This is a genomic window from Micromonospora sp. NPDC005237, from assembly GCF_040607775.1.
Lineage (GTDB): Bacteria > Actinomycetota > Actinomycetes > Mycobacteriales > Micromonosporaceae > Micromonospora.
In genome coordinates, this window is sequence record NZ_JBEXHJ010000002.1 from 425,897 (window position 1) to 481,392 (window position 55,496).

The window sequence follows — 55,496 nt, forward strand, 5'->3', positions numbered from 1 at the left end:
GAGATCTTCCCGGGCACCGGGCTCGCGGCCCAGACCAACCGGCACTTCCTGCGCCGAGCCGTCCGGTACGCCGTCGGGCAGGGCGTCCACCAGTTCCTGGACATCGGGGCGGGGTTGCCCACCCAGGGGACCGTGCACGAGGTGGTACGAGCCGTGGCGCCGGACGCCCGGGTGGTCTACGTCGACTACGACGAGGTGGCCGTCGCGTACGCCCGACGGTTGTTGACGGACGTGCCCGGCGCGGCCGTCGTGCAGGGCGACCTGCGGCGGCCGGACGACCTGCTGGCCCACCCGGAGGTGCGGGCCACGCTCGACCTGGACCGCCCGGTGGCCGTGCTGCTGCTCGCGGTGCTGCACTTCGTGCCGGACGACGACGACCCGTGGGCTGCCGTCGCCCGGCTGCGCGACGCCACCGTGCCCGGCAGCCACCTGGTGCTGTCGCACCTGACGCTGGACGGCGTCCCGCCGGAGGTGGCCGAGCGCGGGCAGGCCGTGTACCGCACCAGCAGCGCCCCGCTGGTGCCCCGCACCCACGCCGAGACGCTGCGCTTCTTCGACGGGTACGAGCTGGTGGAGCCCGGCCTGGTCGAGACCACCCGGTGGCGGCCGGACGGCGAGCCAGAGGCCGGGGACTCACACGGCTACGCCGGGGTGGGCGTCCGCCGCTGACGCGTTTTCGCCTCCGGTGCCGGGCCTCGGGTGGTACGACGGAAACAGCGCCTGCCACCGGGAGGAGCGCCGATGGCGAGCAGGCCCGAGCGGCTGTTGCGGAGAAGCGACGCGCCGCTGAGCGCCTCGTTCCTGGAGCTCTTCTTCGACCTGGCGTTCGTGCTCGCCCTCAGCCAGTCGGCCGCGCACCTGCTGCACGACCTCACGCTGGCCGGCGCGCTGCACACCGCTCTGCTGCTGGCCGGCGTCTGGTGGATCTGGGTGACCACCACCTGGAGCGCCGACTGGTACGACCCGGAGTCCCCGGCCATCCGCGTGGTGCTGGTCGCCGCCACGCTGGGCAGCCTGCTGGCCGGGGTGGCGATCCCGCAGGCGCTCGAGGAGCGGGGGGTGCTCTTCGCCGGCGCGTACGTCGCGGTCCATCTCGTCCGGGGCGTGGTCACCGCCTCGATGCTGCGCGGTCATCCACGGCAGCGCCGGGCGCTGCGGATCCTCTGCTGGTACACGGTCACCGCCGTGCCGTGGCTGGCGGGCGCGTTCCTGCCGCAATGGCGGGTGCCGCTCTGGGTGCTCGCCCTCGCGATCGACGTGACGGGCCCACGGCTCGGCTGGCCCACGCCGAGGCTGGGTCGTGCCCGTCAGCAGGAGTTGCGCCTCGCTGGCGCGCACTTCGCCGAGCGCTACCAGCAAATCATGATCATCGCGCTCGGCGAACTCGTCCTGGCCGCCGGGCTCTCGTACGCCGGCACCCGCCTCGACCTCGCCGAGACCGCCGCCTTCCTGCTGGTCTTCGCCACGGCTGTGCTGATCGGTCTGCTCTACGTGACCCCCGCCGGCCGGCAGCTGGGCTCGGCCATCGAGCGCGCCGACCCGTCCCGGCTCGGTGTCGTCACCGGATACCTGCACCTCGTGATGATCGCCGGCATAGTGGTCACGGCCGTCGGGGCCGAGCTGAGCATCGCTCATCCCTCCGAGGTCGGCGACATGAGGGCTGTCGCGGTCATCCTGGGCGGACCCACGCTGTTCCTCGTCGGCCGGATCCTGTTCTCGCTGGCCATCCACCGGCGGTTGTCCTGGCCTCGGGTTGGCGCGCTGCTCGTGCTGGCCGGCGCGGCGGCCGCCCTGCGGCTGCCGCTGCTGGCGATCAGTGCGGTCGCCACCGGCGTGGTGCTCGTGGTGGCGGTCCTGGACCACGCCGCCCCCTTCACCTATCGCCGGCGCAGATCTGCTGACTAAAGTCAGGCAGATGGACTCCGCGCTCATCGCCGCAGTGCGGCGGTTCAACCGGACTGTCACCCAGCGGGTGGGTGCGCTCGACGACGAGTACATGGCGCAGGGCCGACCCCTCGGGCAGGCTCGCCTGCTCTGGGAGATCGGCCCCGCCGGCGCCGAGGTCGCGGCGTTACGCGCACGGCTCGGCCTGGACTCCGGATACCTCAGCCGACTCCTGCGCACCCTGGAGAACGACGGGCTGGTCACCGTGGGCCCGGCCGGCCAGGCCGGCGGCGACGGCCGGGTACGCGTCGCCCAGCTCACCGACGCCGGCCGTACGGAATGGGCCGAACTCGACGAGCGGTCCGACGAACTCGCCGCCTCGATCCTCCAACCGCTCACCGAGCGACGCCGCGAACGACTCGTCGCCGCCATGGCCGAGGTCGAACGCCTGCTCATCGGGTCGATGGTGGTCATCGCACCGTGCCCACCGAGCGATCCGCGGGCCCGGGCGTGCCTGCGGGCCTACGCCCGGGACATCGGGCGGCGGTTCGACGACGGGTTCGACCCGGCACTGAGCAAGCCGATCCACGACGAGGAGATCGCCCCGCCCGCCGGCGTGCTCCTGCTCGCCACCCTCAACACCGAGCCCGTCGGCTGCGGCGCCGTCAAACTCCACCGCGACGCACCCGCCGAGATCAAGCGTGTCTGGGTGGCGGACAGCGTCCGCGGGCTGGGCATCGGGCGACGGCTGCTGAGCGAGCTGGAACGGTACGCCGCCGACCGAGGCGTGAGCACGGTCCGGCTGGACACCAACCGCAACCTCACCGAGGCGATCGCCATGTACCACGCGGCCGGTTACCGGGAGATCGAGCCGTACAACACCGAGCGCTACGCCCACCACTGGTTCGAGAAGCAGCTCGGGCAGTAAGTAGTGGCTACAGCCGTTCGAAGCTCTCCATCCCGGCGAGCTCCAGCACCTCGGTCCGGATCGCCGGGCATTCCTGACGGGTCTGGTCGTCGATCTGACGGCCGTTCGGCACGGGGCCCTGTTTCTCGTACCAGGAATAGAGGTTCACGGTCAGGTTGGCCATCGCGCCCGTCTCGGACCCGATCCCCTTCAGCGTCGGCAACTGGCCGTCCAGGTAGGCACACACCTCCTTCGCCGACACCGGATTCGAGCCGTGGGCCGGAGCGGATCCGGCCGCGCTGGGCGCGGCATCGGGTGCTGCCGGGGTGCCCGGCGCTGCGGGCGTGGAGGGCTCGGGCGCGTCGGCGTCGGTGCATGCCGTCAGGGCGAACACAAGACAGAGGGCTGGCGCGATCAAGCGATTGCTTCTCATCATCAATTCTCGTCCTGACCTGGTTGTTGGTGGTCAGCCCCGGTGGTCGCGGTGACGAGCCAGAGGCCGGTGGGCAGTCGATAGCCGACGCCGGGCTCGCGAAACCGGCCGAGCAGCCGGGCAGCTCCTGCTCGGGCCGGAGCCTGCCCAGCCAGCGGGGCAGCCCGGTACGCGGCACCGGCGGGGCCGACCTCGATGAGCCATTCGGCAACCGCGTCGGCGTCGTCCGGGGCGTCCAGTTCGACGTCGTACGGCGTGATCGTGACGGCGGTCCAGCCGGCCCTGGTGAGGACTCGGACGAGCCTCGCCGGGTCGGCGAAGGAGAACGGACCGGGCTCGTCACCTACCGGTAGCGGTGGTAGCGGCCCGAGGTGCGGTGCTGCGCCGAGCATCGCGGCGGACAGCCACGGGTTGACGCCGCCGTCGCGGAAGACGGTCGCGGCGAGGCGTCCGCCCGGGCGCAGGGATCGTCGGATCGTGGCGCAGCCGGCGACCGGATCCGCCAGCAACATCAGGGTCATGCGCGAGAACGCCGCGTCGAACGGCGCCCCCGGCACGACATCGAGAGTCTCGATGTCGGCCACGTGGAACCGAATGTCCGGGAACCGCTGGCGGGCTGCGGTCACCATCGCCTCGGCGATGTCGACGCCGACCGCCGCGCCGGTCTCGCCGACCGCCCTGGCGAGCTCGGCCGTGGTGCCGCCGCAGCCGCAGCCCACGTCAAGAATCCGTTCGGCGGGCCGTGCGGCCAGTCGATCCATTGCCGCCGCGCCCAGCGGTCGGCCGGTCTCGTCCTGCCGCTCGGCGTGGCGGATCCAGCCGGCCGCCGCTCCCGCCCAGAAGGCGGCATTGCGGGAGCGTAGGGCGGCGGTGTCGGCCATCAGAACGGCATCTCGGCGCCGTCGACGCTCACCGACCGGAAGTTGGCTGCCTTCGTCGGGTCGAAGCCGTCCTCCTGCGCCGCCAAGCCCGCGGCGCGGACCAGTCGCTCCGACTGGAACTGGCGGAACGCCGCTTCGTCCTGCCAGATGTTGATGATCCGCCAGCCGTCCTCGGTCGGTCCGGAGACATGGGCGAGGAGCCCTGGTGGCCGGTCCGGCCCGAGGTGCCGCTCCACCTGCCGGTATTCCGCCTCACTGACGCCGGGCATCTCCTGCAACACACCGAACGGCATCGGCCGCCGCCTCTCGATAGAGTGAGCCTCTATCCAATAGAGCACTACACTCGACCGGTGGTTGTCAAGCGAATCTACGACTCTTCCCGCCGACAGGAGCAGGCCCGACAGACCCGGCGAGCAATCCTCGAAGCGGCCGGCCGCCTGTTCGTCGACCCCGGGTATGCGGCCACCCCGCTGACCGCGGTCGCCGCGGAAGCCGGCGTCGCGGTCCAGACCCTGTACGCGGTGTTCGGCAGCAAGCGGCACCTGCTCTCCCAGTTGGTCGACGTCACCCTGGCCGGCGACGACGAACCGGTGGCCCTGCCGGACCGGCCCTTCGTGGCCGAGATCCGCGCGCTCGCCGACCCTCGCGCCAAACTCGTCCGCTATGCCCGCCATCTGGCCGAGGTCAACGCCCGACAGGTCCAGGTGATGCTCGCGCTGGCCGGAGCAGCCACGGCCGATCCGGACGCCGCCGAGATCTGGCGCAAGAACATCGACGAGCGCCGCCGGGGCATGGCCATGTTCGCCGCCGAACTCGTCGGCACGGGGGGCCTCCGCCCCGACCTGGACGTCGATCAGGTGGCCGACATCCTCTGGCTGGCTCAGGACGTCCGTAACTTCGACTGGCTCGTCCGGCAACGCGGATGGTCGCTGGAGCGGTACCAGAGGTGGTACGTGGACACCGTCAGTGGCGCCACCATCGCCGGCGCCGAATAGCGGTCACATCCGTTCCGGCGTCCGGATTCTGCGCGACAGCGTGGTGCTACCGACCGCTCTCCAGACCCCACCCGGCCAGCCGGGCGGTACGGGCACCGTGGACTTCCTGCTCGCCTACACCTGATGCACGTCCGCGCTCGCGACTCGACGTACCCGGTCAGCCCTTCACCGCGCCGGCGGTGAGCCCTTCGGTGAGGAAGCGCTGCCCGAGGGCGTACATGATCACCACGGGGATGCTGACGAGCAGCGACGCCGCGGCGAGTTGTCCCTGCGGTACGACGTCTCCTGCGATCATCGACTGCATCCCCACCGGCAGCGTCTTGTACTCGTCCTTCGTGATGAACACGAAGGCGAAGAGGAACTCGTTCCAGGCGTTGGTCAGGGTGAAGAGCGCGACCGCCAGCAGCCCCGGCTTGGCCAGGGGCAGCACCACCCGGCCGAACGCCTGGACGCGGCTGCAACCGTCGACCAGCGCGGCCTCCTCCAGCTCGACGGGGATCGACGAGAAGTAGCCCACCAGCAGCCAGGTGGCGAACGGCAGCGTGAAGGTCGGGTACGTCACCACCAGCGACCACAACGAGTCGGTGAGCCGCGCGCCGATGAGCATCTGGTACAGGGGGATGAACAGCAGCGCGCCCGGCATCACGTAGGTGAGCAGGACCGTGACGGTGAAGCCCTGCGCCCCGCGGAACCGCAGCCGGGCCAGCGCGTAGCCCGCCAGGGCGGCGCAGACCAGCGCCACCGCCGTGGACGCCGCGGACACCAGCAGGGTGTTGAGGTACCAGCGACCGAAGGGCTGGTTGGCGAAGAGTCCGCTGAACTGCTCGGTGGTCCACGGCGTCGGCCACAGGTCGTCCGTCCGCATCACGACCTGGCCCTCGGACTTGAAGGCCGTGACGGCGATCCAGTAGAGCGGGCCCAGCACGAAGAAGAGCAGCCCGGCCAGCGCGACACCGGATCCCAGGCCCGACACCACAGACGACGCCCGGCGACCGCCGCGCGACTGGAGGGTCGAAACCACCCGGCCGACCCCTGCGGCGATCAGCAGGATCACCCCGAGGACCACCGCCGCCTTCCAGAAGATCTGTGGCGATGCCCAGGCCAGCAGACCGGTGACCACCGCCGCGACGACCCACGGCAGGGCCTTGCGCGACGTCGCGGTCCACCGCGTACCGACCCACCGCGCTGCGCGGCGCGGTCGGGGCAGTTTCGCCCCGGAATCCTGGCGCAACAGCCGGACCAGGACGAACACCAGCCCGCCGATGACCGGCAACATGACGAGCGTGACCGCCGCGCCCGCGCCGTACTGCAACTGCAAGATCGCCTTCGAGTACGCGACGAGCACGTACGGCGCGGTCACGTCACCCGGGCCACCCTGGGTCAGCAACCAGACGAGGTCGAAGTTGTTGAACGTCCAGATCGACGACAGGGTCACCGTCACGGTGATCACGTGACGGAGTCCGGGCAGCGTCACGTTGACGAACCGCTGCAACGACGAGGCCCCGTCGATGGTCGCCGCCTCGTAGAGGTCCGCCGGGATGGCCTTCAACCCGGCCAGGAAACACACGGTGAAGAACGGCACCCCCTTCCAGACGTTGACGAGGATCACCGACGGCATGGCCAGCGACGGGTCGGACAGCCAGCCCGCCGGCCAGCTGTCCACCAGGTGCGCGCTGGCCAGCAGCGGCCCGATCCCGGTGGCGGTGAGCAGCGTGTTGACGCTGCCGAAGATGGGGTCGAGCAGCGCGCGCCAACTGAACGCCGTCACCACCGTCGGCACCACCCACGGCACCAGCAGCAACCCCGCCAGCACCGCTCGCCCGCGGCGTCGGTGGTGCAGCAGCAGGGCCGCGGCCAGCCCGAGCACCACCTTGAAGATCTCGGCGTACGCGGTGAAGACGAACGAGTTCACCACGCCCGTGTGGAACTGGTCGTCGCCGACGAGGTGGAGGTAGTTGTCCAGGCCGACGAACACGGTGTCCTGCCCGTGCCGTTCCGTGGTGCTGGTGACGATCGACCTGGCGATCGGCACGAGGACGAGCCCGCCGACCAGTACGGCCATGGGCGCGAGGAACAGTGCGGCCAGTCGCCAGTCACGACCCAGCCGCCGCTGGACCGCCGTGAGGGAGCCGGGTCCCGGCGGCGGGGACCTCCTCGCCGCCGGGACCCGCGCGGGACGGACCGACCTCACTGTGGCAGCCCCTGCTGGTTGAAGATCTGCACCATCTTCGCGTGGGCGGCCGTCACGGCCTGCGCCGGCGCCGTGCCCTGGACGACCTGCTGCATCATGTCGGTGAGGACGTAGGCCGCGCCGACGGCCTGCTGGCCGGCGCTGGCCTTCTGCGGGAAGGCCAGGCCGTTCTTCGTGTTCAGCGGCAGCTTCAGTTCGGTGATCTTGCGCAGCATGGGGAACGCCGGGTCGCCGCTGGTGAAGAACGGGTCGGCGTCCCAGACCTTCTCCCAGGCGGGCATCACCAGGCCGGGCGCTTCCTTCGCCACCCCGAGCAGCGCGGGCGCGCTGACCAGGTACTGCGCCAGGAGCTTGGCGAGCCCGGGGTTCTTGGCGCCCTTGAAGACGACGAAGCCCTGCGACTGGCCGAGCAGCAGGGGATTGTTGGTCGCCGGCCCGATGCAGTCGGAGAACACGTGGGTGTTCGCGTACACCGGGTTCTTCTTGGTCCGGGAGTCCGCGTACACGCTGAACTGGTTGCGGGTGTAGCCGAGGATCCCCGCGAGCCAGTTCTCGTTGTTGCTGGTGTCGGTCCAGCTCGCGACCCCCGGCGGCAGCATCGGCTTGTACTTGGGATTGGTGTAGATGTCGCCCAGGAAGGTCACCGCCTGCACCGTCTCGGGGGAGTCGAACGTGACCTTCCGGCCGTCGTTGGAGGCGATCGACCCGCCGTACGCGTTGATCAGCGCCTCGATCATGCCGTTGCCGTCACCGGACCGGTTCACCGTCATGCCCCAGCCGAACCGGCGCTTGCCCGGATCGGAGATCTCCAGGCAGAGGTCCCGCAGCTCCTCCCAGCTGTAGATGTCCTTGGGCGTGATGCCCTTGTCCTGCATCCAGTCCTTGCGCAGGAACGATCCGATCCCGATGAAGTGGTACGGGATCGCGAACCACCTGCCGTCGAAGACGCAGAAGTTCTTGGCCTCGGCGCACGGTTCGCCGTACGTGGCGGTCAGCGCTGTGACGACGTCCGTCACGTCCTCCAGGTCGCCCAGCGCCTGGAACTGCGCGACGAACCGCGAGTCGGTCATGAACGCCAGGTCGCGCGCCACCCCGCCCTTGACCTCGGCATCGATCTTGGCCACCACGTCACCGGCGTCGGCCTGGACCAGACTGTTCTCGATCTTCGTTCCGGTGGTGTCGGCGAACTTCTTGACCGAGCTGTCGAGAGCCTCGTTCGCCGCCGTCGAGTACAGCTTCTGCGACAGTATCCCCATCGAGGAGCCCTTCATCGACGACGCGGCGTCGATCAGCTCCGGTGGAACGTCCGGCTGCACCTTGCTGGGCGATTCGGAGCTGCCCCCGCACGCGGCCAGGCCGGTCGCGCCGAGCACGCCCACCCCCACCCCCAGAAAGCCGCGCCGAGACCACGCCGGCTTTTCTTCCATGGACATTCGCCTCCTTCATTTCCCCGCGTACGGCTGCACGCCGAAGGCTCACCTGGCGGACACCGCGATGGTTGGGTTCCAGTTGGGTTTCTGTGGCGGCGACCACGGACGGTCGCCCGTCGAGATCAGGTCGTTCGTGGGTCGCCACGGTGGCGAGCGGGCCCGCCCACCACCGGGGGACGTCCGCTCACGCACGCTTCGCCCGGGCCACTCGCGACATTTCGGGTGCCGCACGTCGGGCAGCGCGACGAGGTTGAGGCGATCGGCGACCGGGCCGAGATGGTGGCGCTGACGTTCCAGTTCGGTCGGGTCACGGGACCACCGCCGTTCGAGATTTCGAACTAGGTTCGATATACCGGATCGAGTGGTCGCGACGCTAGAGCAGCGCACTGAGTCATGTCAATGTTTCGATGTTGTTTCGACCCGAAAGCGGGAGGTCGGCTATCGAGACTGGGCCCGGTAGCCCATCCGAGCCGACAGCGCGGCCGCGCCCTCCCGAACCAGCCCGGTCCACTCCACCTGCACCTCAGGCGTCCAGCGGATGATCGGCGCGGACAGGCTCATCGCGGCGATGACGGCACCGGAATGGTCCCGGATCGCCGCCGCGACGCAGCGCATCGCGCTGTCCGACTCGCCGACGTCGACCGCGACACCCTCCGCCCGGACACCTTCGAGATGCTCACGGAGAAGGTCCGGGTCGGTGATGCTGTCCGGCGTCATCCCCGGCAGCGGATCCTTCGACAGGACGGCGTCCAGGTCCGCCTGATCGAGGGCCGACAGCAGTACCTTGCCGACCGCCGTGCAGTGGGCCGGCAGCCGCAGCCCCACACCGGAAACCATCCGCACGGGGTGCGTGCTGTCGAACTTGACGAGGTAGATGACATCGGCGCCGTCGAGCACCGCCACATGAACCGCCTCGTCACACCTGGCGGCCACGTCCCGCGCGACGCCCTGCGCCTCGCGTACCAGATCAAGCCGGCCCGCGAACGCCGCGCCCAGCTGGAACAGCGGCATGCCGAGCCGGTACTGCACCGGCTGGCCCGGTACGGAGATCAGGTACGAGCGAGCCTCAAGCGTGACGAGCAGCTCGTGGACTGTGGTGCGGGGCAGGTCGAGACGCTCCATCACCTGGCGGGCCGACAGTTGCGGGCAGTCCAGGAACAGTTCGAGGACGTCGAGTGCGCGGATAACTGCCGGTACCACACGGGGCATGTCGAAGGTCCCTTCGCAGTGCCGGACTCGTGCCAACGATCTCCACACGGACCAGCACCCGAAGAGGATAACTACGTCAACTCCGAGCGCGCCATGAATGCGGCCGGCCGGTAAGGGGGGCGGGCGGCGCTCACATGCGTTCGGGGGTCCGGATGCCGAGCAGGTGCAGGCCCTGCCGGAGCACCCGGGCGGTCAGGTCACAGAGCACCAGCCGGCTGTCCCGGACGGGCCCCTCGGCCCGCAGCACCGGACACCGTTCGTAGAACGCGCTGAACGCCGCGGCCAGCCGGTACAGGTAGCCGGCGAGGTGATGGAACTCCAGGTCCTCCGCCACCTCGCCGACCACCCGGCCGAAGCCGACCAGTTCGAAGGCCAGCGCCCGCTCCGCCGGCTCGGCCAGCGTGACGGTCGCGTTCGGCCGGGCCGCCACCGCGGCCCGCCGAAAGATCGACCGGATCCGGGAGTACGCGTACTGGAGGTAGGGCGCGGTGTTGCCGTCCAGGGACAGCATCCGCTCCCAGTCGAGCACGTAATCCCGGTGCCGGTCGTTGGACAGGTCGGCATACTTGATCGCGCCGATGCCGACCGCCCGGCCCACCTCGGCCGCCTCCGCCTCGCCCAGTTCCGGGTTCCGGTCCCGGGTCAGCGCGGTGGCCCTCGCGATCGCCTCCTCCAGCAGCCCGACCAGCTTCACCGACCCGCCGGCCCGGCTGCGCAGCATCCGCCCGTCCGACCCGAGGATCGAGCCGAACCCGACATGCTCGGCCCGGGCCGGTGGCGCCAGCCAACCGGCCTGCGCGGCGACGGCGTACACCATCTCGAAGTGCCGCCGTTGCGGCAGCCCGACCACGTAGAGCAGTCGGGTCGCGCCCAGCGCGTCGGTCCGCTGCCGGATCGCCGCCAGGTCGGTCGCCGCGTACCCGTACCCGCCGTCGGACTTGCGGACGATCAGCGGCAGCGGCTCGCCGTCCCGGCCCACCGAGCCGGGCGGGAACACGCAGGCCGCCCCGTCGCTCTCGCGCAGCAGGCCGAGCCGACCCAGGTCCTCGACCACCGGGGCGAGCAGGTCGTTGTAGCTGCTCTCGCCGTGGAAGTCCCGCTCGGTGAGGGTCACGTCGAGCCTGCCGTACACGGTCAGGAAGTACTGCTCGGACTGCTCCACCAGCAGCCGCCACAGCCGCAGCGTCACCGGATCGCCGCCCTGCAGGGCCACCACCCGCCGCCGGGACCGCTCGGCGAACGCCTCGTCGGCGTCGAACTTCGCCCGAGCCGCCTTGTAGAACGAGTCCAGGTCCCCCATGGACAGCTCGTGTGCGGCCTCGGCCTCGCCCAGATCGGCCAGATGCTCGATCAGCATGCCGAAGGGCGTGCCCCAGTCGCCCAGGTGATTGGCCCGCAGCACCCGGTGCCCCAGCCATTCCAGCAGCCGGGCCGCCGCGTCGCCGATCACCGTCGAGCGCAGGTGCCCGACGTGCATCTCCTTCGCCACGTTCGGCGCCGAGTAGTCGATGACCACCGTCTCCGGCTCGGCGGCCACCGGCACACCCAGCCGCGGGTCGGTGGCGAGCGCGGACACCAGCCCGGCCAGGACCGCGTCGGCGACGGTCAGGTTGAGAAAGCCCGGCCCGGACACCTCGGCGACACTGCACACGTCGGCCAGGTCGGCGTACTCCAGCACCTCGGCGGCGACGTCGCGCGGCGGCCGGCCGAGCCGCCGGGCCAACGCCAGCGCCGCGTCGGACTGGAAGTCCGCGCGCGGAGACCGCCGCACGACCGGGTCGACCGGTACGCCGGCCACCGTCGCGAACGCCGGCGCCAGCCGGTCGGTCAGCAGCTTTTCCAGATCCATGGGTACGCCGATCTCGCTCGGATCCGCCGCTCGCGGATCACCGAATGGGGATGCGGGCGGACCGAGGACGATCGGTGACGACCGGCGGCTCGATCCGCCGGTCGCAGGTGAGGGATGCTCAGCGCGGGCGGTCGCAGGACCGCCGACGTCGCAGCGCGCCGAACAGGACGTCGGGGGACGCCGTCGGGAACGCGTACGAGCTGGACATGGCGTCAACCTAACCAGCCGACCCGGGGGCCGTGCAACGCCATTGACGTCCGACCGGGCCGTCGGTGACGGCGGTCACACCGATGCGGGACCCGATCACGAGGGGGTCGTCGTCTTACCTGATGTGAGACGAAGTCTGGACGCGGCCGACGAGCAGGAACTCGTACGTCGCGTGGCCCACGGTGACCGGCGGGCCTTCGACGAGCTCTACCGGCGCACCGCACCCTGGCTGGAGGTGCGGCTGCGGCGTCGGTGCGCCGACCCCGATGTGGTCGCCGACGTCCTCCAGGAGACCTACCTGACCCTCTGGCGGGCGGCCGGCAGCTTCGCCGGCGACCAGGTCAGCGGCAGCGCCGTCGGCTGGTTGTGGACCATCGCCGCGCACCGCCTGGTCGACGCGTTCCGGCGTCGCTCCCGGCAGGCCCGGACGCCGCAGGTACACCCGGTCGAGACGGTCGTGCCCGCCGCCGAGGACGAGGTGCTGGCCGGCCGCGTCGGGCAGGAACTCGAACAGGCCCTCGCCCTGCTGCCGCCCGAGGTCCGCGCGGTGCTGCGCGCCACCGTCCTCGACGGCTTCACCGTCCGCGAGACGTCCGTGCTGCTGGGCGTACCCGAGAACACCGTCAAGTCCCGGATCCGCCGCGCCCGGATCGTCCTGCGGGAGGCCCTGTCATGACCACGCATCCCACCCTGAACGACATCGACCGCTACGCCGACTTCGATCCCGGCCTCGACGAGGCGACCGTCTGGTCGATCGAGGTGCACCTGGAGGACTGCGCCGACTGCCGCGCCCGCCTGGCCGGCAGCACCACCGCCGAGTCGCGCGCCCTGGTCGCCGAGGTCGCGGCAGCCGTCGACCGTGGGATCGCCGCCGGCCCCGCCCCACGGTCCAGGGCCTTCTTCCGTACGCCGGTACGGCAGCGCTGGTTCGTGGCGGCGCTGCTGCCGTGGGTCGCCATGACCGCCGGCGTGCTCGGCACCGCGGCCCTGCTCACGTACTTCCTGTCCGAGTTGCCGTCGATCGTGTTGCTGCTCGCGCCCCTGGCACCGCTGCCCGGGGTCGCGGCTGCCTGGAGCAGACGCGCCGACCCGGCCTGGGAGCTGATCGTCGGCACCCCGTCGGCCGGTCTGACGATGCTGTTGCGCCGTACCGCAGTGGTGCTCGTCCTCGTCATCCCGGTGCTCGCCGCGTTCGCCGCCCTCGGCGCCAGCCGGGCGAACCCCGCGCTGATGCTCCTGCCGTGCCTGGCCTTCACCGCCGCCACGCTGCTGCTCGGCTCCCTCGTCGGCGTTCACCGCGCCGCGATCGGCCTGATGGTGGCCTGGGCCGCCGCCGTGGTCGCGCCCAGCCTCGCCACCGCCGAACTGCCGGTGCTCCTGGAACCGGCGGCCACCGGCGGGTGGGCGGTCGTCACTGTCGTGCTGGCCGCCCTGACCCTCCTGCGCGCCAACAGCTTCCGGCGCCTCACCTCGTTCTGAAGGGAACCACCATGCGAGCGGTGAGTACGGCCGAAACGGCCACCACCATCCACCCCTGGGCCATTCACGCCGAGGCGCTGAAGGTGCGGGCCGGCCGCCACCTGGCCGTCGACGGGCTCGACCTGAGCCTGGGCACCGGCGTGCACGGCCTGCTGGGGCGCAACGGCGCGGGCAAGACGACGTTGATGCGTGCCCTCGCCACGGTGCTCAAGCCGGCCGGAGGTCGGCTCACCCTGCTGGGCAGCTCGGTCGACGGCCGCGCCGACCTGCGCCAGGCCCGGCGCGCGCTGGGCTACCTACCGCAGCACTTCGGCTACTACCCGCGGTTCACGGTGCGCGAGTTCGTGTCGTACCTGGCCTGGTTGAAGGAGATGCCGAAGTCCGACATCCCGGCGGCCACGCAGCGCGCGATCGACCGCGTGGGACTCAGCGCCAAGGCCGACGCCCGCCTCCGGACACTCTCCGGCGGGATGCTGCGCCGGGCCGGCGTCGCCCAGGCCATCGTCAACGACCCGCAGGTGCTTCTGCTGGACGAGCCGACCGTCGGCCTCGACCCCGAACAGCGCCTCGACCTGCGCGAGCTGCTGCGCGACCTGGGCACGGACGCCTGCGTACTGGTCTCCACCCACCTCGTCGAGGACGTGGTCGCCGCCTGCACCGAGGTCGTGCTGATCAACGAGGGTCGGCTGGTCTGGCAGGGCACGCCCGCCGCCCTGGCCACCCAGGGCGACGAACACCACCCGGGCGACAGCCCCGCCGAACGCGGCTACTCGGCCCTGCTCCGCCGCCACCACGCGGAGGCCGCCCGATGAGTGTCCTGAGGATCGAACTGCGGCGCTCCGCCGCGGCCGGCGCTGCCCTGCTCGCGTTGGCGGTCGGCGTCGCCGCCCTCTACATCGCCCCGGGGCGCTGGTCGGAGGGCTGGATGTCCCTCACGCTGACCGTGAAGGAGTACATGATCCTGCTGTGGCCGATCGCCCTGGCCGCCGGAGCGTGGCAGGGCCGCCGCGAGCACCGGGCCAAGGTCGGCGAACTGTTCGCCACCACACCCCGGTCCCGCATCCGTCGGATGCTGCCGGTCCTCGTCGCGATGGGATCCTCGGTCGGGCTCGCCTTCCTGCTCGTGGTCGCCGCGGGCGGCATGCGGATCGCGTCGACCGCCGCCTACTTCCCGCCGGACGTCGTCGCCATCACGCTGGTCGGCGCGCTCTGCCTCGTCGCGGCGGCCTGGCTCGGCCTGGGTATCGGGCGGCTGCTGCCCACTCTGGTGACCGCTCCCGTGCTCGCCGTGGCAGGTGTGCTGCTGGTCTTCTTCACCGTGATCATGCGGCCCGACTGGATGGGCGCGATCCTGTCGCCCGCCTACGGCAGCACCCCGTTCTACCCGTTCCAGACCATCGACCCGCGGGTCACCGCCGTGCTCGCCCTCTTCATGGGCGGGCTCGCGCTGACCGGCGTACTCCTGCTGGTCGCCGGGGGCCGACGGGCCTCGGTGGCCGCCGTGCTGCCGGTGCTGCTCGGCTTCGGCGCCGCGGCGGCGATCGTCCCCCGCGACGAGGCAGCCCTCGTCGCACCTGTCGACCCCGTCGCCCGCGAACTCGTCTGCACCGACGACGCGCCGAAGGTCTGCGTCACCCGCGTCCACGCGAACGTGCTGGACGCGCTGACCCCACTCGCCCGCCAGGGCTTGTCCGTCCTCGCGAAAATGCCGAACGGCCCCACGCAGGCGCACGAGGACAGGCGGGCCCTATTCCTCGAGGACGCGCCCGCCCGCGACGCCGACATCGTCACGATCGTCGTCCGGATCGACGACCACGGCGGCCTGGCCCACCCCGACGCCGTGGTCCCCGAGATGGTCTTCGGCCTGGGCACCGGGTACGGCAACCCGGAATGCGAGCGCAACGCCGCGGTCGAACGGGCAGCCGCCTACCACCTGCTCGGCCGCGAGCCGGTCTCCGACGTCGGCGTGATCCCCGAGATGATCGAGGAGGACCCGCAGCTCAACGCCGAGGCGGCCACCCTGTGGCAGGGCCTGCAGAAGCTACCGGCACCGGAGGCGATCGCCCGCGTGACGGCGGTACGCGACGCGATCCTGGCCTGCCGGGACACCACCGGACTGCTGTCGCGGTGACCCTCCACCTGCGCGCACGACGCGTACCCCTGGCACTGGCCGCGTCCGTCGGCGCCGCAGCGCTGATCTGGGCGCTGTGGCTGACCCTCTCGAAGGAGCGCGACGCCATCCTCCTGCTCGTCGTGCTGACGGTCATGCTGATGGTGGCGGTCCTGTCGACCACGCTGGCAGCACCGGACGAAGACCTGGAACGCACTGCCGCACTGCACTGGCCGTGGCGCCGAGCCGTGCACCTGCTGGCCGCTCTGGCGCTCGTACTCGTCGTGCTGCTCGCCACCCAACTAACCGGCGCCCGTTTCGGCCCCGCCGCGCTGGTGGTTCGCGACTCCGCCGGCCTGCTCGGCCTGACCGCCCTCTGCGCGGCGGTCGTAGGCGCGGCCCGCGCCTGGTTCCTCCCCATGGGCTGGGCTGTCGTCGCCGCGATGTTCCCTCAGCCGAGCACGTGGGGTGCCCTTGCCACCTGGCCGGGCCAGCCCCACACCAGCCGGCCGGCGGCCGTGGTCGCGGCCGTCCTGGCGGTCACGGGCCTTGTGACGTACGCCTTCCGCGGAGCTGCCCGACGCGAGTGACGGTGGGGCTCAGGATCCGGTCGACTGGTATCTCTGCAGCGCAGCCTCGGCGACCTGGGTGAGCAGCTCGTCGTTGCCGGGTTTGTTGCTTTCCTCCTGAATCGCCACCAGAGTGGTTCCGATCCGGACGAGCAGGACGTCGCACTTCAGCGCGTCAGCGCCCGACGTCGCGGTGCAGCTGACGTGGACACTCTCATCGCCCAACTGAGATCCTGGCGCCGATGCGTAGCGGTAGCTACCGCCGCCGACCTGGGCGGACGGCGAAGCGGTGGGACAACGGTCGATGAAGGCTCGCAGGTCGGCCATCGCTCGTCGGGCACCGTCATCGGCGTAGGTCCTGAGGACTTCGGTGCCCACCCACAAGTCATCGGGACCCACGTCATAGCTGAGGGTGGCTGCGGCGATCGCTGACGGAGTGCCGGTCAGCCGTCGGGCCGACAGCAGCGGGATCATCTCGTCCGTACAGGATGAGTCGCCGCCGGAATGGTTGTCCCCAGCATCCCTCGCCATGACAGTCGCGATGTCCACAGTGAACCCGGGCGGCAGCGACTCCGTCGCCACCAAGCGTGCGGACAGCGCCGCGGAGTACCCGGATCCGCCCGTCGCCGGAACTGCTGGGGGCGGTGGCTTCGTAGCCGAGCCCGTCGTCGGCTTCGTCTCGCTCGCTGGTCGGTCTGCCGTTGAAGAAGTGCACGCCGCCACCATGGCGACGGCCACCACCGCGACCAACGTACGCAGCACCATCCTGAGCACGGACAGACTCCACTTCTCGCAGGACGCGTCAAGCTACCAGCGCGCGACTTCAGCCGTCGTACCCTCCTGGTCGACCTCGACCTGCCCGCCGCACCTGGCCAAGATTGCTGAAATGACCGAAGCGCCCGGAGGATCCCGGGCGCTTCGTCCGAGTCTGCTGCCTCCCGGGCCGAGGGTTCAGATGGCCGGGACGAACCAGAGGCTGTCGCTCAGGCCGTTGGAGTTCGGCACGACTATGTCGTCCCGCCCGTCCCCGGTGAAGTCATCCACCACGGGCGCGCCGGGAATACCGGGCGTTGCCAAGGTCGCCGGGGTCTGGAAGGTGCCATCCCCGTTGCCGAGCATCACCAGCACGCCGTAGTAGCCGCCGCCGAACGCGAGATCCGCGCTGCCGTCGCCATCGAAGTCGCCGCTGGCGGCGGTCCGCTCACCTTGCCCGAAACTGAGCGTGCGCTCGTTGGTGAAGGTACCGTCGCCGTTGCCCGCGAGGTAAAGGGCGTCGCCCCACTCGGATCCCGGTACGAGCGCGTCGACCCGACCGTCGGTGTTGAAGTCGGCGAGCACGGCCGGGCTGCGGGGATTCGGTAGTTCGTGCCACACCCCGGGTGCGAAGGTGCCGTCGCCCGCGTTCAACCAGGTCACCAACCGGCCGTAGCCTTGGCCGGTCGCCACCAGGTCGGTGTGGCCGTCCCCGTTGAGGTCCGCCCCGGCCAGCCCGTTGTTGGCAGTCGGCTCGGCCGCGAGAGTCGCCCCCGGTGTGAACCGGCCCCGTCCGTCATTGCGCAGCACCTGGACCTGTTCTCGCCCGGCGAGGGTCAGCGCCAGGTCGATGTCCCGGTCGCCGTCGAGGTCAGCCGGGACCAGGTTTCGGGGGACGCTGTTCGGGGCCAGGTCGATCACCCGGGGCGCCCGGAACCGGCCGTTGCCTCGACCGAGGGCGACCACCACCTGATCGAGCCCGATGTCGACGATCGTGGCGACCAGGTCCTGCCGGCCGTCACCGTCAACGTCGGCGAGCGCGACCGAGCGGGGCGCGCCTCCAAGGGCCACCACGGTCCCAGTCCGGAAGCCGGTCGCCCCCCGGCTGAGCAGGATCGAGACCCGGTCCGCGTCCGTGTGCGCGACCGCCAGGTCGGGCCGCGCGTCGCCGTCGAGGTCGCCGGTGGCCATGGCGCCCGGGACGGCGCCCGTCGCCACGTCGACCAGCGGGCCGAAGTTGACGGTCCCGGCGGTGGCGGCGGTCGGGGTGACGGCCGTCAGCAGGGCGACGACCAGAGCGGGCACCCCGAGGGTACGAATTCGCATACGTGATCCTCCCGTGTAGACCGGGCCGGTCCGTCCCCGACCTGGGCAGGGGCCAGCCTCGCGCACGGTGGGATAAGGCCGGGTTAAGCCTGTGCTAACGCCCACAACGAGCGCCCGGCTCGGACGGAGTCCCGCCCATGGCCTCTCGTGTGGAGCGGCTGACGGGGAACCGAACCCGCACTGTCAGCTTGAGAAGCGTGGCGGCGCTCGCCCTCGGCCGAGTCCACGCCGGCAAAACCGTCACCATCCACGTCACCGACAGCGAACTGGCCATCGCCTGCGACGACGGCACCCGCATCGTCCGACGCACCACCGACCAGCCCGTCCGCAACCTCAAAGCCAGCCGACCCCGCAAGACGCATACAGAACCCAAGGAAGGCACGATGCTCCGATGAGAAGCCCCTACGACAGCGGCCGGCACGCCGAGACCAGTGACCTCGACCAGGTCGCCTCCCTCGCGGACGTCGCACGCATCGTCGACGAGATGCTCGCCGACCTCGAAGCGCACCCGGGCGAGTGGGAGAACACGACACTGGAGAGCTTCCTCGAAGCTCTCTCAAGATCCCTCAACGCTACCGCAACTTCGGTGAGACCTTCCCCGACCCACCCAGCTGGAAGCTCTTCGCCGAAGCCCTCGTCATGGCCACCGTCTACGAGTAGCCGCCAACACACATCAAGCACTCGTTTCCTAGACCAAACGTCAAGCATCAACGGGGACGGATCCGTCAAGCATGTGGTGGGACTAGACACGCCGGCAGCCGGTTGTCGTACTCCGGTTGACCCGGGACAGTCCGGCTTCACATGATGGGCTACATGATCAGTTGGCGTCGACGCATGCCCGGCCTCGGTGTCTCAGCCGCACAACGCGATACGTGTCGACGCTTCGCGGTCGAGCCAGTGCCGTCCCGACAGCGAACGATGGTCGGAATCGCAGTTTCGCGCCCACGCCACCTACAACCGCTTAACGCCCTGCGGCACCCGATCGTCGGTAGCAGCAACGGCTGGTTCGTGTGGCGGGGTCCCGCGATCCCTCAGGAAAACGACAATTTCTTCGCACCCTTGCATGTTGAGCACCTGGACGAATACGCCCCAGAGCTTGGGCCGTATCTCGCCCTCCCACCAGGTTGGGGCGTAGTACTGGCACCCGGCTACGAGGACGTCTGGCATGACGAGACTCTCCTCGACACCTGACCTCGCCGACGGCACCAGCCGGGCAGCCCGCGATCCAAGATCATCCTTGAGTTGTGCCCTGGCTGTGCCCGATGATCTTCGGTCGGAGTTGTCGCAGCTCAGAGGCGCTGAATGGTGGGCCGCCAGGGACTCGAACCCTGAACCTATGGATTGCCGGCGAGCCGGCCGGATCGGGTGCCGTGCGAGGTCACCCGGGCTGCTGGCGCGCTTCTCGATCTGGTTCGGCTGGCACCGCTGCTGTACTTCGCTGCTGTACTGCTGGCGTCAAGCGAGGCGCTGGATGCGGACCTTCGGGCGCTCGTTCTTGAGGTGGCCGTGCTTGTGCTGGCGGACCTGCTCGTCCCAGACCTCTTGTTCGTAGTCCGGGTTCGGCGGGATCCACTTGTGGGAGCCGTCGCTGTAGTGGAACTTCTCGTCGCCGGGTCGCAGGATGCTCATCGGGTCCAGCCGAGGAAGCGGTGGTGTAGGTGGCCGGCGGGGATTTGGGACAGGTCCTGGGCGGCGTCTACGAGTTGGGCGGCCAGGTAGAGGGCGAGTGACACGGGGGCGCGGTCGTACTCCGCTCGCAGCTCTCGCCGGCGGGTGTGACAGGGCCAGTCGGCACCGCAGCCGCCGCAGGTCCAGGACGGCGTGATCGGGAGGTGGGTCGTCATTGCGGGCCATCCTGACTTGGCCAGTGACCACGGTTGATTGGGATGCGGTGGCGGCTCCGGCATGGCAGGTCGGCTCCGCAGCGGCAGACGCGTCGCCAGTGCCGCCAGGACCAGATCGGTCGGTGGCGGCGAGCCAGGGTGAGCGCCACTGCGAAGACGTACTCGTCGTAGGACACACGCCGCCGAATGCTCTCCGGCCCCGGCTGCCAAGGGTTGGCATCTCCGGCAGCACGACCGGCACCTGCGGTTGAGGCAGGTGCATCGTTCGGTCTGGTCACGACGCCTCCCGCCGACGCTTGGGGTTCCGTGGGCACCCGGTCAGCCGTGTCCGGAGACAGGGCACCCACGGCAGGACGACCCGGCCGCCAAGCTGGATAGCCCCACAAGCAACTTAGGACGCAATGTGCGCAGGGTCAACAGCTGCGACACATAGCGTTGTAAGTCGAGCCTGGGGTGTGGTCTGCTTGCACCAGCCGCCAAGCTGGGAGCACCACCTATGTCTGAAGCTGCGTACCTACAGGTCGCCCGGGATATCCGCGAGCAGATCAGCTCCGGCCAGTTGAAGCCGGGCGACAAGCTGCCGTCCTTCGCCGCCCTGTGCGAGCACTACGACGTCAGCAACACGGTGATCCGCGCCTCCATGCTCCTGCTCAAAGCCGAAGGCTTGATCGACGGCCGGCAGGGCAAGGGCGTCTACGTCGCCAACCCGCTTTCCCGATAGGCCCCGGCATGCGCTGACTCAGGAGGCCTCGCTTACAAGCTCTGTGCGGGTCGTCCGGCGTCGTCTGTCCGCGTTCGACGACCTCGGACGACTGCCCGCACGCTTCCGTTGTCAGGCGTCCTCGGTCGGGCCGGTTGCTATCGTCGCTGCTGTCGACTGCATCCCCTCAGAGCGCCACCTGCAGGCAAAAAGGACCTGGCCGGCCTGGCTATCAGGCGGACCACGCACTTTTCCCTGGGCAGTCGTCGCCACCAGTGGTCGTCGTTGGTCGCTCACGATCGGCTTCCGAGCGCCTGGCGACGGCCTGGGCCATGGTCCTCGTCGGCCCGCCCAGAGCCGGCATGCCCCGCGCTCCGATCAAGTTTCAGGAGCCTCGGGGACAGCGCGACAATCAAGGATGTGGGAGCCTGTCGCGGTGTCCCGTGCGCGCGTGCTGAGGGTCGTCGGGGTCCTCCTGATGTTGGCCTCGTGTCTGCTTCCCTGCCTTACGCTTTGGAACGGAATGACCCTGCCTGATCAGGACCCGACGCCTGAGGCCATCCAGCAGCAGGACGCGGAATCCCTCGCGTTCGAGCAGAGGTTTCAGACCTCAGCATGGATTGCCGGCGCTCTGGCAATCCTTGGCCTGGCTGCATTCATAATCGAGCGAAAGAACCACGGGACGGCAAAACGCGTTCAGGAGAAGAAGTGACGCCGAAAAATGTTTCCACGGTTTCAGGGACCAGTTTGTCGGCGGCGGTCCACCGGCGTACTGCTGGCAGCACCTGACTCCTTCGTCCCGAAGGAACCACTAGCCGTCGATGAGCTGGGCGAGTAGCCATGGGGAGCTGCCGGAACAGTCCACCGTCGTCCGTGGCTGTTCGGCATCAGCCGCCTCGGTCGTCACTCAGTTGGTCACTCAGAAGAACGCCGGATCTTGCGCATAAGCATGGCCCAGACCCCGTAACCAGAGCCGATGTTCCCCGTAATCGCGCCAGCGGCAGAGCCCATGAAGAGGGCGTTGGCGCAGTCAGGGCAGACCTCTCGGCCGGTTATTGTCTCCTGAAACGGCTCTTTCACCCGTCGTCCGCAGTCTGGACACACACGGCTTGATAGGCCCATTGGTCTCCCCGATCGGTTGTCGAGCAGGGTATACGGCTGTCGCCAAAGAGTCTGTCGTCAAGAGGGCCTTGACGTGCGCAGGCTGCGGAGGCTGCGCGACGAGGCCGGGGTGGGGATGCGGCGCGAGCATCACGGGCAGGCCCCCGCCTGCCGGCAACGCCGGCCCGAGGGGTCGCAGAGGCTCCGGGGTCAAGGGCGGCCCGTAGGGCCGTCGCGCAGCGACGCGAAGCGCCCTTGAGGTCGGAGGGGCGGCCCCGCATCCTCCGCGCCGCATCCCCACCCCGGCCGGCGGTGACTCGCCCTACGGCGCGGCGGTACGACGGCCGCCGCGCTTCGGCCGGCTGCCGGCCAGACCTCAACCACTATCGACACAACCGTCTGCGGCGGCCCCCGGGCTTCCCGCCCTCAGCGCCAGCCGACGGGCGTCCTGCGTGGCCGGCGTGGAGCGACAGCGGAGCGACGGACGCGCGCCCAGGCGGCGGCGCGTGCGGCCCATTCAGGGCCGCCTTGATAGACGTACAGAAAGTCCTCCCACACCGGCCGGTAGCCGGCTTTCGTACTCCGCTTGATCTGTTCAAGGTGGCTTCAGGTGATGCGTGACGCTCCGCCAAGCGATGGTTCGGCCCGCGAGTCCGAGCCTGCGCGAGCTACGCGACGATGACCCGGTGGACGAACAGCCCGTCTTTGCCGACCCGTGGTGGGACCTACGCCGAGGTGGCCCAACCGAACACCAACAACGTGAAGCATTGCACGCCCAACTTCTGACCGAGGTGGCCGCTGGGCACCCCCTGTACAACCAACCCGTCGAGGTCATCGGCAGGTCCGGGGCCTCAGACGACATTGTTGTGAGACTGGCCTCTGGGGGCTGGGCCCTCGTCCACCTCACCTGGAAACGCGCGGCCGAGAGACCACCTTGGCCCTACACCACCTTCTACAGCACGATCAAGGCCCTCGAAGAGGACATCCACGAGCCGGACTGGTAAGACCACGATGATCATCTAGACGGACGCATTACGGATCATCCGACGCGGATCCGTAACGGATCAACTGGAACCCTGCACGGCCGGCAGTCGGCCGTCCCACCCCGGCCCGGAGGGATCACGACGGGTTGACGTGTCGGTACCCGCTGCTACGCTGGCGGTCGTCGAGCACGTCAGCGCGGCCTTCCTGCCGAATCGCTGGACTCGACGTTGAAGACGCTGAGCGGCCTTCCTGCCGCTGATGCGGGTCACGTCCCGCCAGCTGTCGATCGCACCGGCCATCGTGCCGGTCTCCCGAATCCGCTGAGCGGCCCAGCACGGCCTTCCCTGCCGTCCACGATGGCCCGGATTCGCACACCTCCACGGGTGGAGGCAGCCTGCGGCAACCCGCCGAATGCCGATATCCAGGCTTCCCACTCGTGCCGGCCCCGATCACCGAGTCCATGAGCGCGAAAGGACATGACCCATCGGCGGTACGTGGCATCACCACGAACCCGCCCTCCGGCGTCAGCCGCCCTTCCGGCGGTGCCAGGAGACACGACGAACACCACCAGCGGACCAACGTCCACGGCTGGTGGTGCTTCGTCTCCCGTCCCTGCCACCCCCAGAGGAGAAACCGTGTCCAGCCCGCACACCCTGTACCGTCCCGGCGTCGCCAGCGGCCGTGACGCCCAAGCCCTGCATCGCGCCGCCACGCCAGAGTTCTCCGGTTGGCTGGAGCACACCGCTTCCGCCGGCGGTTGCTCCCGCCCGATCCGCCTCTCCGGCACTATCGCCGCCGTGGAGCGAGACACCGGCCGCGTTCTGGTGGACCAGCACACCGACGAGCTGCCCGACCGGGCGCTGTACAAGGCGTGCGGGAACCGCCGCGAATCGCAATGCCGAGACTGCGCCTGGGTCTACCAGGGTGACGCCTACCAGGTCGTCCGCTGCGGCCTGACCGGCGGCAAGGGCGTACCCGACTCGGTAGGTCGGCACCCGGTTGTCTTCGCCACCTTCACCGCCCCGTCCTTCGGCCCGGTCCACCACCGGCACGTTCCCCGCCACACCTGTGCTACCCGGCGGCGCTGCGACTGCCGGCCCGCTCCCTGCCGCGCCCGGAGCGCCGCCGGCACCTGCCAGCACGGCGAGCCCGCGGCCTGCTTCGCCCGTCACGACGCTGACGATCCGCGGCTCGGGCGGCCGTTGTGTCTGGACTGCTACGACCACGCCCACCAGGCCGTCTGGAACTACTTCTCTGGCGAGCTGTGGCGACGCACCAAGCAGGCCATGGAACGCCAACTCGCCGCGCTGTGCCGACGTCGCGGCATCCCGCACGTCCAGGTCGTCACCGACTCCGGCAAGGTGCGCCGGGTGCCGCCCGTGCGGGTGTCGCACGGCAAGGTCGCCGAGATGCAAAGGAGGGCAGCCGTGCACTTCCACGTCCTGCTGCGCCTTGACGGCGTCGACCCCGACGACCTGGACGCTCTCGTGCCACCACCGGCCGGAATCACCGTCGATGACCTGGAGGTAGCCGTCCGCGTCGCCGCCTCCCGGATCACCGTCACCACACCCGCACACCCCGACCGGCCGCACGGCTGGCAGGTGGTCTGGGGCGAGCAGGTCGACGTCCGACGGATCAACAGCCCTGGTGGTGAGCTGACCGACGGCAAGGTGGCCGCCTACCTGGCCAAGTACGCCACGAAGGCCACCGAGGCCACCGGCCACATCTCCACTCGGCTTACCCCGGCGACCATCGACGACTACGCCGACCCAGAAGGCGACCACCTCGCCCGCCTCATCGACGCCTGCTGGCACCTCGGACGACTCATGGGCACCGACACCGCCAGCGGCGCCACAACGGCCGACGACCGTCAAGACGGCCTTGACACCAAACCGAACGCCTACGCCGGCCTGCGACGCTGGGCGCACATGCTCGGCTTCGGCGGCCACTTCCTCACCAAAGCCCGCCGCTACTCCGTCACCTTCGGCCTGCTCCGCGACACCCGCGCCAGCTACCGCCGCACCGAAGACGACGACACCACCGACGCCATCACCGTCGGCACCCTCACCTACATCGGGTCCGGCTGGCTCAGCGACGGTGACGCCCTGCTTGCCAACACCGCCGCCAGTCAGCGACGAGAGAGCCGACGTGTCGGCTGGGAAGAACTCGCCCACGCTGCCTGGCTCATCGGGGCCGCCGCATGAGCCGAGACCTCACCCCGCGCTGGTACTCGCCCGCCGAGGTCGCCGTCCTGCTCGGCTTCGGCATCTCCAAGGTCAAGATGAAGATCGCCACCGGCGAGCTGCGCTCCATCAAGGACGGCAAGTACCGCCGCATCCTCCCCGAATGGGTGGACGACTACATCCGCGACCAGGTCGAGCGGCAGGAGGCGGCCTGATGCCCGGACGTGCACGCGCCAACGGCGAAGGCTCGATCTTCCCGTACCGCAACGGCTTCGCCGCGTACGTCTGGGTCGAGAAGCCGGACGGCAAGCGGGGCCGGAAGTGGGTCTACGGCAAGACCCGCGAGGAGGTCCACGACAAGTGGATCAAGCTGCACGGGCAGGCGAAGGCCGGCCCGGTGGCGACCCGCTCCCCGACGGTAGGGGAGTACGCCGGCTACTGGCTGCGCGAGATCGTCAAGCCGAACCTCGCCCCCGGCAGCTACGTCACCTACGAGGTGGTCGTCCGGCTCTACCTTGTGCCGGGGCTCGGTCGGAAGCGCCTCGACAAGCTCCGGGTCAGCGATGTGCAGACCTGGATCAACGAGGTGGGCCGGACCTGCCAGTGCTGCGCCCAGGGCAAGGACGAGCGGCGCAAGCCCGCCCAGCGTCGCTGCTGTGCCCTCGGCCGCTGCTGCCGGGATCTGCCCTCGGCAACCAGCGTCACCCACCTGCGGACCGTGCTCCGGACGCTGCTCTCCCAAGCCATCACCGAAGGGCTGATCAGCCGCAACGTCGCGTCCCTGGTGAAGCTGCCGCCGGTACGGAAGCGCAAGCGGAAGGCGTGGACGAGCGACGAGGCGCGGCGCTTCCTGGAGTCGGCCCGCGCCGACGACGACCCGCTCTACGCCGCGTACGTCCTGGTCCTGGTGCTCGGTCTACGCAAGGGCGAGATGTTGGGACTCACCTGGGCTGACCTCGACCTCGACGCGGGGGAGTTGACCATCGATCGGCAGCTCCAACGGGTCGGTGCCGAACTGCTGCACCGGGAGACGAAGACGGCTGCCTCGGACGCCACCCTGCCGCTACCGGACATCTGCACCGTGGCGCTCGACCGCCGCCGCGCCGCCCAGACCGCCGCCCGGGACGCCGCCGGCACGGCCTGGCAGCCCTCAGACCTGACCTTCACCACGCGCTACGGCCGGCCGGTCGAGCCGCGCAACTTCAACCGCTTCTGGGACCGGCGCTGCAATGCGGCGGGAGTCCGACGGATCACCGTGCGGGATGCCCGGCGTACTTGCGCCTCGCTCCTGGCCGACCTGGACGTGCACCCCCGGGTGGCGATGCAGATCCTCCGGCACGCGCAGTTCGCCATCACGATGGAGATCTACACGGTGGTCTCCTCGGCGGCCACCCGCGACGCTCTCAAGCGGCTCGGCAAGGCACTGGATCGGTGAGGCGCTACTGCTGTACTTCGCTGTTGTACCGGCCCGAATAACGCCAACAGCGGCCCTGCAAAGGGCCGCTGAGCTGGAACGGAGTGGGCCGCCAGGGACTCGAACCCTGAACCTATGGATTAAAAGTCCACAGCTCTGCCATTGAGCTAGCGGCCCGCGCGCTCAGGTTACCTGACAGTCAGCGTCGTTGACTCTCGGCTTCCAGCCGGCCGTCGATGCCTGGCGAGCTCAGGTGATCAACACCAGGTCGGCGAGGTGGCGGTGTCCGGGGCGGTGGATACCGCCGTGTCGGGGAGGTGGAGTGGATCATGCCGACCGCACGCCACCGTGTGTGGTGAGGGACGGCTGGGGAATGGGGACGGGCATGAGCGCGAGCGGCAGCCCGGCGGTGGCGGCTTCCGGGGAGGAGATCGGGTCGGACGGCGTACGTCAGCCGGGCGGGGAGGTGCACGCGTGGCTGCCCGGCCAGAACCAGACCGTCTGCGGTCTGGCCCTCAGTAGGACCCGGCTGCGCCGCTTTCCGCACGTGCGCTTCGACTATCTGGGTACCGACGTGCTCACCGAGGCGGACGCGGTGGGCTGGATCTGCCCGCGTTGCCTGGCGGCCACCCTCGGTCGCCGGGGCAAGGAGAAGCACGGCTGGGTCCGCGACTCGCCGCGCCCTTGATCGACTCGGATTCAGGGAAGTCGGGCTGTCCCGCCCCCGCCGTTACCCCGAGATGCAGGAAGCCGAGTCCACGGGCGCGGCGCGCGGCGGCGGTTGACCGGCTGCTGGACGGGTACGGGGTCGGGCATGCGGATCGTGGTGGTGGGGGCGAGTGGCAACGTCGGTACGGCGGTGCTGCGGCGGCTGCGCCGGGAGCGCGGCGTGGAGCTGGCCGGGGTGGTCCGGCGGTTGCCCGGCCCGGATGCCGGTACGCCGTACGAGCAGGTGGAGTGGCACTCCTGCGACATCGGTGCGCCGGGCGCGGTGGGCCAGCTCGCCGAGGTGTTCGCGGGAGCGGACGCGGTGGTGCACCTGGCCTGGCAGATCCAACCCAGTCACGACCGGCGGGTGCTGCGCCGGACGAACGTCGACGGCAGTCGGGCGGTGTTCGAGGCGGTGGCGCGGGCCGGGGTGCCCGCTCTGGTGTACGCCTCGTCGGTCGGCACGTACGCGCCCGGCCCGAAGGACCACCCGATCAGCGAGCGGTGGCCGGCCACCGGAGTGTCCGGCTCGTCGTACAGCGAGCACAAGGCCGAGGTCGAGGCGCTGCTGGACGGGCTGGAGCGGGAGCACCCGACGCTGCGGGTGGTTCGCCTGCGGCCCGGTCTGATCTTCCAGCGGGACGCCGGTACGGAGATCACCCGCTACTTTCTCGGTCCGTTGGCGCCGGTACGACTGCTGCGCTTCGGCCGGATACCGCTGGTGCCGACCAACCGGCGGCTGCGGATGCAGGCGGTCCACGCCGACGATGTGGCTGACGCGTACGCCAGGGCGGTTCTGGGTGATGCGCGCGGCGCGTTCAACGTCGCCGCGGACCCGGTGCTGACCCCGGAGCTGGTAGCTCGGCACTTCCACGGCTGGACGGTGCCGGTCGCCGCTCCGGTGCTGCGGGTGGCGGCGGCGCTGACCTGGCGGGCGCGGTTGCAGCCGGTCGACGCGGGCTGGGTCGAGTTGGGCCTGAACGCGCCACTGATGTCCAGCGAGCGGGCCGAGACCGAGCTGGGTTGGGTACCCAAGATCGACGCTTTGACCGCGCTCAAGGAGCTGTTCGTCGGCATGGCCGGCGGCGACCACACGGCCAGCCCGCCGCTCTCCGCGGTGCGCACCCTGCCCGGCCGCCCCGCCGGCCTCCTGCACGCCCACCCGCCAGGCGAAAGGAACCCCTACTGACGCGGTGATCAAGAGCTTTGGGTCAGAAAACCCGGCCTCGGTGACCCGAACTTCTTGATCACCTGCGGCAGGCGGTCAGGCGGGCTTGGGGCCGATGACCTCGGGGTTGCGGGCGCCCAGGAAGAAGATGCCGCGGTAGCCGGGGGTCTCGAACTTGCCGCTCGGGTTGCGGCGCAGCGGGGAGTTTTCGATCTTCATCGTGCCGGTGCGGTTGTTGCTGACGAAGAAGATCGCGCCGCCGCCCTCGTTGGCCTTGTTGTTCTCGATGACGGTGCCGGCGATCCGTACGGTGAATTCGTTGCCGTCGCAGTAGATCGCGCCGCCGCTGCCGCCGCCGGGCGTGCCGGACTTGGCCGGGTTGGCGCCGCTGCCGATCGCCTCGTTGTTCCTGAGCAGGCTGTTGAGCACCACCCACGACACGCCGATGCTGCTCAGCGCTCCTCCGTTCGAGCAGGAACCGCCGTCGAAGGTGCTGCTCACGACGTACACCGGCTTGTTCTCGTACTGGCTCAGCACCCGGACGGCCGCGCCCCCCAGGTCCGGGCCGGTACGGTCGCAGCGGTTGTGGACGAAGCGCGAGTTGACCACCTTGAGCCGCCCGCCGCGGACGAAGATCGCGCCCCCGCCGCCGCCCTCGGTCCTGTCGCCGGTGGAGTTGCCGTCGGCGAAGGTCAGGTTCTGCACGGTGAGCTGCGGGTGGTCCTGGTTCTGGCAGTGCGAGGTGGTGAAGCCCTGGGCCTCGTCGCAGGTGTTCATGTAGAGGATGCGGCGCTGCCCCTGGCCGCTCAGCGTCACCCTGCCGCCGCCGTCGAGCACGATCTTCGGCCCGTTGGCGTTGCGGACCTTCGCGGTGGCGGCCATCTTGATGGTCACCGGGGCCGGTCCACAGTTGAACGTGATGACGCCGCCGGCGGCCACGGCCTTCACCACCGCCGCCGAGGTGCAGCTCGCCGGGGTGCCGGTGCCGATGGTGCGGGTCGGCTTCGACGTGTCCACCGCGCGCGCCTCGGTCGGCACGGTGGCGTGGCCGTTCGGGTTGCCGGCCGCGAGCGCCTTGGCGGCCGGGGCGGTCGGCTTCGGGCTCGCGCTGGCCCCGGGGCCACCGAGACCGTCCCGGCCCGCCGGTGCGACACCCTGGTCGCCCGTCGAGAGGGCTTCCGGCGTGGCCTGCGGGGTGGCCGACGCGCCGGCCGGAGCCGGATCGGTGGACCCGCAGGCGGGCAGGGTCGCGGTGGCGACACCGAGGACGAGCAGAGCGGCAAGCGACGTCATGCGCACCCCGCTGATGCTAGGAGCCCTGACGGCGTCACGACGAATCCGCCGTGCCGGCTTAATGCGCCGCTAAGCAACGCCGCTCGACGGGACCGCCGGCAGCCGACTCACGCGGCCCTTCACGCTCACGTGTGGGAGAGCGCGAAGGCCGTCAGGAAGCCGGCGACCGTGATGAGGCCGACCAGCAGGTGGGCGTTCTCGAACGCCTCCGGGACCATCGTGTCGGTGATCATGGCGAGGATCGCGCCGCCGGCCAGCGCGGTGATGGCGGCCAGCACCTCCGGCGGTGCGCCGCCCAGCAGGGTGTTGCCGAGCAGCGCCGCCACACCGCTGATCAGCGCGATCCCGGTCCACAGCAGGAAGACGTACCGCCGGGTGCGGCCCGCCTGGCGCATGCCGGCCGCGCTGGACAGCCCCTCCGGGACGTTGCTGAGGAACACCGCCGCCACGGTGACCAGGCTGACCGTGCCGCCGGCGAGCAGGCTAGCGCCGATCACGACCGATTCCGGTACGCCGTCCAGCAGCGCCCCGACCGCGATCGCCGACCCCGAACCGGGCTGCTCGCCCTCGGAGGGCTGCTGGTCGCCCGAGCGCTTCCGGTTCCGCGCGCCGTGTCGGGCGAGGCCCACATTGGCCAGGGTGTAGACGATCGCGCCACCGGCCGCGCCGAGCACGGTGGGCAGCATCCCGCCCTGCTCGTGGGCCACCTGGATCAGCTCGTACGAGACGGCGGAGAGCAGCACCCCCGCGCCGAACGCCATGATCGACGCGGTGATCCGCTGCGGCACCCGGACGAAGAAGCCGACCGCCGCCCCGATCAGCAGGGCCGACCCGGCCAGCAATCCCCATCCACCCGCCTGCAACCACTCCGGCATTCCGGGGACCGTACCCGCTGGACCGAGGTCGGCAAACCGCGCTCAGAAGTCGGCGAAGAGGTACGGCACCCGGCGCCCGAAGATGTCGCGCAGCTCGGGGGCGGCGTCCGCCGGCACGTCGCCCAGCCCTCGCAACGGCAGCTCGGCCGGGTCCAGCACCCCGTACGCCAGGGCGGACAGCCCGGCCGCGGTCAGCGTGGCCGTCGGCGTGCGGCCGCTGTCGTCGGAGACCAGTTCCAGCGCGCCGGTCGTACCGTCGAGCAGATGGGTGCCGGCCAGCCACCGGTCCCCGGTCAGTTCGACCCGGACCCGGCCCGGGCCGGCGGGCAGCCCGTGCAGCGCGTCCAGCGACAGCAGCCGGGCCATCGGGGCGGACGAGCCCGGCCGGCCCACCCGCGCCTCGACGTGCACGTCCAGGTCGGTCAGCCACAGCTCCGGCAACTCGTCGGGCGGGACCTGGACGGTGACGCGCTCGACCTGGTCGACGTGCCGGGCGAAGAACTGCAGCAGCAGCGTACGGGCGAGGGGGTCGGCGACCAGCAGCTCGTTGCCGATCAGCGTGCCGCCGTGGTCGTCGATCCGGTACGTGACAGCGCCGGTGACCTCACCGGCCACCCGGGCGGTGACCAGCCAGTACTCGTCCCGGTCACGCAGGCCGGCCGCCCGGTGGTCCGGGAACACCGAGAACCCGTGCCGGGTCTGCAGGCAGCGCTCGGTGAACGCCCGCCACGCGGGATAACCGGCGGCGATCCGCTCCCAGCCCACCTCGCCGGGCAGCTCGGCGCGGACGAGTGAGCCCAGGTCGGCCGGGGAGAAGGCGACCGTACGCGGCTTGGGCAGCCCGACGTAGCCGAACCGGGCGTAGAAGCTGGGCCGGAACGGGTAGAGCGCGCTGAGCATGTGCCCCTCGTCGCGCATCTCGTCGAGGAGCTGGTGCAGCAGCCTGCGGACGTGCCCCTGCCGGCGGGCCAGCGGATGGGTGGCCACCCCGGCGACACCGGCCATCGGCAGTACCACGCCGCGCAGGTTCTGCCGCATGCCGATGGCCGAGACGGCGGCCAGGGTGGTGCCGTCCTCCTCGACGATCAGCGTCCGGTTGCCCTGGTTGTAGGGCAGGTAGTCGCGGAACTCCTCCACCCGGGCGGCACTGAGCGGCGATGCCTCGAAGGCGTACGCGGCCAGCGGGAAACTCGTCGTGAGACGTTCGTCGGCGGTCACCCGTCGGATGGTCATCCGCCCATCTCAACCTGCCGCGCAGGTCCCAGCAACTGGATTGGCCCGATCCGCGCGGGCCACCGGCAGGCCACGCGTGGGTCAGCGGGTCGTGACGTCGGAGACGACGACTGTGACGTTGTCCGGGGCACCGGCGTGGTGGGCGAGCTTCACCAACTGCTCACCGCACTGCTGCCGGTCGGCGTACATGCCCAGCGTCGTCGCGATGGCCTCGTCCTCGACGTAGTCGGAGAGCCCGTCGCTGCACAGCAGCAACCGGTCGCCGGGGACCACAGTGAGCACGCCGACGGCCGGCGGGGTGTCGGCGCCCTGCACGGCCCGGGTCACCAGGGACCGCTGCGGGTGGTGCCGGGCCTGCTCGGGGGAGAGCGTGCCCTGGTCGACAAGCGCCTGCACGAACGTGTCGTCCCGGGTGAGCTGGGTCAGCTCCCCGTCGCGCAGCAGGTAGCAGCGGGAGTCCCCGACCTGGGCCAGCACCAGCGTCTCCCCGGCCAGCAACGCGGCGGTGAGCGTGGTGCCCATCCCCTCGCGGGCCGGGTCGACGGTGATCGCGGCGTGGATGCGCTGGTTGGCGGTGCTGACCACGGCACGGAGGGCGTCGGCGGCCCCGTCCGGGTCGGTGGGCGGGGCCAGCTCGTCCAGGATCCGGATCACGATCTCGCTCGCCACCTCGCCCGCGGGCAGCCCGCCCATGCCGTCGGCGACGGCGATCAGGCGGTCACCGGCGAGGGCGGAGTCCTCGTTGTTGGTGCGGACCAGGCCGATGTCGTTGAGGATGACCGAGCGGAGGATCAGCGTCATGGTGTCAGCTTGCCAAGAACACCCTGCCTTCGTCTCTACGCACTACTGCGTAGGGTTGAGAAATGATGCCGGTGTCCATGGTCGGACGCGCCGGCGAGCTCGCCGAGCTCGACCGGGCATGGTCCGCCGTGGCGGCCGTACGCCGCTCGGCGCCCGCCGTCGCGGTGCTCACCGGAGCGGCGGGGGTGGGCAAGAGCCTGCTGGTCGCGGCCGCTGTGGACGCCTTCGCGCCGCGTCCCGCGCTGGTTCTCTCCGGTGCCGCCCGGGTGCACGGCCCGGCCCCGTACGACTGGCTGGCGGCGGTGCTCACCGGTCGGGACACCAGCCGGCTCGGCCTGCCGTCGGACGCGCTGGCGTGGTTGGCCCAGCAGCCCACCGCACCTCGCGAGCGGTACGCGCCGGGCACTCTGCTCCGCCTCGCCGTGCGGACCGTCCAGCTGCTGGTCGGCGCCGGCCCGGCCGTGCTGGTCGTGGACGACCTGCACGCGCTCGACCCGGCCAGCGTCAACCTGGTCGGGGAGTTGGCCACCGTCGCCGACCTGCCCGCCCTGCTCGTGGTGGCCAGCCGACCGCCGGCCGACGCGGTGGCACCGGACCTCACCCGCCGCGCGCTGGCCCGGCTCAGCGGCGTGCGCGGCGCGGTCCGCCAACATCTTGGCCCGCTGCGCCCGGCCGAGGTCGCCGAGGTGCTGACCCAGGTGTACGCGGGCAGCACCCCGTCCGGTCGGCTGGTCACCTCCCTCTGGCGGTGCACCGGCGGCAACCCGTACGCGCTTACCGAACTGCTGGCCGCACACGCGTCGGAGGGACCGGAGGCGTTGCTGCGGCGGCTGCCCGGCCCGCGTCCGCCACGTCAGCCGACCGCGCCGCGCGCTCCGGCGTCGGCGGCCGATGCGGTCGTCGACGTGCCGCTCGACCCGGAGTTGACCGCCCGCGAGGTCGAGGTGCTGGGCTGCCTGGTCGCCGGGATGTCCAACAAGCAGGTGGCGAAGGCGCTCGGCATCTCGGTGCGGACGGTCACCGTGCACGTGTCGAACCTGCTGCGCAAGACCGGCTCGGTGTCGCGTACCGAGGTGGCGCTCTGGGCGGTCCGGCACCGGCTGCCGGTGCCCGCCCCGGTGGACTGAGTCGGGTTCAGCGGCGCGGGTAGCGCAACAGCAGGCTCGCGGCGACCTCGTCGTCGCCCACCGCCGCGTAGCTGTGCGGCACGTCGGAGACCCAGCGCAGGTGACCGCCGGCCGGGGCGGTCAGCGGCGCGTCGGCCGGGCCGGCCCGCAGCACGCCGGCGAAGACGGTGACGTGTTCGGTGACGCCCGGTTGATGGGCGGGGGAGATCTGCACGACGCCGGGTGCGACGCGCATCCGGTACAGCTCGTAGGTCGCATCGGCGTCGTCGAACACCTCCAGCAGGGTGGCGGTGACCGCGGCGCCGTGCACGGTGGGCTCGGCGGCCGGCTCGGCAAGCAGCGCGGTGAGCGGCACGCCGAGCTGTGCGGTGACCCCCCAGAGCGTCTCCAGTGTCGGGTTGCGGGTGCCGTTCTCCAGGCCGGAGAGGGTGGCCTTTCCGACACCGGCGAGCCGCGCCAGTGTGGACAGCGAGATCCCCCGCTCCTCCCGCAGGGCACGGACCCGCCGGCCGACGACGGCGGGATCCACGTCGAGGCCCGGACGGCGCGCTGGTGGTGGGTGCGGCACCCGGCTATCGTGCTACACGCTGTCGTTCCGTAAACGGAACGCTTGGGGAGGTCGGGATGGCGGGACGGGCGCAACCGGTGCTGGCCGGCGTCGTGACCGCGCTGGTGGGCTTCGCCAGCTCGTTCACCGTCGTGCTGGCCGGGCTCCGCGCGGCGGGCGCGTCGGACGCGCAGGCGGCCTCCGGCCTGCTGGCTCTCTGCGTGGCGTGCGGGCTCGCCGCCGCCTGGCTGGGCTGGCGGCACCGGATCCCGATGAGCGTGGCCTGGTCGACGCCGGGCGCGGCGCTGCTGGTGGCGACCGGGCCGCCGACCGGCGGTTGGCCGGTGGCGGTGGGCGCCTTCCTCGTCTCCGGGGCGCTGATCGTCGCGGCCGGGCTCTTCCCGCCGCTGGGCCGGGCGGTCGCCGCGATCCCCAAGCCGGTGGCCGGCGCGATGCTCGCCGGTGTGCTGCTGCCCCTGTGCACCGCCCCGGTCCGCGCGCTCGTCGAGCTGCCCCGGGTGGCCGGCCCGGTGGTGCTCGGCTGGCTGCTGCTGCACCGGTTCGCCCGCCGCTGGGCCGTGCCCGGCGCGCTGCTGGTGGCGGTGGTGGCGATCGCGCTGACCGCGCCGCCGGCCGGGCTGAGCGGTGCCACGCTGACCCCGTCGCTCGCCCTGACCGTGCCCGCCTGGAACGCGTCCGCGCTGGTCGGGCTCGCCCTCCCGCTGTTTCTGGTCACGATGGCGGCGCAGAACGTGCCCGGCATGGCGGTGCTGGTCGGCTACGGCTACCGGCCGCCGTTCGGGGCGGCGCTGCGGGCCACGGGTCTGGCCAGCCTGCTGGCCGCCCCGGCCGGCGGGCACGCGGTGAACCTCGCGGCGATCACCGCCGCGCTGGCCTCCGGCCCCGACGCCCACCCGGACCCGGAGCGCCGGTGGGTCGCCTCGGTCACCGCCGGGCTCGGGCTGGCCCTGCTCGGGCTGGGCGCCGGCGTGGCCACGGCCCTGGTCGCGGTCGCGCCGCCGATCCTCATCGAGGCGGTCGCCGGTCTGGCCCTGCTGGGTGCGCTCGCCACCGCGCTCGCCGCGGCGGTGACCGACCCGGCGACCAGGGAGGCCGCCGTGGTCACCTTCGTGGTGACCGCCTCCGGGGTGACGCTGATCGGCGTGGGCGGCGCGTTCTGGGGGCTGGTCGCCGGCTGCCTGATGCTGCTGCTCTTCCACCGCCGCCAACCCGCGCCGCCCGCCGCGCTCCCCGTGGCCTCGCCGGAGAGATCAACACCAGTTCAGGGGAGTGACGCCATCCCCGCCGACCGGACACCGCAACATCACTGACCCGGCGGTCACTCCTCGGGCGGCAGGTCGGCCACGCCGACCGTGAGGCGTACCCGGCCCTCCGCGACGGCGGCGATCCGGTCGGCCGGCACGTAGACGGCGCCGACGGCCGAGCCGGTGGAGACCTTCAGGTAGCCGGCGTGCAGCAGCCGCGCCGCCAGGTCGGCCGGAACGTCCGGCTCCTCGACAGCCGTCGCCTCGATCAGCTCGTCCAGGCTGCTGCCCGGGTCGGCGGTCGGTGTCTGCACGGTCACCGCGTTGGGGTCGCCCCGCTGGACGAGGTCCACGGTGCCGACCTCGGTGCCGGCGGAGTCGATCACCGACATCCCGGTGGTGATCCGCGAGATGGTCGCCTGCTGCTCGTCCTGCTGGTCCATCCCTCAGCGGTTCCCGGGGTGGCGCGCCACTAAACGCCGTCGCCGCCCCACCGGAGGCTCAGCCCACCCGTCGGCCCGCTCAGCCGTTCGGGAGCGTCCAGCTGCCCGGTGGGCGCGGGGACAGCTCCCGCCAGGTGTCCGGGCCGTCGAGCAGCGCCCGGACGGTCTCCTCGGCCTCGTCCGCACTGCCGTACTCGTAGAAACGGGAGATGCCCTCAGCGCCGCCGGCCCGCTGCTCGACGTGCCACCGGTCGGCGTCCACCCGCAGGAAGACGTCCCGCCGGGCCAGTCGCCCCCACTTCCCGTTCCACCAGTGCTTTCGCTGCTCCATGGCGGGACTCTATCGAACACACGTACGAGAAGGTGCGGCCCCTGCGGGAATCCCACAGGGGCCGATGTGCATCCGCTCGGATCAGCGCTGCGTCGGCGGCTCGGTGCGGCGGCCCAGCACGTCGTCCAGCGCCCCGCGCTGCTGCCCCGGCGTGGTGTGGCCGGCGGAGACCAGGGCGTCCCGGATCTCGGTGAGCAGCTTGACCTCCTCGCTCGGCGCCGAGGGCGGCGGCTCCTCGCCCCGCTTGCGCCGCTCGGCCAGCCGGTTCATCGGGTAGACGACCAGGAAGTAGAGCGCCAGCGCGGTCAGCAGGAAGGTGATCACCGCGTTGACGAACGCCACCCAGTCGAACGGGATCTCCCGGAACGTGGGGACCGAGCCGGTGAGGCCGTTCTTGTTCCCGGTGATCAGCACGATGATCACCCGGACCAGCGGTTCGAGGAACGACTTGGTGAGCTGGGTGACCACGCCCGTGAACGCGGCGCCGATGACGACACCGACCGCCAGGTCGACGACGTTGCCGCGCATGATGAAATCTTTGAAGCCCTTGAGCATCCGTACTCCCGAGGTGTCCGGTTTTCCGTCCGGCACAACCTATGCCCCGGGGGCAGGCTCCAGAAAAGCGCCGGCTTCGATCGCCGCCCGGCCCGCGTCGCCGGCCCGGATCGCCTCGACCAGCCGGGTGTGGTCGACGTAGCGCTCGGGCGTGAGCGCGCCTCCCATCGCCTGGGCGACGGTGCTGCGCAGGGCCGCGCCGACCGAGGCGTACAGCTCGGCGAGCATGGTGTTGTGCGCGGCGGCGACCACCGCGACGTGCAGGGCCGCGTCGGCCTCGACGAACGCGTCGACCCGGCCGCCGCGCCAGGCCGCCTCGCGCTCGGCGAGCGCGCCGTCGAGGGCCGCCAGGTCCTCCGGTGTACGCCTCAGCGCGGCGAGCCGGGCGGCCTCCACCTCGAACGCGCGCCGGACCTCGATGACCTCGGTCATCCGGTCGTCGCCGAGTCGGCGGGCCACCACCGGCGCCAGCTCGTCGGTGGACACCACGTACGTGCCGGAGCCCTGCCGGCACTCCAGCACCCCGGCGTGCACGAGGGCGCGGACGGCCTCGCGGACCGTGTTGCGCCCGACACCCAGCGCGGCGACCAGCTGTGGCTCGGTGGGGATGCGCCCGCCGATCGGCCACTCGCCGCCCAGGATCCGGGCCCGGAGCTGCTCGATGGTCTGCCGGACGCGGTGCCCGCGCGGCGGCACGGCGGCCTGGTCGCGGGGCGGCGCCGACGGCGCGGAGGGGGAATCGACCGACGGTGGCACTGGTTACATCACCGGCCCTAAATTCATCCCATGATTGTAGGTTAGAGGTCATGACCCCGCCACCCACCGCCGCTCCGGCCCCGCCCGCTCCCGCCGCCGTCGACATCCGCCCGACGCGCGACCCCGGGGGCCGGCGGACGCACCCGGCGACCGGTGGCGCGCTCGTGCTGGTCGGGATGCTGCTGGTCGCGCTGAACCTGCGTGCCGTGGTCACCAGCCTCGGCGCCCTGCTCGACGAGGTCCGCGACGGGCTGGGTCTCTCCGGCACCATGGCCGGTCTGGTCACCACCCTGCCGACCATCGCGTTCGCCGGCCTGGGCGCGCTCACCCCGTGGCTGGTCCGCCGGGTGGCACCGGCCCGGGTGCTGGTGGTCGCCATGCTCGCCCTCGCCGTTGGCCAGGTGCTGCGGGTCGCCACCGACTCGGCCTTGATCTTCGTGCTCACCAGCGCGCTGGCGCTGTCCGGCATCGCGGTCGCCAACATCCTGCTGCCGATGCTGGTCAAGCAGCACTTCCCGCACCGCACCGGCCTGGTCACCGGGGCGTACACCATGACGTTGACGGTGGGCACCACGGTGGCCGCCGCCTCCGCGGTGCCGATCGCGCACGCCTTCGGGTCCTGGCGGGCCGGGCTCGGCGTCTGGGCCGCGATGGCCGCGGTGGCCGTACTCCCGTGGGTGCCGCTGGCGCTGCGGACCCGGGCGGGCGCGCGGCGGGCGACCCTGACGGCGGCCGTCGCCACGCCGGCGCGGGTCCGGCCGGCGCGGACCCGGCTCGGTTGGGCGATGGCCGTCTACTTCGGGGCGCAGTCGCTCAGCGGGTACGCGATCATGGGCTGGCTGGCCCAACTCTTCCGCGACGCCGGTTACCATCCGGAGTCGGCCGGGCTGCTGCTCGCCGGGGTGACCGCGCTCGGCGTGCCGATCGCGTTGCTGATGCCCACCCTGGCCGGTCGGCTGGGCAGCCTGCGTCCGCTGGTGCTCGGGTTGACCACCGCGTCCGCGCTGGCCTACCTGGGGTTGGCGCTCGCACCGCACGGCGCCGCGCTGCTCTGGGTCGCCCTCCTGGCGATCGGCCAGGGCGCGTTCCCGATGATCCTGACCGCCATCGGCCTACGCGCCCGCACCGCCGAGGGGACCGTCGCGCTCTCCGGGTTCGCGCAGAGCACCGGGTACGTGATCGCCGCCCTCGGCCCGCTGCTGGTCGGCATCCTCTACGAGGCCACCGGCGGCTGGACCGCGCCGATCGGGTTCCTGCTCGCCGCACTCGCCGTGCAGACGACGGCGGGCATGGCGATCGCTCGTCCCCGGTACGTCGAGGACGAGTAGGTCGCGACAGCGATCAGGAGGACGCCGGGGTGGGTTCGCCGGCGACGGCCTCATCCACCGTCGGGTAGGTGTGCAGCACCTCGACGAGCCCGCTCACCTCGAGGATGCGCAGCACCCCGCGCTGCGGAGCGGCCAACCGCACCACACCGCCGGCCTCGTCACAGCTGTTCTTGGCGCGAACGAACACCGACAGACCGGTCGAGTCGCAGAACGAGACGTCCGCCAGGTCGAACACCAGCCGGTTACGGCCCTTGTCGAGCAGGTCGGTGATCTGATCCTGCAACTGCGGTGCGGTTGCCATGTCCAGCTCGCCCGCGACTGACACGACGACCACGTCGCCGCGTTGTTCCGTGTGCACCGTCAGGGACATTCGCCAGACCTCCTGTTATCGGGGGAACGGTATCCCACGACCGTGATCCGACGCAGGACGGGAGCCGGCATCCGGTGGCCATCATCATTCCATTGCTACGGAGCAAGTAGTTGCGCGGACCCCGGTGATAGAGTCCGGCCGGTCCAGGTCGAGGGGGGTTTTCACGATGGCGTTGAACGCCGAGGAAAGTGGTCGGCTCGCCGCGCTGCTGGGCGGGCATGCCGAGCAGGTCACGCAGCGATGGACCGACATCGTTGCCAGCTCGCTGCGGGGTCGGCTGAGTCAGGCCGAGTTGCGCCGGCAGGTCCAGGATCTGTACGACGCCATCGTCGCCACCGCGAAACAGGGCGCGGTCGACCTGTCCGCCGAGAGTGCCGGCGAGCTGCGCGCCACGCTCTCCGAGTTGTCCCGTGGTCGGGCCCGGCAGGGCTTCTCCGCCAGCGAGACCACGATCAGCATCTTCGCGCTCAAGGACGTGCTGGCCGAGCTGGTGCAGGAGGCCGGCGGCGTCGACGCGCTGCACGACTACATCGCCTTCTCCAAGCTGATCGACGAGCTGGGGCTGTTCACCTTCGAGAGCTTCGTCCGCACCCGCGAGAGCCTGATCGCCGACCAGGCCGAGCAGCTGCTCGAACTCTCCACCCCGGTGGTCAAGCTCTGGGAGGGCGTGGTCGCCGTCCCGCTGGTCGGCACCCTGGACTCGGCCCGCGCCCAGGTGGTCATGGAGCGCCTGCTGCAGACCCTGGTCGACACCGGCTCCCCGTACGCGATCATCGACATCACCGGCGTCCCGGCCGTGGACACCCAGGTCGCCCAGCACATCCTGAAGACCGTGGTGGCCGCCCGGCTGATGGGCGCCGACTGCATCATCTCCGGCATCCGTCCGCAGATCGCGCAGACCATCGTGGCGCTCGGCATCGAGTTCGGCGACATCGCCACCAAGGCGAGCCTGGCCGACGCGCTGCGGCACGTGCTGCGGCTCAACGGGGTGGAGACCGCCCGTCGCCAGCCACGCCGGGGCGTCTGATGGAGCGCGTGCCGATCCTCAAGATCGGTGACATCCTGCTCGTCTCGATCCAGCTGGACATGTCCGACCAGACGGCGGTCCAGCTCCAGGACGACCTCGCCGAGCGGATCGTGGCCACCGGCTGCCACGGCGTCATCATCGACATCACGGCGCTGGACATCGTCGACTCGTTCGTCGGGCGGATGCTCTCCACCATCGCGTCGATCTCCAAGGTGCTCGACGCCGAGACGGTGGTGGTCGGTATGCGACCCGCCGTCGCCATCACCCTTGTCGAACTGGGGCTGTCGCTGAACGGCATCCGTACCGCGCTGAACGTCGAGCGCGGCATGGAGCTGATCGCGGCGGCCCGCGCCGACGAGCTCGACCTGCAGCTCGACGACGATCCGGACGCCGAGACGGCCACGCCGTGACCGCGGGCGTCGACCTGGGCCAGCCGCAGGCGCAGTCGGTCCGCAGCGATGAGGACGTGGTCCGCGTCCGGCAACTGGTCCGCACGGTGGCGGTCGCCGTCAAGCTGTCGCTCGTCGACCAGACCAAGGTGGTCACCGCGGCGAGCGAGCTGGCCCGCAACACCCTGGTGTACGGCGGCGGCGGCACCGTGGAGGTGACGATCGTGGACAACGGTCGTCGCAAGGGCGTCCGGATCATCTTCGCCGACTCCGGCCCCGGCATCGCCGACCTCAACCTGGCCCTGACCGACGGCTACACCACCGGCGGCGGCCTCGGCCTCGGGCTCAGTGGGTCCCGGCGACTGGTCGACGAGTTCGAGATCGAGACGTCGGCGGAGGCCGGCACGCGCATCACGGTGACCAAGTGGTCGCGGTGAACGGGGACCCGGTCACCGACAGCGGCATCTGGTTCCGGGTGGAGGCCGGCAGCACCGCCAGCGCCGTACGACGGGCCGCGGAACGCCTCGGCGAGCAGATCGAGATGGGTGCGGCGCGCATCGCCGACCTGGCCATCGTCGCCGCCGAGTTGACCAGCAACCTCGTCAAGCACGCCGACAACGGTGTCCTGCTGCTCCGGCCGGTCCGCCGCGCCGGGCAGGCCGGCGTGGAGCTGGTGGCCATCGACTCCGGGCCCGGCATGGCCGACCTCGCCGTCTCGTCCCGCGACGGGCACTCCACCACCGGCACGCTCGGCATCGGCCTGGGCGCCATCGTCCGGCAGGCGAGCTGGTTCGACGGGTACTCCCTGCCCGGCCGGGGCACCGTCCTCGCCGTGCAGGTCTGGCCGGCCGAACCGGCCCAACCGTCCTGGGCCGGCGCGCTCGCCCGGCCCATTTCCGGCGAGACGGTCAGCGGCGACGGGTACGCCGTCCGGATCGCCGACGGCCGGCATCAGGTGCTGGTCAGCGACGGGCTGGGGCACGGGCCGCTGGCCGCCGCCGCCACCGAGGCGGCGCTCGCGGCCTTCCGCGACGCCCCGGCCAGCCCACCGGCAGCGGTGGTCAGTCACCTGCATCGGAGCATGTCGCACACCCGCGGCGCCGCGCTCGCGGTCGCCGAGCTGGCGGCCGGCGTGCTGCACTACGCCGGGCTGGGCAACATCAGCGGCGTGATCGTCGAGGGCGACGGCCAGCGCCGGGGGCTGGTGTCGCTGCCCGGCATCGCCGGGCACCAGCGTCCGACGGTCCGGGGCTACGACTACCCGTTCGGACCGGGCGCCCGGCTGGTGATGCACAGCGACGGCGTGGCCGACCGTTGGCGGTTGACCGACTACCCGGGCCTCGCCGAACGATCCCCGCTGGTGATGGCGGCGACCCTGCTGCGCGACGCCGGCGTCCGACGCGACGACGCCTGCGTTCTGGTCGCGAGGTCGTGGGCATGAGCGCGGAGCCGGCCGCGCCGCCGCTGCTGCAGATGGCGCTGCGGGTCGAGCAGGACATCTTCGTCATCCGCCAGCGTGGCCGCGAGGTGGCCAACGTGGTGGGCCTCGAACGCCAGGACCAGGTCCGGATCGCCACCGCGCTCAGCGAGGTCGCCCGGGACCTGCTGCGTACGACCGGCGGCGCGGACGTCACGTTCCACATCGACGCGGGATCCGACGGCCGGTTCCATCTCCGCGCCGACCTGGCCCCGGTGGCCCCGCTGCCCGACGGCCGGTACGAGCCGCAGTCGGGTGCGGTCTCCCGACTGGTCGACACACTGAGCGTGTCGACCGTCGAGGGGGTTACGGTCGTACGGATGTCCCGAAGAGTCCCGGCCAACGCGCCGACACCAACTCCGGAGCGGTTGGCCGAGTTCCGTGCGGAACTCGGCCGCACCGCCCCGGCCAGCGCGCTGGATGAGCTGACCGTGCAGAACGGCCAGCTCATCGCGGCACTCGACGAGGTACGCAGCCAGCGCGACGAGCTGGCCGTGCTGAACGAGGAGCTGGCCGAGACCAACCGCGGCGTGCTGGCGCTCTACAACCAGCTCACCGAGGAGTTGGAGGAGACCAACCGGGGGGTGGTCGCTCTCTACGCCGAGCTGGACGAGAAGTCGGCCCAACTGCGCGCCGCGAGCGAGTCGAAGAGCCGCTTCCTGGCCAACGTGAGCCACGAGCTGCGCGCCCCGGTCACCGCGATCATCGGGTTGGGGCGTCTGCTCGCCGACTCCGCCTCCGACCCGCTCACCGCCGAACAGGCCCGCCAGGTGGGCCTCATCCGCTCGTCGGCGGAGGACCTGCTCGGGCTGGTCAACGAACTGCTGGATCTCGCCAAGGCGGAGTCGGGCCGTATCGAGCCGGACTGGGCGGACGTGGATCTGCGCCCGGTCTTCGGCCAACTGCGCGGCACCATGCGGGCGCTGGCCACGCGGCCGGAGGTGGAGCTCACCGTGGAGGAGCCGACCGCTCCGGCCGTGCTCCGCACCGACGAGGTGCTGCTCGGCCAGGTGCTGCGCAACCTGCTGCACAACGGGTTGAAGTTCACCGAGCGCGGCGAGGTGCGCCTGCGCGTCCGGCAACGCGACGACCGGTGGAACTTCGAGGTCAGTGACACCGGCCCGGGCATCGCGCCCGAGATGCACGATCGGATCTTCGAGGAGTTCTACCAGGTGCCGGGGGCGACCCGGGTCGGTGGCACCGGCCTCGGCCTGCCGTACGCCCGGCGGCTGGTGACCCTGCTCGGGGGCACGCTGGAGCTGGCCAGCGAGCCGGGCCGGGGCAGCACATTCACTGTCTCCCTGCCCACAGGCGGAGCGTGACGGTGGACGGCGGCCCGGCGACCGTCCTGGTGGTCGATGACAGTCGGACCAAGCGTTACCTGCTGGTCAGTTGGCTGACCCGGGCCGGGTACACCGTCCTCGAAGCGGAGAGCGGCACCGAGGCGCTGGCCCGCGTCGAGACGGACCGGATCGACCTGGTGGTGCTCGACGTCCGGCTGCCCGACCTGAGCGGCTACGAGGTGTGCGAGCGGATCAAGGCGGCACACCCGGTGATGCCGGTGATCCACGTCTCCGCGCACGCGGTGGACGTCGCCGACCGCGCCCAGGGGCTGACCCGGGGAGCGGACGCGTACCTGGCCGAACCGATCGAGCCCGAGGAGCTGATCGCCACCACCCGGGCGGTCCTGCGGTACTACCAGGCCCGCAAGCGTGCCGAGCTGCTCGCCGAGCGGCTGCTCGTCCTCGCCGACACCACAGTTGCGGTGCACGCCGCGTCGACCTTCGCACGGCTGCTGGAGGTCGCGGCGGAGGGGGCCGCGCAGATCTTCAAGAGCCCTGCCGCCGTGATCGCGGAGACGTTCGACGGTGACTGCATCGCCGGCATCTGCGCCGGCCCCGGCGCCGAGGCCGCCATCGTGCCCTGGGTCGTCGACGACACCGGGGTGCCCACGGGCGCCACGGTCAAGGTGGAGGCCCCGGCGAACTGGGCGCTGCTGACCTGGCCGGCGGACGACTCGGTGACCGTGGCCGCGGCTCGACTGCGCGAGGACCGGGCCCCGCTGTACGTGGTGGTGCCCACCGCCACCCAGACCGCCCGAACGCCGGTGCTCGTGCAGCTCGCGCAGGCCGTGGCGGCGGCGGTCGAGGCTCAGCGCTCCTTCGACGAGGAGCACCGCATCGCCGTCACCCTCCAGCGCAGCCTGCTCCCGCGCAGCCTGCCCACGGTGGCCGGACTTGACTTCGCGGTGCGCTACGAGCCCGCCAGCGCGCAGACCGAGGTGGGCGGCGACTTCTACGAGCTGGTGATGCTCGACGGGCACCTCCTGCTGGCGATCGGCGACGTGGCCGGCCACTCGCTGCACGCGGCCACCGTGATGGCCGAGCTGCGGCACGCGGTGCGGGCGTACGCGGTCGAGGGGCACCAACCCGGCGAGATCCTGCACCGGGTCAACGAGCTGATGCGGACCCTGCTGCCGAACGAACTGGCCACGCTCTGCGTCCTGCTGCTGCACCCGCCGACCGGGCGGGTCCGGCTGGCCAGCGCCGGTCACCTGCCCCCGCTGCTGCACCAGAACGGCAAGGTCGAGTTCGTGCAGCACTCGGCGCCGCTGCTCGGCGTCCGCGCGCCCCGACCGGCCGACCTGGAGTTCGTCCTGCCGGCCGGTGCCACGCTGGTGTTCTACACCGACGGGTTGATCGAGCGCCGGGACGCCACCATCGACGAAGGGCTGGCCGCACTCGCCGCGGTGGCCGCCACCGTGGACGACAACCTGGACGAGTTCTGCGCCCGCCTGCTGGTGGAACTGGCCCCATCCAAGATCCAGGACGACGTCGCCGTGGTCGTCCTGCGCCGTCGCTGAGCACGGCGGCACCCGCGGGGCTGCTCGGTGGTCGCTGCTCGGTGGTCGCGCGTGCGGCTCAGTGCACCGAGCGGGCGTACGCGGCTGGTGACACTCCGGCGACGGCGGTGAAGTCGCGGACCAGGTGGGCCTGGTCGCTGTAGCCGAGGGTGGCGGCGAGGCCCGCCCAGTCGAGCGGAGCGCCGGCGGCCCGCTCGACGGCCTCCTGGAGGCGGTAGCGGCGGATCACCCACTTCGGACCGACCCCCACGCACTCGGTGAAGAGCCGCTGTAGCCGGCGGACCGGAACGTCGTGCCGCGCGGCGAACTCGTCGACGCGCAGCACCGTCCGGTCGGCCCGGATGGACTCGGCCAGCCGAACGGCCTCCGCTGCGGCCGGGTCCGGGTCGGGCGCCCACGCGGTGAGCGCCGCGTCGAGCGCGCGACAGCGGTCGCTGTCGCTGCCCGCGCAGACGGGATGGGCGGGACGGGTCAGCCGGCCGGCGGGCAGTGGCAGTCGACGTCCGGTCAACTCGGCCACCGACCGACGCCAGAACGGGTGGAAGCCACCGGGGCGGAACTGGATCCCGCAGACCCGGCCGGTGCCGGTGAGCGTGATCCGGAACAGGTCGCGGCCCACCCCGGCCACCTCGCCGGCCTCCGCCGCGTCGCCGTCGCGGTCACTCGCACCGTCGCTGCGGAACACCACGTTCACCGCCGGGTGCGGCACGACCCGTTGCTCGAACGGCGCGCTCAACGTCCAGTCGATCAACCAGTAGTGCTCGACCCACTCGCGCAGGGGTTCGGCCGGCAGGTGCCGCCGGAAGCGGACCTCGCGCAGCAACCGCGCCGGGTCGAGAATGCCCCGGCTGTCGCCGCGCGGTCGCTGTCGCATTTCTTCAAGACCACCCTCATACGCTGGCCGTATGGCCACTCAGACTAGCGATCTGCTGGCGGCTGCCGCGCCGCGAACCGTCGACGTGGTACGCGGCATCGCCGACGACCAGCTCGACCTGCCCACTCCGTGCCGCGACTACGTGGTCCGTGATCTGCTCAACCACCTGTTCGAGGTGGTGGTGAACTTCCAGGAGCTGGCCGAGAAGAGGCCGGTGGAGTGGGCCGAGAAACCCGACCACCTGGACGACGGCTGGCGGGACCGGTTCGCGGTCGAGACCGACCGCCTGATCGCCGCCTGGTCGGACCCGTCGACGCTGGAGGGCGTCTCGCCGGGCATGGGGCTGCCGCAGACCGTCGTCGGCGGCATGGCCCTGCTGGACCTGATCGTGCACGGCTGGGATCTCGCCGTGGCGACCGGCCAGCCCTACCAGCCCGCCCCGGAGGCGGTGACCGAGCTGCACGCCCTGGTCGAGCAGTTGGGCCCGACCGCTCGCAAGATGGGCGTCTTCGCCGACCCCACCCCAACCCCACCCACATCCACGCCGGCCGTCACCACGCCCGACCTGGACCACCTCCTGACCCAGACCGGCCGAACCCCCACCTGGCCCCAAACCCCCTAACCCCACCCCCACCCCACCCTTCGCCCCGGTGATCAAGAGGTTTGCGTCATCAGCGGGGCGAAATCTGACCCAAACCTCTTGATCACCGGCGGTCAGGGGTGGGGAGGGGGAGGAGGGAGGGTGGGGTGGGTGGGTGGTTGACTTGGGTATTCGCTGGGTGAATAGTGGGCCGGGTGTCCACGCCGCATGTGCTGCTCGGGTTGCTCGCTGGGGGCAGCCGGCACGGATATGAGCTCAAGCGTGCGCATGACCAGCGGTTGCCGCGGGCTCGGCCGTTGGCCTTCGGGCAGGTCTACGCCACCCTCGGCCGCCTGGAACGGGACGGTCTGGTGGCCACCGCGGGTCAGGACCGCGCCTCCGGGCCGGACCGCACGACGTACGCGCTGACCGACGAGGGCCGGTCCACGCTGGATCGCTGGCTGTCCACCGTGGAACCACCGATGCCGTACGTGGCCAGCACGCTCTTCGCCAAGGTCGTGGTGGCGCTGCTGGTCGCCGACGTCGACCGGGCGCGGTCGTACCTGGTGGCCCAGCGCGCCGCGCACACCGCACGGCTGCGGGAGCTGACGGCGGTCAAGACCGACCCGGCCGCCACCCTCAACGACGTGGTCGCGGCTGACTTCGCGATCGCCCATCTCGACGCGGACCTGCGGTGGCTGCACACCACCCTGGGCCGGGTCGCCGACTGGCACCGGGAGGTGCACGCGTGACGCAACTCCAGGCTCGCGGCGTGGTTCGGGCGTACGGTCCGACGCCCGCGCTGCGCGGTGTGACGCTCGACGTGGCCGAGGGCGAGATCGTCGCGGTCACCGGTCCGAGTGGCTGCGGCAAGTCGACCCTGCTGCACTGCCTGGCCGGGATCCTCCGGCCCGACGCGGGCGAGGTCACCTGGCGCGGCCACCGGATCGACACCTGGTCGGAGGCGGCCCGGTCCCGGCTGCGGCGCACCGAGTTCGGCGTGCTGTTCCAGTTCGGGCAGCTGGTCGCCGAGCTGACCGCGGCCGAGAACGTGGCCCTGCCCCTGCTCCTCGCCGGCACGGGGCGGCGAGAGGCACGGACGGCGGCCCTCACCTGGCTGGAACGGTTCGGGGTGGCCGACCTGGCCGACCTCCGGCCGGGTGAGATGTCCGGCGGTCAGCAGCAGCGGTGCGCCACGGCTCGGGCGCTGGTCACCGAGCCGCGGGTGCTCTTCGCCGATGAGCCGACCGGCGCGCTGGACACGCTCACCGGCGAGCAGGTGCTCACCCAGCTGGTTCGGCTCGCCCGCGAGCAAGGCACGTCCGTCGTGCTGGTCACGCACGAGCCCCGGATCGCCGCGTACGCCGATCGGGAGATCGTGCTGCGCGACGGCCTGGTGGACCACACCGGCCTGGGGCTCGACGTGCCGTTGGCGGGTGGCGCCCGGTGAGGCCGGCGACGCTGGTACGGCTCGCGCTCGCCGGCAACCGGACGGACACGGCGCGGGTGGTGCTGACCGCGCTCAGTGCCCTGTTGGCGACGCTGGCCGGGCTGGCGGCGCTCACCGTGCTGGCCATTCAGAAACCGCCCGGCGACGCGCGGGCGGAGTCCGAGCAGTACCGCAACGCGCTGCTGAGTGAGCCGGGACTGCGCGGGGGGACGGCCTTCGCGCTGCTGATGTTGGCCGTCCCGGTGCTGGCGCTGGCCGGCCAGTGTGCCCGGCTCGGGGCGCCGGCCCGGGACCGGCGCCTCGCCGCGCTCCGGCTGGCCGGCGCCACGCCCGGTCAGGTCACCCGCCTGGCGGTGCTGGAGACCGGCCTGGCCAGCCTGCTCGGCACCCTCGCCGGGCTGGGCGTCTACCTGGCCGGCCGTGAGCTGCTGCACCGCCCGGACGAGCAGGGTCGGCTGGCCCTGCCCACCGACGTGCTGCCGTCGGTCGGCGCGCTGGTCGCGGTGGTGCTGGGTCTGCCGGTGATCGCGGCGCTGGCCACCGCCCTGATGCTGCGCACGGTCACGACCAGCCCGCTGGGGGTCAGTCGCAAGGCCGCCCGCGAGCGGGGTCCGCGCCCCTGGGCCGGGCTGCTGATCGGCCTGGGTCTGGCCACCTTCGTCGCCGTACGCCCGGTGGTGTACCAACTCGACGGGAACGACGCGGTGCTGGGCTGGCTGGTGCCGCTGTCGTTCCTGGTGGGTGGGCTCACCGCGATGATCGGGGTGGTCGTCGGCACCGGCTGGATCTCGCACACCTGCGGACGGCTGCTGCACCGGCACTCCCGCGGTGCGTCGGCGCTGCTCGCGGCGGGCCGGCTGATGGCCGACCCGTGGGCGGGCAGCAGGACGTTCGCCGCGTTGCTGGCCGCCGTGATCTTCGGTGCCGGCGCGGCGGCACAGCGCGCCTACTTTGTCGCGCAGGACGAGGTGGAACGGGAGCAGAACCGGCTCGCCGGGGTGGACGCGGGCACCAACCCCTTCTACCTGTCGACAATGGATCTGGTCGACGCCGCGGTGGCCGTGGCGGTGCTGATCGCGGCGGGCGGCCTGATCGTCGCGCTGGTCGAGGGGATCGTCGCCCGCCGACGGGCCTACGCCGCGCTGGTCGCCACCGGCGTGCCCCGCAGCACGCTCAGCGCATCGGTGGCCTGGCAGGCGCTCACCCCGGCCGTGCCGGCGATCCTGCTGGCGCTCACCGTGGGCTTGCTGCTCGGCCGGGGGCTCTTCCAGAGCATCACCACGAGCGGGTCGTCGATCGAGGTCTGCGACGCCACGGCGGCGCTCTGCGACGATCCGGCCACCCGCAGCCAGTACACACGGATCGTGCAGACCGCCGGGGTGGAGAAAGCGATCGCCGTACCCCTGGAACAGCTGGCCTGGCTCGGCGCCGGCGCCCTGGCGGCGGTGCTGGTGACGGTCGGCGTCGGCCTGCTCTTCCTACGGGTGAGCACGGCGGTGGACGAGCTGCGGACGGCCTGACCGACGAGGTGGGGTCGGCCGTCGGTCGGTCAGGTCGGGGCGTGGAACAGGCCGGCGGACCAGGAGATCAGCAGGCCGACGACGGCGGAGCAGCAGCAGACGACCAGGGCGGCGGCCACCACCCCCAGGATCATCCACGCGGACATCCGGCGGGCCGCTCCCGGGTTGTCCGCATCGGCCTCTTCGCTCACTCCGGGAAGTCTAGGCGCGCATGATCGCGCAGTTTTCCTGGATGTGGTGGCCTCGACGGCAGAGTGAGGCCACCACGTCCGAGATCAAAGCGTCAGGCGCGACCGAGGCGGTCCAGGATCCAGGCGTTGATGAACGCCTCCTCGCGCCAGGCGTCATAGCGACCGCTCGGGCCACCGTGCCCGGCACCCATCTCGGTCTTGAGCAGGTAGTCGCCCTGCGGTGCGGTCGCCCGCAGCCGTGCGATCCACTTCGCCGGCTCGGAGTAGAGCACCCGCGTGTCGTTGAGGCTGGTCACCGCGAGGATCGCCGGGTAGTCCACCGCCGCGACGTTCTCGTACGGCGTGTACGACTTCATGTACGCGTAGACCTCGGGGTCGTCGAGGGGGTTGCCCCACTCCTCCCACTCGGTGACGGTGAGTGGCAGCGACGGGTCGAGGATCGAGGTGAGCGCGTCCACGAACGGCACCTGCGCCACGATCCCCGCGAACGCGTCCGGGGCGAGGTTGGCGACCGCGCCCATCAGCAGCCCACCGGCCGAGGCGCCCCGGGCGACCAGCCGGTCGCTGGCCGTCCAGCCGGCCTTGACGAGGTGCCGGGCGCAGGCGACGAAGTCGGTGAAGGTGTTCTTCTTGGCCAGCATCTTGCCCTGGTCGTACCAGCGCCGGCCCAGCTCGCCACCGCCGCGTATGTGCGCCACCGCGAAGACCACGCCCCGGTCCAGCAGGGACAGGCGGGCCACCGAGAACCACGGGTCCATGCTGGCCTCGTACGAGCCGTAGCCGTACAGCTCGCACGGTGCCGAGCCGTCCCGGGGCGTACCGACCCGACAGACCAGCGAGATCGGCACCCGCGTGCCGTCGTCGGCGAGCGCCCAGTCGCGGTGCTGCTCGTACTCGGCCGGGTCGTACGGCCGCCCGTCCGGCCCGGGCAGCACGGGCTTCTGCTTGCGCAGCACCATCTGCCGGGTGACCAGGTCGAAGTCGTACACCGAGTCGGGGGTGACCAGCGAGGAGTAGCGCAGCCGGATCTGCCCGGTGCGGTACTCCGGGTTGGCGTCCAACCCCACGCTGTAGAGCGGCTCGGGGAAGTCGATGTCGTACGAGTCGTCGCTGCCGACCGGCAGCACCCGCAGGCCGGTGAGCCCGTCGGTGCGCAGCGACACCACCAGGTGGTTCGCGAACGCGTCGACCGCCTCCAGGCGGGTGCCGGGGGTGTGCTCGATCAGCGGCACCCAGTCGCCCGGGGCGTCTGCCGAGGTGAACGCCAGCGCGAAGTCCTCCGCGCCGTCGTTGTGCAGGATCAGGAAGCGGTGGCCGTGGTGCTCCACGGCGTACTCGACGCCCTGCCGGCGGGGCGCGATCACGGCCGGCGCCCCGGTGGGGTTGCCGGCCGGGATCACCAGCACCTCGCTGGTGATCTTGCTGTGGATGTCGACGAGGATGAACTTCTCCGACCGGGTCAGCTCGACGCCCACCCAGAACCGCTCGTCGTCCTCCTGGTGGACCACCACGTCGTCGGTGGCGGCGGCGCCGATGGTGTGCCGCCAGACCCGGTTCGGCCGCCAGGCGTCGTCGACCGTCACGTAGAACAGCACCGACGCGTCGGCCGACCAGGCGGTGCCGTAGAACGTGTCGGGTACCTCGTCCGGCAGCAGCTCGCCGGTGCTCAGGTCCTTGACGCGCAGGGTGAACCGTTCGTCACCCGAGAAGTCGGTCGAGTACGCCAGCCAGCGCCCGTCCGGGCTGACGTCGAACGCGCCCAGCGAGAAGAAGTCGTGCCCCTCGGCCAGCAGGTTGCCGTCGAGCAGCACCTCCTCGCCGTCGAGCGGGGCGCCGTCCGCGCTGACCGGCGGGTCGGTCTCGCCGTCGCGGACCGCGCGCCGGCAGTGCACCCCGTACTGCTGGCCCTCGATCGTCCGGGTGTAGTACCAGTGGCCGCCCTTGCGGGTGGGCACGGACAGGTCCGTCTCCCGGGTCCGCTGGCGGGTCTCCTCGAACAGCTCCGCGCGCAGGGCGGCCAGGTGCGCGGTGCGCTCCTCGGTGAACGCGTTCTCGGCGGTCAGGTAGGCGATCGTCTCCGGGTCGTCCTTGGCGGCGAGCCAGGCGTACTCGTCGACGACGGTGTCGCCGTGGTGGGTGCGCTCGGTGGGCACCCGCTTCGCCGCGGGCGGGGCAGTCTCGGTGGTCACGGCGGCCACGTTACCGGCCGGCTCACCCCGCGCGCCGGACCAGCGGCATCCCGAAGGCCATCACCACGGCTTTCGAACACATGTACGATAGCCGGCATGGCGGCAGCAGCGAGTTCCCTCGGCCGGTCCGGAGCCCTCGAGATCACCCGGCGACTGACGGCGATCTGCGGTCCGCCGTTCGCCCGACTCGCCGGCCCGGCCGACGAGGTCGCCGGGCGTCCGGCCCGCTGGGTGGCGGTGCCCGGTGGCCCGCACGCCGCGGCCGAGGTGCTGCGGCTGGCCGCCGTGCACGATCTGGCGGTGGTGCCCCGGGGCGCCGGCACGAAGATCGACTGGGGTGCCACCCCCACGCAGGTCGACATCATGCTCGACACCGGCCGGCTGGCGGGGATCGGCCACGAGCCGGTCGGCGCGCCGGTGGCCGAGGTGGGTGCGGGCACCCCGCTGCGGGCGGTGCAGGCCACTCTGGAGCGCACCGGGCAGCGGCTCGCGATGGACGCCCCGTCGCCCGGCGCGACGCTGGGCGGGGTGCTCGCCGCCGGGGAGGCCGGGCCGCTCCGGCACCGCCACGGCAGCCCGTGCGACCAGCTCCTCGGCGTCCGCTACCTGGGCGCCGACGGTGAGCTGGTCAGCGCCGGCGGTGGCGTACCCGGGCTCGACCTGGCCCGGCTGCTCTGCGGCTCGCAGGGCGCCCTCGGCGTGCTGGTCTCGGCGAGCCTGCGGGTGCAGCCGGTGCCGGCCAGTCGGCTCTGGGTGTCCCGTCCGGTGTGGACGCCGCTGGAGGTCCACGACCTGGTCCGCGCGATTCTCGCCGCCCGACTGGAGCCGGCGGCCATCGAGCTGGACCTGCCGGGCGGGCCGCCCAGGCCGCGCACCGCCTACCCGCCCGGCCACCCCGCCGCCACCGCCCGCGAGCGCCACCCGTCGATGTCCGGCCGGTCCAGCGCCCCGTCCCGGGCGGGCAGCCTGGTCGTGCTGCTGGAGGGTGGCCCGGCCGAGGTCACCGAGCGCGCTGAGCGGCTGGTCGGGCTGCTGCACGGTGAGGCGACGGTCGCCCACTCCGCCCCGCCGTGGTGGCGGCGTTACCCGTTCGCGCCCGGCGACACCGCGCTACGCCTGGAGGTGCCGATCAGCGATCTCCACGCCGCCGTCTACGCGTTGCGGGACGCGGCCGGCGCTCCCGTGCCGGTGCGGGGCTCGGCCGGGCTGGGCGTGGTGCACGCAGCCCTGCCCGGCGCGGTGGCACCCGACCGAGTGGCATCCATCCTGGCCGCGGTCCGTGGCGTGCTGCTGGCCCGACAGGGTCGCTGCGTGGTCGTCTCCGCCCCCGCGGCGGTGCGCCAGGCCGTGGACCTCTGGGGTGAGCTGGCCGGCCTGGCCCGGCTGCAGGCCGCCAAGGAGCACCTCGACCCGGAGCACCGCCTCGCCCCCGGCCGCCTCCCCGGCGGCCTGTGACCCGGGATCGGGTGGTGTCGGCGTCAGCCTGCGTCGTTGCGGAGCACCAGCACGGCGATGTCGTCCCGGGGCGGCTCGACCGAGAAGTTGATCGCGGCGGCGCGTAGGCGGGCGGCGACCACGTCCGCCGAGTAGCCGGCCAACGGCGCTGCCGCGTCCCGCAGCCGGTCGGTGCCGAACAACTCCCGGCCGCGTCGCCGCTCGGTGACCCCATCGGTGTAGAAGATCAGCGAGTCACCCGGGGCGAGCGTGATCTCCGCCGTCGGGGAGGTGATCGTGTCGAGCAGGCCCAGCGCCGTGCCACCGGTGCCGACGAACCGGGCGCCGCCCCCACCGGCCAGCAGCACCGGCCGGTCGTGCCCCGCCAGGTGCAGGGAGACGTCCAGGCGGTCACCGTCACCCGGCCCGACCGCCGCCAGGGCCAGCGTGCAGTACCGGCCGCCACCCCGTTCGACAAGCGTCTCGTTGAGCCGGGCCAGCACCTCCGGTAACGGCTTGCCGTCGCCGACCAGCACCCGGATCACGTCGCGGACCAGCCCGGTGACCGCCGCTGCCTGGACGCCCTTGCCCGAGACGTCCCCGATCACCACGAGCCAGCGCCCGTCGGGCAGCGGCACCACGTCGTAGAAGTCGCCACCCACCTCGGCGTCGTCGCCGGTCGGCACGTACTCGGCGGCGAAGCCGATGCCGTCCACCACGGGCAGGACGGGCGGCAGCAGGGAGTGCTGGAGCGTCTGCGCGACCCGTCGGCGCTCGGCGTGGATGCGGGCGTTCTCGATCGCCAGCGCGGCCCGTCGGGCCACGTCCTCCAGCACCGCCACCTCGTCCGGGTCGTGCCGGTGCCGTTGGTGCCGGCCCACCGCCAGGGTGCCGAGCCGCTGGCCGCGGGCGATCAGCGGGACCGCGAAACCCTCCATCGGCCCGCCGAGCGGGATCTGCGCCGCGCTGCGGGACGCCTCGCGCAGCCGGGCCTGGATCGAGTCCGGGCCGGTCTCGGCCAGCACCTTGTGCAGTTGCGGCAGCATCGACTCGTCGGCGTGGCTGGCCGCCGCCAGCCGCAGCCGGCCCCACTCGTCGGTGGTGTGCACCGCGCACCACTGGCCGAGGCGGGGCACCACCAACTGCGGGATCAGCGCCATGGTCAGCTCGACGTCCAGCGACTGGGCCAGCAGCTCGCTCGCCTCGGCCAGGAACGTCAGCCACGCCTGCCGGCGTACGTCCGCCCGGCGCAGCCGGTCGTTCTCCAGGTGCAGCGACAGGCGCTCGGCGGTGAGCACCGCCAGCGGCCGGGCGTACGCCGACGGCGCGGCGTCCAGCTCCAGCTCCCCGGCGTACGGGCGGTGCACCGTCAAAGGCACCCGGAGCAGCTCGCTGTCGGGGCGGGGCTGCCGGCCGAAACGGGCCAACAACTGTCGGCCCTGACCGTCGCCCCGGTCCAGTCGGATCGCGCCGCCGGCCGCGCCGACCATCTCGGCGACCCGGCTGAGCAGGCTGGCGGCGAAGTCGGGCAGTGGGTCGTCCGCGTACACGTCGGGGGCGGTCTGCATGAGTTCGCTCATCGCGCCGGCGCTCGGAGCCGAGCTGTCGACGGCCCCGGTGTTGCCCGCCGTCGAGGTGCCGCCGGCGCTGGCCCCGGCCGCCGGCTCGGTCCCGGGCCGGTCCAACCGGAACCAGACGCCCTTGCCGGTCGGAAGGTACGTGGTGCCCCAGCGGCTGGCGAAGTGATCGACGAGCAGCAGCCCGCGACCGCGTACGGAGACCTCGTTGATCTCGGTCGCGTCGTTGCGGGCGCCGACGGTCAGCTCGTCGTTGCCCGAGCTGGGCGCGAAGTCGGAAACGGTCACGGAGAGCCCGACGTCGTCCGCGACGACCTCGATGTCCAGTTCGGTGCCGGCGTGCTCGACGGCGTTGGTGGTCAGCTCGGTGGTGAGCAGCAGCGCCTCGTTGACCAGGTCGTCCAGGTGCGCCTCGGCGAGGACGGAGCGGACGACCGCGCGGGCGGCGGCGGGCGTACGGCGGTCGGCGGGCAGGCGGACACGCCGGACGGCCCCGCTCCCGGCCCCGGCCGTCGCGGCCCCCGCCTCGGCTGACACCCCCGTATCCTCCACCGTTCCCCCGCCGGGTGCCAAGCCGATGCGCGATCGGCGGAACGGACGCCGGTCGGCGGAGTGCGGTGGGTCGCGTGGCGGCGGGCACGGCGGGAGCCCGGCCACGAGATGTCACGGTGAGCAG

At 71.8% G+C, this 55,496-nt stretch carries 56 protein-coding genes and 1 tRNA gene (1 of these 57 cut by a window edge); 31 read left to right on the plus strand and 26 right to left on the minus strand.

Going from position 1 to position 55,496, the window contains the following annotated elements:
- The 3 genes from ABZT87_RS06920 to ABZT87_RS06930 all read left to right on the plus strand — a co-directional run.
- On the plus strand, positions 1-669 hold the 3' portion of the coding sequence (locus tag ABZT87_RS06920; RefSeq protein ID WP_355134131.1) for an SAM-dependent methyltransferase. It extends 129 nt beyond the left edge of the window; only the last 669 of its 798 coding nucleotides appear in the window; its start codon lies beyond the left edge, outside the window; its stop codon occupies positions 667-669.
- A 72-nt stretch (positions 670-741) separates the two neighbouring features.
- Complete coding sequence (locus tag ABZT87_RS06925; protein WP_355134133.1) at positions 742-1,905, plus strand: low temperature requirement protein A; 1,164 nt, start codon at positions 742-744, stop codon at positions 1,903-1,905.
- 10 nt (positions 1,906-1,915) lie between these two features.
- Positions 1,916-2,812, plus strand: a complete 897-nt coding sequence (locus ABZT87_RS06930; protein ID WP_354853606.1) for a helix-turn-helix domain-containing GNAT family N-acetyltransferase — start codon at positions 1,916-1,918, stop codon at positions 2,810-2,812.
- Positions 2,813-2,819: 7 nt separating this feature from the next.
- Here ABZT87_RS06930 and ABZT87_RS06935 read toward each other — a convergent pair whose 3' ends face one another.
- The 3 genes from ABZT87_RS06935 to ABZT87_RS06945 are packed head-to-tail and all read right to left on the minus strand — an operon-like array spanning position 2,820 to position 4,398.
- Positions 2,820-3,227 (minus strand): hypothetical protein, encoded by a 408-nt coding sequence (locus ABZT87_RS06935; protein ID WP_355134135.1) that lies wholly within the window; start codon positions 3,225-3,227, stop codon positions 2,820-2,822.
- Positions 3,227-4,105: a methyltransferase domain-containing protein gene (locus ABZT87_RS06940; RefSeq protein ID WP_355064692.1), complete on the minus strand. Its 879-nt coding sequence runs from the start codon at positions 4,103-4,105 to the stop codon at positions 3,227-3,229. Before ABZT87_RS06940 ends, ABZT87_RS06935 begins: the two co-directional genes overlap by 1 nt.
- Positions 4,105-4,398 (minus strand): hypothetical protein, encoded by a 294-nt coding sequence (locus tag ABZT87_RS06945; RefSeq protein WP_354853615.1) that lies wholly within the window; start codon positions 4,396-4,398, stop codon positions 4,105-4,107. Before ABZT87_RS06945 ends, ABZT87_RS06940 begins: the two co-directional genes overlap by 1 nt.
- A gap of 57 nt (positions 4,399-4,455) precedes the next feature.
- Here ABZT87_RS06945 and ABZT87_RS06950 point away from each other — a divergent pair, with 57 nt between their 5' ends.
- Positions 4,456-5,100, plus strand: coding sequence for a TetR/AcrR family transcriptional regulator (locus ABZT87_RS06950; protein ID WP_354853618.1), 645 nt, complete (start codon positions 4,456-4,458; stop codon positions 5,098-5,100).
- Between the two features lie 157 nt (positions 5,101-5,257).
- Here the strand turns inward: ABZT87_RS06950 and ABZT87_RS06955 are convergent, their stop codons facing one another.
- The 4 genes from ABZT87_RS06955 to argS form a co-directional block, all read right to left on the minus strand.
- Positions 5,258-7,162 carry an ABC transporter permease subunit gene (locus ABZT87_RS06955; protein ID WP_355134137.1) on the minus strand — a complete coding sequence of 635 codons (1,905 nt, stop codon included), beginning with the start codon at positions 7,160-7,162 and terminating at the stop codon, positions 5,258-5,260.
- A gap of 125 nt (positions 7,163-7,287) precedes the next feature.
- A complete protein-coding gene (locus ABZT87_RS06960; RefSeq protein ID WP_355134139.1) occupies positions 7,288-8,724 on the minus strand; it encodes an extracellular solute-binding protein in 1,437 nt (478 codons plus the stop codon).
- A gap of 435 nt (positions 8,725-9,159) precedes the next feature.
- On the minus strand, positions 9,160-9,930 hold the full coding sequence (locus ABZT87_RS06965) for an IclR family transcriptional regulator (protein ID WP_355134141.1): 771 nt from the start codon (positions 9,928-9,930) through the stop codon (positions 9,160-9,162).
- 130 nt (positions 9,931-10,060) lie between these two features.
- Positions 10,061-11,779 (minus strand): arginine--tRNA ligase, encoded by a 1,719-nt coding sequence (gene argS / locus ABZT87_RS06970; RefSeq protein WP_355134143.1) that lies wholly within the window; start codon positions 11,777-11,779, stop codon positions 10,061-10,063.
- 331 nt (positions 11,780-12,110) lie between these two features.
- Between argS and ABZT87_RS06975 the strand changes: the two genes are divergently transcribed.
- Genes ABZT87_RS06975 through ABZT87_RS06995 form a run of 5 tightly spaced genes read left to right on the plus strand, consistent with a single transcriptional unit; the run spans position 12,111 to position 16,165 of the window.
- On the plus strand, positions 12,111-12,662 hold the full coding sequence (locus ABZT87_RS06975; RefSeq protein WP_355134145.1) for a sigma-70 family RNA polymerase sigma factor: 552 nt from the start codon (positions 12,111-12,113) through the stop codon (positions 12,660-12,662).
- Entirely contained in the window at positions 12,659-13,465 is an 807-nt protein-coding gene (locus tag ABZT87_RS06980; protein WP_355134147.1) for a hypothetical protein, read from the plus strand. Before ABZT87_RS06975 ends, ABZT87_RS06980 begins: the two co-directional genes overlap by 4 nt.
- A gap of 11 nt (positions 13,466-13,476) precedes the next feature.
- The gene (locus ABZT87_RS06985) at positions 13,477-14,277 is read left to right on the plus strand and encodes an ATP-binding cassette domain-containing protein (RefSeq protein WP_355134149.1); all 801 of its coding nucleotides are present in this window, start codon (positions 13,477-13,479) and stop codon (positions 14,275-14,277) included.
- Entirely contained in the window at positions 14,274-15,596 is a 1,323-nt protein-coding gene (locus tag ABZT87_RS06990) for a hypothetical protein (RefSeq protein ID WP_355134151.1), read from the plus strand. The genes ABZT87_RS06985 and ABZT87_RS06990 overlap by 4 nt, the downstream gene beginning before the upstream one ends.
- A complete protein-coding gene (locus ABZT87_RS06995) occupies positions 15,593-16,165 on the plus strand; it encodes a hypothetical protein (RefSeq protein ID WP_355134152.1) in 573 nt (190 codons plus the stop codon). The genes ABZT87_RS06990 and ABZT87_RS06995 overlap by 4 nt, the downstream gene beginning before the upstream one ends.
- A gap of 9 nt (positions 16,166-16,174) precedes the next feature.
- Here ABZT87_RS06995 and ABZT87_RS07000 read toward each other — a convergent pair whose 3' ends face one another.
- Entirely contained in the window at positions 16,175-16,918 is a 744-nt protein-coding gene (locus tag ABZT87_RS07000; RefSeq protein WP_355134154.1) for a hypothetical protein, read from the minus strand.
- A 177-nt stretch (positions 16,919-17,095) separates the two neighbouring features.
- On the minus strand, positions 17,096-18,223 hold the full coding sequence (locus tag ABZT87_RS07005) for a VCBS repeat-containing protein (RefSeq protein WP_355134156.1): 1,128 nt from the start codon (positions 18,221-18,223) through the stop codon (positions 17,096-17,098).
- Positions 18,224-18,420: 197 nt separating this feature from the next.
- On the opposite strand from ABZT87_RS07005, the gene ABZT87_RS07010 reads away from it, so the two are divergent.
- The gene (locus ABZT87_RS07010) at positions 18,421-18,618 is read left to right on the plus strand and encodes a hypothetical protein (RefSeq protein WP_355134158.1); all 198 of its coding nucleotides are present in this window, start codon (positions 18,421-18,423) and stop codon (positions 18,616-18,618) included.
- Between the two features lie 1,060 nt (positions 18,619-19,678).
- Here ABZT87_RS07010 and ABZT87_RS07015 read toward each other — a convergent pair.
- Positions 19,679-19,852 carry a hypothetical protein gene (locus ABZT87_RS07015; protein WP_355134160.1) on the minus strand — a complete coding sequence of 58 codons (174 nt, stop codon included), beginning with the start codon at positions 19,850-19,852 and terminating at the stop codon, positions 19,679-19,681.
- Positions 19,849-20,067, minus strand: a complete 219-nt coding sequence (locus ABZT87_RS07020) for a flavin reductase (protein ID WP_355134162.1) — start codon at positions 20,065-20,067, stop codon at positions 19,849-19,851. The genes ABZT87_RS07015 and ABZT87_RS07020 overlap by 4 nt, the downstream gene beginning before the upstream one ends.
- A 496-nt stretch (positions 20,068-20,563) precedes the next feature.
- Between ABZT87_RS07020 and ABZT87_RS07025 the strand changes: the two genes are divergently transcribed.
- The 5 genes from ABZT87_RS07025 (at position 20,564) to ABZT87_RS07045 (ending at position 26,470) form a co-directional block, all read left to right on the plus strand.
- Positions 20,564-20,788: a winged helix-turn-helix domain-containing protein gene (locus ABZT87_RS07025; protein ID WP_355134164.1), complete on the plus strand. Its 225-nt coding sequence runs from the start codon at positions 20,564-20,566 to the stop codon at positions 20,786-20,788.
- A gap of 430 nt (positions 20,789-21,218) precedes the next feature.
- A complete protein-coding gene (locus ABZT87_RS07030; protein ID WP_355134166.1) occupies positions 21,219-21,479 on the plus strand; it encodes a hypothetical protein in 261 nt (86 codons plus the stop codon).
- Positions 21,480-23,487: 2,008 nt separating this feature from the next.
- Complete coding sequence (locus ABZT87_RS07035; protein WP_355134168.1) at positions 23,488-25,056, plus strand: replication initiator; 1,569 nt, start codon at positions 23,488-23,490, stop codon at positions 25,054-25,056.
- Positions 25,053-25,250, plus strand: coding sequence for an excisionase family DNA-binding protein (locus tag ABZT87_RS07040; protein WP_113973362.1), 198 nt, complete (start codon positions 25,053-25,055; stop codon positions 25,248-25,250). The genes ABZT87_RS07035 and ABZT87_RS07040 overlap by 4 nt, the downstream gene beginning before the upstream one ends.
- Positions 25,250-26,470: a tyrosine-type recombinase/integrase gene (locus ABZT87_RS07045; RefSeq protein WP_355134170.1), complete on the plus strand. Its 1,221-nt coding sequence runs from the start codon at positions 25,250-25,252 to the stop codon at positions 26,468-26,470. Before ABZT87_RS07040 ends, ABZT87_RS07045 begins: the two co-directional genes overlap by 1 nt.
- Before the next feature lie 84 nt (positions 26,471-26,554).
- On the opposite strand, the gene ABZT87_RS07050 is transcribed toward ABZT87_RS07045, so the two are convergent.
- Positions 26,555-26,626, minus strand: a tRNA-Lys gene (locus tag ABZT87_RS07050).
- A 208-nt stretch (positions 26,627-26,834) separates the two neighbouring features.
- Here ABZT87_RS07050 and ABZT87_RS07055 point away from each other — a divergent pair.
- Together ABZT87_RS07055 and ABZT87_RS07060 are read left to right on the plus strand one after the other, a co-directional pair.
- Positions 26,835-27,137 (plus strand): hypothetical protein, encoded by a 303-nt coding sequence (locus ABZT87_RS07055; protein WP_355064712.1) that lies wholly within the window; start codon positions 26,835-26,837, stop codon positions 27,135-27,137.
- A gap of 126 nt (positions 27,138-27,263) precedes the next feature.
- Positions 27,264-28,346 carry an NAD-dependent epimerase/dehydratase family protein gene (locus tag ABZT87_RS07060; RefSeq protein ID WP_355134172.1) on the plus strand — a complete coding sequence of 361 codons (1,083 nt, stop codon included), beginning with the start codon at positions 27,264-27,266 and terminating at the stop codon, positions 28,344-28,346.
- A gap of 75 nt (positions 28,347-28,421) precedes the next feature.
- Here ABZT87_RS07060 and ABZT87_RS07065 read toward each other — a convergent pair whose 3' ends face one another.
- The 4 genes from ABZT87_RS07065 to ABZT87_RS07080 all read right to left on the minus strand — a co-directional run bounded on the left by ABZT87_RS07065 (position 28,422) and on the right by ABZT87_RS07080 (position 32,527).
- Positions 28,422-29,618, minus strand: coding sequence for a hypothetical protein (locus tag ABZT87_RS07065; protein ID WP_355134600.1), 1,197 nt, complete (start codon positions 29,616-29,618; stop codon positions 28,422-28,424).
- Between the two features lie 125 nt (positions 29,619-29,743).
- Positions 29,744-30,493, minus strand: a complete 750-nt coding sequence (locus ABZT87_RS07070) for a ZIP family zinc transporter (protein WP_355134174.1) — start codon at positions 30,491-30,493, stop codon at positions 29,744-29,746.
- A gap of 42 nt (positions 30,494-30,535) precedes the next feature.
- Positions 30,536-31,726, minus strand: coding sequence for a GNAT family N-acetyltransferase (locus tag ABZT87_RS07075; protein WP_355134176.1), 1,191 nt, complete (start codon positions 31,724-31,726; stop codon positions 30,536-30,538).
- A gap of 81 nt (positions 31,727-31,807) precedes the next feature.
- A complete protein-coding gene (locus ABZT87_RS07080; RefSeq protein ID WP_354853691.1) occupies positions 31,808-32,527 on the minus strand; it encodes a protein phosphatase 2C domain-containing protein in 720 nt (239 codons plus the stop codon).
- Positions 32,528-32,589: 62 nt separating this feature from the next.
- On the opposite strand from ABZT87_RS07080, the gene ABZT87_RS07085 reads away from it, so the two are divergent.
- The gene (locus ABZT87_RS07085; RefSeq protein WP_355064717.1) at positions 32,590-33,654 is read left to right on the plus strand and encodes an AAA family ATPase; all 1,065 of its coding nucleotides are present in this window, start codon (positions 32,590-32,592) and stop codon (positions 33,652-33,654) included.
- Between the two features lie 7 nt (positions 33,655-33,661).
- On the opposite strand, the gene ABZT87_RS07090 is transcribed toward ABZT87_RS07085, so the two are convergent.
- Entirely contained in the window at positions 33,662-34,222 is a 561-nt protein-coding gene (locus ABZT87_RS07090; RefSeq protein ID WP_355134178.1) for an XRE family transcriptional regulator, read from the minus strand.
- Between the two features lie 56 nt (positions 34,223-34,278).
- On the opposite strand from ABZT87_RS07090, the gene ABZT87_RS07095 reads away from it, so the two are divergent.
- A complete protein-coding gene (locus tag ABZT87_RS07095) occupies positions 34,279-35,532 on the plus strand; it encodes a benzoate/H(+) symporter BenE family transporter (protein ID WP_355134180.1) in 1,254 nt (417 codons plus the stop codon).
- A gap of 8 nt (positions 35,533-35,540) precedes the next feature.
- On the opposite strand, the gene ABZT87_RS07100 is transcribed toward ABZT87_RS07095, so the two are convergent.
- The 4 genes from ABZT87_RS07100 to ABZT87_RS07115 form a co-directional block, all read right to left on the minus strand.
- Complete coding sequence (locus tag ABZT87_RS07100) at positions 35,541-35,909, minus strand: hypothetical protein (RefSeq protein ID WP_355134182.1); 369 nt, start codon at positions 35,907-35,909, stop codon at positions 35,541-35,543.
- Positions 35,910-35,988: 79 nt separating this feature from the next.
- A complete protein-coding gene (locus ABZT87_RS07105; RefSeq protein ID WP_355134184.1) occupies positions 35,989-36,240 on the minus strand; it encodes a hypothetical protein in 252 nt (83 codons plus the stop codon).
- Positions 36,241-36,321: 81 nt separating this feature from the next.
- Positions 36,322-36,795 (minus strand): large conductance mechanosensitive channel protein MscL, encoded by a 474-nt coding sequence (gene mscL / locus ABZT87_RS07110; protein ID WP_355134186.1) that lies wholly within the window; start codon positions 36,793-36,795, stop codon positions 36,322-36,324.
- 39 nt (positions 36,796-36,834) lie between these two features.
- Complete coding sequence (locus tag ABZT87_RS07115) at positions 36,835-37,551, minus strand: FCD domain-containing protein (RefSeq protein WP_355064725.1); 717 nt, start codon at positions 37,549-37,551, stop codon at positions 36,835-36,837.
- 176 nt (positions 37,552-37,727) lie between these two features.
- On the opposite strand from ABZT87_RS07115, the gene ABZT87_RS07120 reads away from it, so the two are divergent.
- Positions 37,728-38,879: an MFS transporter gene (locus ABZT87_RS07120; RefSeq protein ID WP_355134602.1), complete on the plus strand. Its 1,152-nt coding sequence runs from the start codon at positions 37,728-37,730 to the stop codon at positions 38,877-38,879.
- A 13-nt stretch (positions 38,880-38,892) separates the two neighbouring features.
- Here ABZT87_RS07120 and ABZT87_RS07125 read toward each other — a convergent pair whose 3' ends face one another.
- Positions 38,893-39,249: an STAS domain-containing protein gene (locus ABZT87_RS07125; RefSeq protein ID WP_007454464.1), complete on the minus strand. Its 357-nt coding sequence runs from the start codon at positions 39,247-39,249 to the stop codon at positions 38,893-38,895.
- Between the two features lie 166 nt (positions 39,250-39,415).
- Between ABZT87_RS07125 and ABZT87_RS07130 the strand changes: the two genes are divergently transcribed.
- Genes ABZT87_RS07130 through ABZT87_RS07155 form a run of 6 tightly spaced genes read left to right on the plus strand, consistent with a single transcriptional unit; the run spans position 39,416 to position 45,005 of the window.
- Positions 39,416-40,276, plus strand: coding sequence for an STAS domain-containing protein (locus tag ABZT87_RS07130; protein WP_355134188.1), 861 nt, complete (start codon positions 39,416-39,418; stop codon positions 40,274-40,276).
- Positions 40,276-40,686: an STAS domain-containing protein gene (locus ABZT87_RS07135; RefSeq protein ID WP_354853715.1), complete on the plus strand. Its 411-nt coding sequence runs from the start codon at positions 40,276-40,278 to the stop codon at positions 40,684-40,686. The genes ABZT87_RS07130 and ABZT87_RS07135 overlap by 1 nt, the downstream gene beginning before the upstream one ends.
- Entirely contained in the window at positions 40,683-41,102 is a 420-nt protein-coding gene (locus ABZT87_RS07140; RefSeq protein WP_354853717.1) for an anti-sigma regulatory factor, read from the plus strand. The genes ABZT87_RS07135 and ABZT87_RS07140 overlap by 4 nt, the downstream gene beginning before the upstream one ends.
- Positions 41,090-42,106 carry a SpoIIE family protein phosphatase gene (locus tag ABZT87_RS07145; protein ID WP_355134190.1) on the plus strand — a complete coding sequence of 339 codons (1,017 nt, stop codon included), beginning with the start codon at positions 41,090-41,092 and terminating at the stop codon, positions 42,104-42,106. Before ABZT87_RS07140 ends, ABZT87_RS07145 begins: the two co-directional genes overlap by 13 nt.
- Complete coding sequence (locus tag ABZT87_RS07150) at positions 42,103-43,464, plus strand: sensor histidine kinase (RefSeq protein ID WP_354853723.1); 1,362 nt, start codon at positions 42,103-42,105, stop codon at positions 43,462-43,464. Before ABZT87_RS07145 ends, ABZT87_RS07150 begins: the two co-directional genes overlap by 4 nt.
- Before the next feature lie 2 nt (positions 43,465-43,466).
- A complete protein-coding gene (locus ABZT87_RS07155) occupies positions 43,467-45,005 on the plus strand; it encodes a SpoIIE family protein phosphatase (protein ID WP_355064797.1) in 1,539 nt (512 codons plus the stop codon).
- A gap of 58 nt (positions 45,006-45,063) precedes the next feature.
- Here ABZT87_RS07155 and ABZT87_RS07160 read toward each other — a convergent pair whose 3' ends face one another.
- Positions 45,064-45,879, minus strand: a complete 816-nt coding sequence (locus ABZT87_RS07160; RefSeq protein ID WP_355134192.1) for an AraC family transcriptional regulator — start codon at positions 45,877-45,879, stop codon at positions 45,064-45,066.
- A gap of 31 nt (positions 45,880-45,910) precedes the next feature.
- Between ABZT87_RS07160 and ABZT87_RS07165 the strand changes: the two genes are divergently transcribed.
- The 4 genes from ABZT87_RS07165 (at position 45,911) to ABZT87_RS07180 (ending at position 49,429) form a co-directional block, all read left to right on the plus strand.
- Positions 45,911-46,501: a TIGR03086 family metal-binding protein gene (locus ABZT87_RS07165; RefSeq protein ID WP_355134194.1), complete on the plus strand. Its 591-nt coding sequence runs from the start codon at positions 45,911-45,913 to the stop codon at positions 46,499-46,501.
- Positions 46,502-46,674: 173 nt separating this feature from the next.
- A complete protein-coding gene (locus tag ABZT87_RS07170) occupies positions 46,675-47,211 on the plus strand; it encodes a PadR family transcriptional regulator (RefSeq protein WP_355134196.1) in 537 nt (178 codons plus the stop codon).
- Positions 47,208-47,909, plus strand: a complete 702-nt coding sequence (locus ABZT87_RS07175; RefSeq protein WP_354853734.1) for an ABC transporter ATP-binding protein — start codon at positions 47,208-47,210, stop codon at positions 47,907-47,909. The genes ABZT87_RS07170 and ABZT87_RS07175 overlap by 4 nt, the downstream gene beginning before the upstream one ends.
- Positions 47,906-49,429: an ABC transporter permease gene (locus ABZT87_RS07180; protein ID WP_355134198.1), complete on the plus strand. Its 1,524-nt coding sequence runs from the start codon at positions 47,906-47,908 to the stop codon at positions 49,427-49,429. The genes ABZT87_RS07175 and ABZT87_RS07180 overlap by 4 nt, the downstream gene beginning before the upstream one ends.
- Positions 49,430-49,458: 29 nt before the next feature.
- Here ABZT87_RS07180 and ABZT87_RS07185 read toward each other — a convergent pair whose 3' ends face one another.
- Entirely contained in the window at positions 49,459-49,620 is a 162-nt protein-coding gene (locus tag ABZT87_RS07185) for a hypothetical protein (RefSeq protein ID WP_355134200.1), read from the minus strand.
- A gap of 92 nt (positions 49,621-49,712) precedes the next feature.
- Positions 49,713-51,809, minus strand: a complete 2,097-nt coding sequence (locus ABZT87_RS07190) for a S9 family peptidase (protein WP_355134202.1) — start codon at positions 51,807-51,809, stop codon at positions 49,713-49,715.
- Positions 51,810-51,905: 96 nt separating this feature from the next.
- Here ABZT87_RS07190 and ABZT87_RS07195 point away from each other — a divergent pair, with 96 nt between their 5' ends.
- Positions 51,906-53,264 carry an FAD-binding oxidoreductase gene (locus ABZT87_RS07195; protein WP_355134204.1) on the plus strand — a complete coding sequence of 453 codons (1,359 nt, stop codon included), beginning with the start codon at positions 51,906-51,908 and terminating at the stop codon, positions 53,262-53,264.
- 23 nt (positions 53,265-53,287) lie between these two features.
- On the opposite strand, the gene ABZT87_RS07200 is transcribed toward ABZT87_RS07195, so the two are convergent.
- The gene (locus tag ABZT87_RS07200) at positions 53,288-55,357 is read right to left on the minus strand and encodes a SpoIIE family protein phosphatase (protein ID WP_355134206.1); all 2,070 of its coding nucleotides are present in this window, start codon (positions 55,355-55,357) and stop codon (positions 53,288-53,290) included.
- Positions 55,358-55,496 lie beyond the last annotated feature (139 nt).

Excerpts from the sequence above, each read along its gene's own strand:
- ABZT87_RS06925 (WP_355134133.1), top strand. The coding sequence starts at position 742 with ATGGCGAGCAGGCCCGAGCGGCTGTTGCGGAGAAGCGACGCGCCGCTG.
- ABZT87_RS06930 (WP_354853606.1), top strand. The coding sequence starts at position 1,916 with ATGGACTCCGCGCTCATCGCCGCAGTGCGGCGGTTCAACCGGACTGTC.
- ABZT87_RS06935 (WP_355134135.1), bottom strand. The coding sequence starts at position 3,227 with ATGATGAGAAGCAATCGCTTGATCGCGCCAGCCCTCTGTCTTGTGTTC.
- ABZT87_RS06940 (WP_355064692.1), bottom strand. The coding sequence starts at position 4,105 with ATGGCCGACACCGCCGCCCTACGCTCCCGCAATGCCGCCTTCTGGGCG.
- ABZT87_RS06945 (WP_354853615.1), bottom strand. The coding sequence starts at position 4,398 with ATGCCGTTCGGTGTGTTGCAGGAGATGCCCGGCGTCAGTGAGGCGGAA.
- ABZT87_RS06955 (WP_355134137.1), bottom strand. The coding sequence starts at position 7,162 with ATGGCCGTACTGGTCGGCGGGCTCGTCCTCGTGCCGATCGCCAGGTCG.
- ABZT87_RS06960 (WP_355134139.1), bottom strand. The coding sequence starts at position 8,724 with ATGTCCATGGAAGAAAAGCCGGCGTGGTCTCGGCGCGGCTTTCTGGGG.
- ABZT87_RS06965 (WP_355134141.1), bottom strand. The coding sequence starts at position 9,930 with ATGCCCCGTGTGGTACCGGCAGTTATCCGCGCACTCGACGTCCTCGAA.
- argS (WP_355134143.1), bottom strand. The coding sequence starts at position 11,779 with ATGGATCTGGAAAAGCTGCTGACCGACCGGCTGGCGCCGGCGTTCGCG.
- ABZT87_RS06980 (WP_355134147.1), top strand. The coding sequence starts at position 12,659 with ATGACCACGCATCCCACCCTGAACGACATCGACCGCTACGCCGACTTC.
- ABZT87_RS06985 (WP_355134149.1), top strand. The coding sequence starts at position 13,477 with ATGCGAGCGGTGAGTACGGCCGAAACGGCCACCACCATCCACCCCTGG.
- ABZT87_RS06990 (WP_355134151.1), top strand. The coding sequence starts at position 14,274 with ATGAGTGTCCTGAGGATCGAACTGCGGCGCTCCGCCGCGGCCGGCGCT.
- ABZT87_RS07005 (WP_355134156.1), bottom strand. The coding sequence starts at position 18,223 with ATGCGAATTCGTACCCTCGGGGTGCCCGCTCTGGTCGTCGCCCTGCTG.
- ABZT87_RS07015 (WP_355134160.1), bottom strand. The coding sequence starts at position 19,852 with ATGAGCATCCTGCGACCCGGCGACGAGAAGTTCCACTACAGCGACGGC.
- ABZT87_RS07020 (WP_355134162.1), bottom strand. The coding sequence starts at position 20,067 with ATGACGACCCACCTCCCGATCACGCCGTCCTGGACCTGCGGCGGCTGC.
- ABZT87_RS07025 (WP_355134164.1), top strand. The coding sequence starts at position 20,564 with ATGTCTGAAGCTGCGTACCTACAGGTCGCCCGGGATATCCGCGAGCAG.
- ABZT87_RS07040 (WP_113973362.1), top strand. The coding sequence starts at position 25,053 with ATGAGCCGAGACCTCACCCCGCGCTGGTACTCGCCCGCCGAGGTCGCC.
- ABZT87_RS07045 (WP_355134170.1), top strand. The coding sequence starts at position 25,250 with ATGCCCGGACGTGCACGCGCCAACGGCGAAGGCTCGATCTTCCCGTAC.
- ABZT87_RS07055 (WP_355064712.1), top strand. The coding sequence starts at position 26,835 with ATGAGCGCGAGCGGCAGCCCGGCGGTGGCGGCTTCCGGGGAGGAGATC.
- ABZT87_RS07060 (WP_355134172.1), top strand. The coding sequence starts at position 27,264 with ATGCGGATCGTGGTGGTGGGGGCGAGTGGCAACGTCGGTACGGCGGTG.
- ABZT87_RS07065 (WP_355134600.1), bottom strand. The coding sequence starts at position 29,618 with ATGACGTCGCTTGCCGCTCTGCTCGTCCTCGGTGTCGCCACCGCGACC.
- ABZT87_RS07070 (WP_355134174.1), bottom strand. The coding sequence starts at position 30,493 with ATGCCGGAGTGGTTGCAGGCGGGTGGATGGGGATTGCTGGCCGGGTCG.
- ABZT87_RS07075 (WP_355134176.1), bottom strand. The coding sequence starts at position 31,726 with ATGACCATCCGACGGGTGACCGCCGACGAACGTCTCACGACGAGTTTC.
- ABZT87_RS07080 (WP_354853691.1), bottom strand. The coding sequence starts at position 32,527 with ATGACGCTGATCCTCCGCTCGGTCATCCTCAACGACATCGGCCTGGTC.
- ABZT87_RS07085 (WP_355064717.1), top strand. The coding sequence starts at position 32,590 with ATGATGCCGGTGTCCATGGTCGGACGCGCCGGCGAGCTCGCCGAGCTC.
- ABZT87_RS07095 (WP_355134180.1), top strand. The coding sequence starts at position 34,279 with ATGGCGGGACGGGCGCAACCGGTGCTGGCCGGCGTCGTGACCGCGCTG.
- ABZT87_RS07100 (WP_355134182.1), bottom strand. The coding sequence starts at position 35,909 with ATGGACCAGCAGGACGAGCAGCAGGCGACCATCTCGCGGATCACCACC.
- ABZT87_RS07105 (WP_355134184.1), bottom strand. The coding sequence starts at position 36,240 with ATGGAGCAGCGAAAGCACTGGTGGAACGGGAAGTGGGGGCGACTGGCC.
- mscL (WP_355134186.1), bottom strand. The coding sequence starts at position 36,795 with ATGCTCAAGGGCTTCAAAGATTTCATCATGCGCGGCAACGTCGTCGAC.
- ABZT87_RS07120 (WP_355134602.1), top strand. The coding sequence starts at position 37,728 with ATGCTGCTGGTCGCGCTGAACCTGCGTGCCGTGGTCACCAGCCTCGGC.
- ABZT87_RS07125 (WP_007454464.1), bottom strand. The coding sequence starts at position 39,249 with ATGTCCCTGACGGTGCACACGGAACAACGCGGCGACGTGGTCGTCGTG.
- ABZT87_RS07130 (WP_355134188.1), top strand. The coding sequence starts at position 39,416 with ATGGCGTTGAACGCCGAGGAAAGTGGTCGGCTCGCCGCGCTGCTGGGC.
- ABZT87_RS07135 (WP_354853715.1), top strand. The coding sequence starts at position 40,276 with ATGGAGCGCGTGCCGATCCTCAAGATCGGTGACATCCTGCTCGTCTCG.
- ABZT87_RS07150 (WP_354853723.1), top strand. The coding sequence starts at position 42,103 with ATGAGCGCGGAGCCGGCCGCGCCGCCGCTGCTGCAGATGGCGCTGCGG.
- ABZT87_RS07160 (WP_355134192.1), bottom strand. The coding sequence starts at position 45,879 with ATGCGACAGCGACCGCGCGGCGACAGCCGGGGCATTCTCGACCCGGCG.
- ABZT87_RS07165 (WP_355134194.1), top strand. The coding sequence starts at position 45,911 with ATGGCCACTCAGACTAGCGATCTGCTGGCGGCTGCCGCGCCGCGAACC.
- ABZT87_RS07195 (WP_355134204.1), top strand. The coding sequence starts at position 51,906 with ATGGCGGCAGCAGCGAGTTCCCTCGGCCGGTCCGGAGCCCTCGAGATC.